57 protein-coding genes (1 of these 57 running past the window's edge) are annotated in these 54,335 nt (G+C 66.3%); 21 read left to right on the forward strand and 36 right to left on the reverse strand.

Features of this window, described 5'->3' with window-relative positions; genetic code table 11:
- From hchA to AC5P8Y_RS13250, 6 genes are all read left to right on the forward strand, one after another.
- On the forward strand, positions 1–310 hold the final stretch of the coding sequence (hchA, locus tag AC5P8Y_RS13225; RefSeq protein ID WP_033833105.1) for a glyoxalase III HchA. The gene continues 563 nt to the left of window position 1, outside the view; 310 of the gene's 873 nt are visible here — the last part of the coding sequence; its start codon lies off the left edge, out of view; its stop codon occupies positions 308–310.
- Between the two features lie 5 nt (positions 311–315).
- Complete coding sequence (locus AC5P8Y_RS13230; RefSeq protein WP_033833099.1) at positions 316–1,020, forward strand: PA1136 family autoinducer-binding transcriptional regulator; 705 nt, start codon at positions 316–318, stop codon at positions 1,018–1,020.
- A gap of 87 nt (positions 1,021–1,107) precedes the next feature.
- Positions 1,108–1,344: a hypothetical protein gene (locus AC5P8Y_RS13235; protein ID WP_033833098.1), complete on the forward strand. Its 237-nt coding sequence runs from the start codon at positions 1,108–1,110 to the stop codon at positions 1,342–1,344.
- 56 nt (positions 1,345–1,400) lie between these two features.
- On the forward strand, positions 1,401–1,628 hold the full coding sequence (locus AC5P8Y_RS13240) for a hypothetical protein (RefSeq protein ID WP_227200225.1): 228 nt from the start codon (positions 1,401–1,403) through the stop codon (positions 1,626–1,628).
- 138 nt (positions 1,629–1,766) lie between these two features.
- Positions 1,767–2,618, forward strand: a complete 852-nt coding sequence (locus AC5P8Y_RS13245) for an endonuclease/exonuclease/phosphatase family protein (RefSeq protein WP_033833096.1) — start codon at positions 1,767–1,769, stop codon at positions 2,616–2,618.
- Positions 2,619–2,653: 35 nt separating this feature from the next.
- Positions 2,654–3,610: a toll/interleukin-1 receptor domain-containing protein gene (locus tag AC5P8Y_RS13250; RefSeq protein WP_080240872.1), complete on the forward strand. Its 957-nt coding sequence runs from the start codon at positions 2,654–2,656 to the stop codon at positions 3,608–3,610.
- A 50-nt stretch (positions 3,611–3,660) separates the two neighbouring features.
- Here AC5P8Y_RS13250 and AC5P8Y_RS13255 read toward each other — a convergent pair whose 3' ends face one another.
- A complete protein-coding gene (locus AC5P8Y_RS13255) occupies positions 3,661–3,924 on the reverse strand; it encodes a hypothetical protein (RefSeq protein WP_049395953.1) in 264 nt (87 codons plus the stop codon).
- Positions 3,925–4,063: 139 nt separating this feature from the next.
- Between AC5P8Y_RS13255 and AC5P8Y_RS13260 the strand changes: the two genes are divergently transcribed.
- A complete protein-coding gene (locus tag AC5P8Y_RS13260) occupies positions 4,064–4,441 on the forward strand; it encodes a VOC family protein (protein ID WP_495202007.1) in 378 nt (125 codons plus the stop codon).
- A gap of 41 nt (positions 4,442–4,482) precedes the next feature.
- Here AC5P8Y_RS13260 and AC5P8Y_RS13265 read toward each other — a convergent pair whose 3' ends face one another.
- The 6 genes from AC5P8Y_RS13265 to AC5P8Y_RS13290 all read right to left on the reverse strand — a co-directional run bounded on the left by AC5P8Y_RS13265 (position 4,483) and on the right by AC5P8Y_RS13290 (position 12,292).
- Positions 4,483–5,904 (reverse strand): efflux transporter outer membrane subunit, encoded by a 1,422-nt coding sequence (locus AC5P8Y_RS13265; protein ID WP_043035475.1) that lies wholly within the window; start codon positions 5,902–5,904, stop codon positions 4,483–4,485.
- The gene (locus AC5P8Y_RS13270) at positions 5,898–6,635 is read right to left on the reverse strand and encodes an SDR family oxidoreductase (protein ID WP_005409112.1); all 738 of its coding nucleotides are present in this window, start codon (positions 6,633–6,635) and stop codon (positions 5,898–5,900) included. The genes AC5P8Y_RS13265 and AC5P8Y_RS13270 overlap by 7 nt, the downstream gene beginning before the upstream one ends.
- Before the next feature lie 64 nt (positions 6,636–6,699).
- Positions 6,700–9,870 carry an efflux RND transporter permease subunit gene (locus tag AC5P8Y_RS13275; RefSeq protein ID WP_005409111.1) on the reverse strand — a complete coding sequence of 1,057 codons (3,171 nt, stop codon included), beginning with the start codon at positions 9,868–9,870 and terminating at the stop codon, positions 6,700–6,702.
- 112 nt (positions 9,871–9,982) lie between these two features.
- The gene (locus tag AC5P8Y_RS13280) at positions 9,983–11,206 is read right to left on the reverse strand and encodes an efflux RND transporter periplasmic adaptor subunit (RefSeq protein ID WP_005409110.1); all 1,224 of its coding nucleotides are present in this window, start codon (positions 11,204–11,206) and stop codon (positions 9,983–9,985) included.
- Between the two features lie 91 nt (positions 11,207–11,297).
- On the reverse strand, positions 11,298–12,068 hold the full coding sequence (locus AC5P8Y_RS13285; protein ID WP_049404587.1) for an SDR family NAD(P)-dependent oxidoreductase: 771 nt from the start codon (positions 12,066–12,068) through the stop codon (positions 11,298–11,300).
- Positions 12,065–12,292, reverse strand: a complete 228-nt coding sequence (locus AC5P8Y_RS13290; protein ID WP_005409108.1) for a hypothetical protein — start codon at positions 12,290–12,292, stop codon at positions 12,065–12,067. The genes AC5P8Y_RS13285 and AC5P8Y_RS13290 overlap by 4 nt, the downstream gene beginning before the upstream one ends.
- A gap of 147 nt (positions 12,293–12,439) precedes the next feature.
- Here AC5P8Y_RS13290 and AC5P8Y_RS13295 point away from each other — a divergent pair, with 147 nt between their 5' ends.
- Positions 12,440–13,471 (forward strand): LysR family transcriptional regulator, encoded by a 1,032-nt coding sequence (locus AC5P8Y_RS13295; RefSeq protein ID WP_005409107.1) that lies wholly within the window; start codon positions 12,440–12,442, stop codon positions 13,469–13,471.
- A gap of 182 nt (positions 13,472–13,653) precedes the next feature.
- Here AC5P8Y_RS13295 and AC5P8Y_RS13300 read toward each other — a convergent pair whose 3' ends face one another.
- Both AC5P8Y_RS13300 and AC5P8Y_RS13305 read right to left on the reverse strand, forming a co-directional pair.
- Complete coding sequence (locus AC5P8Y_RS13300) at positions 13,654–14,349, reverse strand: YiaD family glycine zipper/OmpA-like lipoprotein (protein ID WP_005409106.1); 696 nt, start codon at positions 14,347–14,349, stop codon at positions 13,654–13,656.
- A 139-nt stretch (positions 14,350–14,488) separates the two neighbouring features.
- Positions 14,489–15,904 carry a cryptochrome/photolyase family protein gene (locus AC5P8Y_RS13305; RefSeq protein WP_049404591.1) on the reverse strand — a complete coding sequence of 472 codons (1,416 nt, stop codon included), beginning with the start codon at positions 15,902–15,904 and terminating at the stop codon, positions 14,489–14,491.
- A gap of 109 nt (positions 15,905–16,013) precedes the next feature.
- Here AC5P8Y_RS13305 and AC5P8Y_RS13310 point away from each other — a divergent pair, with 109 nt between their 5' ends.
- On the forward strand, positions 16,014–16,598 hold the full coding sequence (locus AC5P8Y_RS13310; RefSeq protein WP_049404593.1) for an SMI1/KNR4 family protein: 585 nt from the start codon (positions 16,014–16,016) through the stop codon (positions 16,596–16,598).
- A 19-nt stretch (positions 16,599–16,617) separates the two neighbouring features.
- Here the strand turns inward: AC5P8Y_RS13310 and AC5P8Y_RS13315 are convergent, their stop codons facing one another.
- From AC5P8Y_RS13315 to AC5P8Y_RS13330, 4 genes are read right to left on the reverse strand one after another with little or no spacing between them, the layout of a single operon-like run.
- Positions 16,618–17,232, reverse strand: a complete 615-nt coding sequence (locus AC5P8Y_RS13315; RefSeq protein ID WP_049404594.1) for an inorganic diphosphatase — start codon at positions 17,230–17,232, stop codon at positions 16,618–16,620.
- 13 nt (positions 17,233–17,245) lie between these two features.
- Complete coding sequence (locus AC5P8Y_RS13320) at positions 17,246–18,595, reverse strand: purple acid phosphatase family protein (protein WP_217482223.1); 1,350 nt, start codon at positions 18,593–18,595, stop codon at positions 17,246–17,248.
- Positions 18,596–18,609: 14 nt separating this feature from the next.
- Positions 18,610–19,695, reverse strand: coding sequence for a phytase (locus AC5P8Y_RS13325; RefSeq protein WP_088435621.1), 1,086 nt, complete (start codon positions 19,693–19,695; stop codon positions 18,610–18,612).
- A gap of 29 nt (positions 19,696–19,724) precedes the next feature.
- Positions 19,725–22,259: a TonB-dependent receptor gene (locus AC5P8Y_RS13330; RefSeq protein ID WP_395760187.1), complete on the reverse strand. Its 2,535-nt coding sequence runs from the start codon at positions 22,257–22,259 to the stop codon at positions 19,725–19,727.
- 216 nt (positions 22,260–22,475) lie between these two features.
- Between AC5P8Y_RS13330 and upp the strand changes: the two genes are divergently transcribed.
- Complete coding sequence (gene upp, locus AC5P8Y_RS13335) at positions 22,476–23,108, forward strand: uracil phosphoribosyltransferase (protein WP_005409099.1); 633 nt, start codon at positions 22,476–22,478, stop codon at positions 23,106–23,108.
- Positions 23,109–23,171: 63 nt separating this feature from the next.
- On the opposite strand, the gene AC5P8Y_RS13340 is transcribed toward upp, so the two are convergent.
- Both AC5P8Y_RS13340 and AC5P8Y_RS13345 read right to left on the reverse strand, forming a co-directional pair.
- Positions 23,172–23,651 (reverse strand): SRPBCC family protein, encoded by a 480-nt coding sequence (locus AC5P8Y_RS13340; protein WP_005409098.1) that lies wholly within the window; start codon positions 23,649–23,651, stop codon positions 23,172–23,174.
- Positions 23,632–24,057 (reverse strand): ArsR/SmtB family transcription factor, encoded by a 426-nt coding sequence (locus AC5P8Y_RS13345; protein WP_229295627.1) that lies wholly within the window; start codon positions 24,055–24,057, stop codon positions 23,632–23,634. Before AC5P8Y_RS13345 ends, AC5P8Y_RS13340 begins: the two co-directional genes overlap by 20 nt.
- 60 nt (positions 24,058–24,117) lie before the next feature.
- Here AC5P8Y_RS13345 and AC5P8Y_RS13350 point away from each other — a divergent pair, with 60 nt between their 5' ends.
- Positions 24,118–24,411 (forward strand): PsiF family protein, encoded by a 294-nt coding sequence (locus AC5P8Y_RS13350; protein ID WP_005412985.1) that lies wholly within the window; start codon positions 24,118–24,120, stop codon positions 24,409–24,411.
- A 269-nt stretch (positions 24,412–24,680) separates the two neighbouring features.
- On the opposite strand, the gene AC5P8Y_RS13355 is transcribed toward AC5P8Y_RS13350, so the two are convergent.
- The 6 genes from AC5P8Y_RS13355 to rsmD form a co-directional block, all read right to left on the reverse strand.
- Positions 24,681–25,568, reverse strand: coding sequence for an MBL fold metallo-hydrolase (locus tag AC5P8Y_RS13355; RefSeq protein WP_111188698.1), 888 nt, complete (start codon positions 25,566–25,568; stop codon positions 24,681–24,683).
- Positions 25,569–25,688: 120 nt separating this feature from the next.
- Positions 25,689–27,419: a gamma-glutamyltransferase gene (gene ggt / locus AC5P8Y_RS13360; RefSeq protein WP_049395944.1), complete on the reverse strand. Its 1,731-nt coding sequence runs from the start codon at positions 27,417–27,419 to the stop codon at positions 25,689–25,691.
- Positions 27,416–27,697 carry a YfhL family 4Fe-4S dicluster ferredoxin gene (locus tag AC5P8Y_RS13365; RefSeq protein ID WP_004153175.1) on the reverse strand — a complete coding sequence of 94 codons (282 nt, stop codon included), beginning with the start codon at positions 27,695–27,697 and terminating at the stop codon, positions 27,416–27,418. The genes ggt and AC5P8Y_RS13365 overlap by 4 nt, the downstream gene beginning before the upstream one ends.
- Positions 27,698–27,829: 132 nt before the next feature.
- Complete coding sequence (locus tag AC5P8Y_RS13370; protein ID WP_005409092.1) at positions 27,830–28,321, reverse strand: hypothetical protein; 492 nt, start codon at positions 28,319–28,321, stop codon at positions 27,830–27,832.
- A gap of 60 nt (positions 28,322–28,381) precedes the next feature.
- The gene (gene coaD / locus AC5P8Y_RS13375; RefSeq protein ID WP_005409091.1) at positions 28,382–28,891 is read right to left on the reverse strand and encodes a pantetheine-phosphate adenylyltransferase; all 510 of its coding nucleotides are present in this window, start codon (positions 28,889–28,891) and stop codon (positions 28,382–28,384) included.
- 26 nt (positions 28,892–28,917) lie between these two features.
- The gene (gene rsmD, locus AC5P8Y_RS13380; RefSeq protein ID WP_005409090.1) at positions 28,918–29,496 is read right to left on the reverse strand and encodes a 16S rRNA (guanine(966)-N(2))-methyltransferase RsmD; all 579 of its coding nucleotides are present in this window, start codon (positions 29,494–29,496) and stop codon (positions 28,918–28,920) included.
- 652 nt (positions 29,497–30,148) lie between these two features.
- On the opposite strand from rsmD, the gene htpG reads away from it, so the two are divergent.
- Positions 30,149–32,041, forward strand: a complete 1,893-nt coding sequence (gene htpG / locus AC5P8Y_RS13385; protein ID WP_164133509.1) for a molecular chaperone HtpG — start codon at positions 30,149–30,151, stop codon at positions 32,039–32,041.
- Between the two features lie 197 nt (positions 32,042–32,238).
- Here htpG and AC5P8Y_RS13390 read toward each other — a convergent pair whose 3' ends face one another.
- Positions 32,239–32,538 carry a hypothetical protein gene (locus tag AC5P8Y_RS13390; protein WP_012479775.1) on the reverse strand — a complete coding sequence of 100 codons (300 nt, stop codon included), beginning with the start codon at positions 32,536–32,538 and terminating at the stop codon, positions 32,239–32,241.
- Positions 32,539–32,667: 129 nt separating this feature from the next.
- Here AC5P8Y_RS13390 and ftsY point away from each other — a divergent pair, with 129 nt between their 5' ends.
- The 3 genes from ftsY to AC5P8Y_RS13405 all read left to right on the forward strand — a co-directional run bounded on the left by ftsY (position 32,668) and on the right by AC5P8Y_RS13405 (position 35,468).
- Positions 32,668–33,984 carry a signal recognition particle-docking protein FtsY gene (gene ftsY, locus AC5P8Y_RS13395; protein WP_049402618.1) on the forward strand — a complete coding sequence of 439 codons (1,317 nt, stop codon included), beginning with the start codon at positions 32,668–32,670 and terminating at the stop codon, positions 33,982–33,984.
- 84 nt (positions 33,985–34,068) lie between these two features.
- Positions 34,069–35,193 (forward strand): A/G-specific adenine glycosylase, encoded by a 1,125-nt coding sequence (mutY, locus tag AC5P8Y_RS13400; RefSeq protein ID WP_164133508.1) that lies wholly within the window; start codon positions 34,069–34,071, stop codon positions 35,191–35,193.
- Between the two features lie 5 nt (positions 35,194–35,198).
- Positions 35,199–35,468 carry an oxidative damage protection protein gene (locus tag AC5P8Y_RS13405; protein WP_005409085.1) on the forward strand — a complete coding sequence of 90 codons (270 nt, stop codon included), beginning with the start codon at positions 35,199–35,201 and terminating at the stop codon, positions 35,466–35,468.
- A gap of 74 nt (positions 35,469–35,542) precedes the next feature.
- On the opposite strand, the gene AC5P8Y_RS13410 is transcribed toward AC5P8Y_RS13405, so the two are convergent.
- The 10 genes from AC5P8Y_RS13410 to AC5P8Y_RS13455 form a co-directional block, all read right to left on the reverse strand.
- The gene (locus tag AC5P8Y_RS13410; RefSeq protein ID WP_111188462.1) at positions 35,543–35,992 is read right to left on the reverse strand and encodes a DUF6491 family protein; all 450 of its coding nucleotides are present in this window, start codon (positions 35,990–35,992) and stop codon (positions 35,543–35,545) included.
- Positions 35,993–36,213: 221 nt separating this feature from the next.
- Complete coding sequence (gene lolD, locus AC5P8Y_RS13415) at positions 36,214–36,927, reverse strand: lipoprotein-releasing ABC transporter ATP-binding protein LolD (RefSeq protein WP_005409083.1); 714 nt, start codon at positions 36,925–36,927, stop codon at positions 36,214–36,216.
- Positions 36,920–38,161, reverse strand: coding sequence for a lipoprotein-releasing ABC transporter permease subunit (locus tag AC5P8Y_RS13420; RefSeq protein WP_005409082.1), 1,242 nt, complete (start codon positions 38,159–38,161; stop codon positions 36,920–36,922). The genes lolD and AC5P8Y_RS13420 overlap by 8 nt, the downstream gene beginning before the upstream one ends.
- A gap of 23 nt (positions 38,162–38,184) precedes the next feature.
- The gene (locus AC5P8Y_RS13425) at positions 38,185–38,634 is read right to left on the reverse strand and encodes a hypothetical protein (RefSeq protein WP_033833073.1); all 450 of its coding nucleotides are present in this window, start codon (positions 38,632–38,634) and stop codon (positions 38,185–38,187) included.
- Complete coding sequence (locus tag AC5P8Y_RS13430; protein ID WP_005409080.1) at positions 38,585–38,833, reverse strand: FAD assembly factor SdhE; 249 nt, start codon at positions 38,831–38,833, stop codon at positions 38,585–38,587. Before AC5P8Y_RS13430 ends, AC5P8Y_RS13425 begins: the two co-directional genes overlap by 50 nt.
- A gap of 98 nt (positions 38,834–38,931) precedes the next feature.
- A complete protein-coding gene (locus AC5P8Y_RS13435; protein ID WP_005409079.1) occupies positions 38,932–39,717 on the reverse strand; it encodes a succinate dehydrogenase iron-sulfur subunit in 786 nt (261 codons plus the stop codon).
- Between the two features lie 66 nt (positions 39,718–39,783).
- Positions 39,784–41,574 (reverse strand): succinate dehydrogenase flavoprotein subunit, encoded by a 1,791-nt coding sequence (gene sdhA / locus AC5P8Y_RS13440; RefSeq protein ID WP_111188464.1) that lies wholly within the window; start codon positions 41,572–41,574, stop codon positions 39,784–39,786.
- Between the two features lie 31 nt (positions 41,575–41,605).
- Positions 41,606–41,992: a succinate dehydrogenase, hydrophobic membrane anchor protein gene (gene sdhD / locus AC5P8Y_RS13445; RefSeq protein ID WP_005409077.1), complete on the reverse strand. Its 387-nt coding sequence runs from the start codon at positions 41,990–41,992 to the stop codon at positions 41,606–41,608.
- Positions 41,989–42,381: a succinate dehydrogenase, cytochrome b556 subunit gene (gene sdhC, locus AC5P8Y_RS13450; RefSeq protein ID WP_005409076.1), complete on the reverse strand. Its 393-nt coding sequence runs from the start codon at positions 42,379–42,381 to the stop codon at positions 41,989–41,991. The genes sdhD and sdhC overlap by 4 nt, the downstream gene beginning before the upstream one ends.
- Before the next feature lie 56 nt (positions 42,382–42,437).
- Complete coding sequence (locus tag AC5P8Y_RS13455) at positions 42,438–42,608, reverse strand: DUF1674 domain-containing protein (protein WP_005409075.1); 171 nt, start codon at positions 42,606–42,608, stop codon at positions 42,438–42,440.
- A 39-nt stretch (positions 42,609–42,647) separates the two neighbouring features.
- Between AC5P8Y_RS13455 and ygfZ the strand changes: the two genes are divergently transcribed.
- A complete protein-coding gene (gene ygfZ / locus AC5P8Y_RS13460; RefSeq protein ID WP_164133507.1) occupies positions 42,648–43,523 on the forward strand; it encodes a CAF17-like 4Fe-4S cluster assembly/insertion protein YgfZ in 876 nt (291 codons plus the stop codon).
- Positions 43,524–43,658: 135 nt separating this feature from the next.
- Here ygfZ and AC5P8Y_RS13465 read toward each other — a convergent pair whose 3' ends face one another.
- Complete coding sequence (locus tag AC5P8Y_RS13465; RefSeq protein WP_005409073.1) at positions 43,659–44,741, reverse strand: ABC transporter ATP-binding protein; 1,083 nt, start codon at positions 44,739–44,741, stop codon at positions 43,659–43,661.
- Between the two features lie 352 nt (positions 44,742–45,093).
- On the opposite strand from AC5P8Y_RS13465, the gene zwf reads away from it, so the two are divergent.
- The 5 genes from zwf (at position 45,094) to eda (ending at position 51,094) form a co-directional block, all read left to right on the forward strand.
- Positions 45,094–46,530 (forward strand): glucose-6-phosphate dehydrogenase, encoded by a 1,437-nt coding sequence (zwf, locus tag AC5P8Y_RS13470; protein ID WP_005409072.1) that lies wholly within the window; start codon positions 45,094–45,096, stop codon positions 46,528–46,530.
- Positions 46,527–47,534: a glucokinase gene (gene glk / locus AC5P8Y_RS13475; RefSeq protein ID WP_005412971.1), complete on the forward strand. Its 1,008-nt coding sequence runs from the start codon at positions 46,527–46,529 to the stop codon at positions 47,532–47,534. Before zwf ends, glk begins: the two co-directional genes overlap by 4 nt.
- The gene (gene pgl, locus AC5P8Y_RS13480) at positions 47,531–48,253 is read left to right on the forward strand and encodes a 6-phosphogluconolactonase (protein WP_005412970.1); all 723 of its coding nucleotides are present in this window, start codon (positions 47,531–47,533) and stop codon (positions 48,251–48,253) included. The genes glk and pgl overlap by 4 nt, the downstream gene beginning before the upstream one ends.
- A gap of 58 nt (positions 48,254–48,311) precedes the next feature.
- Positions 48,312–50,228 (forward strand): phosphogluconate dehydratase, encoded by a 1,917-nt coding sequence (gene edd / locus AC5P8Y_RS13485; RefSeq protein WP_049402622.1) that lies wholly within the window; start codon positions 48,312–48,314, stop codon positions 50,226–50,228.
- Between the two features lie 206 nt (positions 50,229–50,434).
- Positions 50,435–51,094, forward strand: a complete 660-nt coding sequence (gene eda, locus AC5P8Y_RS13490; protein WP_005409068.1) for a bifunctional 4-hydroxy-2-oxoglutarate aldolase/2-dehydro-3-deoxy-phosphogluconate aldolase — start codon at positions 50,435–50,437, stop codon at positions 51,092–51,094.
- A gap of 331 nt (positions 51,095–51,425) precedes the next feature.
- Here the strand turns inward: eda and AC5P8Y_RS13495 are convergent, their stop codons facing one another.
- From AC5P8Y_RS13495 to ispG, 3 genes are all read right to left on the reverse strand, one after another.
- Positions 51,426–52,073, reverse strand: a complete 648-nt coding sequence (locus AC5P8Y_RS13495; RefSeq protein WP_495202008.1) for a response regulator — start codon at positions 52,071–52,073, stop codon at positions 51,426–51,428.
- A 200-nt stretch (positions 52,074–52,273) separates the two neighbouring features.
- Positions 52,274–53,023: a phosphatase PAP2 family protein gene (locus AC5P8Y_RS13500; RefSeq protein WP_005409066.1), complete on the reverse strand. Its 750-nt coding sequence runs from the start codon at positions 53,021–53,023 to the stop codon at positions 52,274–52,276.
- A complete protein-coding gene (gene ispG / locus AC5P8Y_RS13505; RefSeq protein WP_005409065.1) occupies positions 53,004–54,269 on the reverse strand; it encodes a flavodoxin-dependent (E)-4-hydroxy-3-methylbut-2-enyl-diphosphate synthase in 1,266 nt (421 codons plus the stop codon). The genes AC5P8Y_RS13500 and ispG overlap by 20 nt, the downstream gene beginning before the upstream one ends.
- Positions 54,270–54,335 lie beyond the last annotated feature (66 nt).

Genomic DNA, 54,335 nt, shown 5'->3' on the forward strand with positions numbered 1-54,335 from the left:
CGGTCCGGCCGCACTGCTCGCTGCAGGCGTGGACGAGGCCGATGGTGGTTCGCTGTTCCGCGGCTACCGCATCTGCGCCTTCCCCGATGCGATGGACCGGCAGACGCCAGAGATCGGCTACATGCCCGGGCAGCTGCCGTGGTTCTTCGGTGAGCGCCTGGCGCAGCAGGGCGTGCAGATCGTCAACGATGGCATCGACGGCAGCGTGCTGCAGGATCGCCTGCTGCTGACCGGCGACAGCCCGCTGGCCGGTAATGCGCTGGGCAAGCTGGCCGCGCGCACGCTGCTCGACGCCCTGGCCGGGCGCTGACCCGGATGAGCGAACTGGTGCAGGCGTTGCTGGAACTGGAACGCGCCCGCTCACTGAGTGCGGTGGGCGCCGTACTACGCAGCATTTCTGCACCACTCGGCTACGACCGCGTGCTGGTGTTCGCCACCGGCACGGGGTTGGAGCGCGGTACACAGCGTGTGTACTGGATCGAGGGCGACTGGTTCGGCGATGGCAGCGATACCGACCTTGCGCGCTACCTCCACACCTGCCCCGTCAATCGCCACGTGCTGGACAGCGATGCGCCGTTCTTCTGGAGCAAGCGCCAGGGTGTTCGCGGCGAACGCTATCAGGTGGTGAAGCAGCCACGTGGTGAAGGCCTGCACGGTCTGCAGGTGCCGGTGTTCGGCACCACCGGTCTGGAAGGCGCGATCAGTTTTGCCGGGACAGCGATCGATGCATCGGCCAGCGCGCGCCTGCAGCTGGAAGCTGCTGCAGCTGCAGCATTCCGGGCCGCGCGCCATCTGGCCGAATCGCCTGCCGAGCTTTCAGGAAGCGCACTGAGCAACCGCGAGCGCGAAGTGCTGCGCTGGGTCGCCGCTGGCCGTCGCCAAGCTGAGATCGCGGCCACGCTTGGGCTTTCCACGCGCACCGTGGAGAACCACCTGCGCCACGCGCGGCAACGGCTGGGTGTGGCGACCACCGCGCAGGCAGTGCGTGCTGCCAGCCGTCGCGGCGAGATCGAAGACTGATCACGGCGAGACACTTCCGGCGGCCTGGTTTGCGTGTTACACACGCCATGCGCATGTGCGCGATTGCAGAAAGCAAGGATGATGCTTATGAAACTGCAACTGGCCGCGATGGCCGCATTGATGTTGGCATTGGGTAGTGTGGTACCGGCAACCGGCCACGCGGCCGGGTCCCCCGGATCGACGACCGATTGCGTGCCCGTAAGACTGGGGCCCAACCTCGTGCATCAGCGCTGCACCGTCACCCGCACTCTGGCAGACGGCACCGTTTTCACGTCGGTGTACTGGATAGACGAGAACGGTCAGTGGTACCTCCCGGCAGACTGATCTGCATCGGACACCAACTACGACAAGGAGTGTGATCAATGACGCTGCACAATCGAATGACCGCTTTTTCTTTCGCTGCAGTAGTCGCACTTGCTGCCCTGGTGCCCTCGCCGCCAGCGAATGCAGCCGAAGAGGTCGGCCTGCAGGAGGAGTGCGTGCCCTTCCGCATCAGCGGCAACGTGTTCCACCAGCGTTGCACGCTGTACGTGGTCCATGACGACGGCACCCGCGTGGCCAGCGACCACTACAACCGCGACGAGAACGGGATGATCTACGACCCCTGATCGGGCAAGGGGCATCTGCCGGGCGGAGCGTCCAGCGCCCGTCCGGCATCTCCCAGTCGCCCATCCCGGCATACCGCTGCCCTCGCCTTCCATGGCATGCTTCATGAAACCGTTTTCATGGAATGGAGGGATTCCACGATGTTGTCGCGTTTCCGTCGCCCCGCGCTGTGTGCGCTGTTGGCGCTTGCGCTGCCTGCCGTCGCCTGGGCTGCTGCACCGGCGCCACTCAAAGTGATGTCGTTCAATGTCCGCACCCCGGCCGATACCGAACCGGGCAAGCGCTGGCCCGACCGCCGCGATGCCATGGTCAAGGTCATCCTCGATGCGCGCCCGGCTGTGATCGGCACCCAGGAACTGGTGAAGGAGCAGGCCGACTACCTGTCCGAACACCTGCCCGGCTACCACTGGTTCGGCGAAGGCCGCCGCGGTGGCAGCGGTGACGAACACATGGGCGTGTTCTACGACAGCAAGGTGCTGGCCATCGAGGAGTCCGGCAACTTCTGGTTGTCCGATACGCCCGACGTACCCGGCAGCATCACCTGGGGCAACCTGTACCCGCGCATGGTCACCTGGGCCCTGTTCCGCCGCCTGGACGATGGCCGTCGTTTCTATTTCATGAATACCCACCTGCCCTACCGCGACGAGGATGAACCGCGCCGGGTGAAGGGTGCCGAGCTGATCGGCAAGCGCGTGGAAGCCCTGCCGGCCGATCTGCCGGTGGTCCTGACGGGTGACTTCAACAGCGAGCCCGGTGGTGACACCTACAAGGCATTCACCCGCCTGCTGCAGGACACCCGTAACCAGGTGAAGGTTCCGCAGGGGCCACGCCTGACCTTCCACGATTTCACCGGCAAGGCCACCGTGCAGCTGGACTGGGTGCTGGTGCGTGGCTTCCATGCACGCAGCTTCCTGACCGATGACCGTCGCATCGACGGCGTGCTGCCGTCGGATCATTTCCCGCTGGTGGTCGAGCTGGACTGGCCTGAGTAGAATCCGGTCGAATCCAAAACAATCATACTGACTGAATGGACACACCTTGGCGCGAAGATGCATCTGTCTTCATTTCTTACGCTTGGGGCGGGCAATTTCATGCAAAGGAATGGATCCGTAGCGACATTGTCCGCAACTTGGATTGGAAGTATCGAGTCTTTTGGGACAGGGACAGCGTCGGTTTTGGTCAAAACATCGACAAGCTGATTGAACGCGCGTTTGCGGAACGCCCACTGATCGTTTTCTGCCTTTGTGACAGCGACTTTCTCTCGGCCATGTCGAGACCCGGCTCAGGATTGAATCGCGAACTGGCTATGCTGGAGAAGCACGTGGATCAGTCCGACGTGCGAATCGTCCCAGTCATCCTCGATGCTGAAGCCCGCACAGCACTCCCTCCTGTTCTTCAAGGACGAGCATACCTGGATCTCACCGAACTGCATTCGGAAAGCATTCCATTGGGTGAATTTCTGCTCGCGGCAACCGATGGATCCACGCAAGCCCAGATTACACAGGGGGTACAGCAGCGTCTCGAGTATCACGCACTGAGCAAACGTGCACTTTGCTGGCTTCAGCACCACGGAGTGAGATTTACCGGCTCAGCGAGAACCCATGAAGTTCTCTACAACGGCAGGCTCCTTACGCCACCAGACTGGATGTACGAGAGCCCCGACTGGAACTACATGATTCACGATGACAACGAGGACTTCTGTCCGGCAAAGGGTCGCTGGCTCTGGGACCATAGCGGTCCTTCTCTCGCGATGCGGGCCCTGGGAACTGCTGTTGCTTCGGTGCTGTTCCTTGACCGTTCAAGGCCGGAGCTGCATGGAGCATTCAATTCAGCCGGCTCCGTTCTTGCTGAAAAATTTTTCTGCTACATCAAGTCCCATGAATCATTTCATGTTGATGGAGAAGAGATCATTAGAACGTTACTGAATAGTTCCGATGGCTACCGCGTGATGTCGCGTCTATTCCCACCTGCAGGCCAAGTGTAATTCTGGAAGTGTGGCCATTGCTTCGTTCAGGATCTCAATGCGGTGCAATCTCAATGCCGCGGCTGTCGCGACATCAGCCGGTACAGCGCCTGATGCTGGTTGCGTGCCTGGCAGATGCGGGCACCGACCGCCAGAAACACGGAGATGCCGATCAGGCCCAGCCCCAGCATCTGGTCCGGCAGGCGCATGAAGCCGATCGCAGCCGCCATGGTAGCCAACACCATCAGCACTACGACCGCTACCGACAGCCCTGCGCCAGGCGGTCCCGGATCACCAAACAGCATGCGCTGGGTATCACGTTTGTCGTCGCTCATCGCCTTCCCTCCTGGAATCTGCCCCACTAGTTACACCGCAGGCCCCGGTTCTGGCAGAGTCAGAAACGTCATGACTGTGACAACGTCCACAGCAAGCGACGCGCTACCCTCCCTCCATTCCCGATCTGCGGAGGACGTCATGGCGCACCAGAGCAGTCTGGCCGGATTCATCATCGACTGCGAAGACACGCCCGCTGACGAAGGCGCACGCTTCTGGGCGACCGCCCTCGGCCTGCAGGCGCAGCCATCGTATGGCGAAGATGGCGCCGAGTACGCCGACCTGCAGGGCGCACCCGCGGGTCTGAACGTGGAAGTGCAACGTGTCGCTCACCCCTCACGGGTGCACCTGGACATCGAGAGCGACGACATCGATGCCGAGGCAGATCGACTGGAAAAACTCGGCGCGCGCCGGATCGGCTTCGTCAAACGCTGGTGGATGATGGAAGCACCCACCGGCCATCGCTTCTGCATCGTGCCCATGCGCGAGCGCGACACACCGGCCAATCATTGGCCCTGACAGAAGAAAGGGACGGAAGCCACTGCTTCCGTCCCTTGCGGTTACTGCACTTGCGCCACGCTGGGTTGCTGCGGCGATTGCCCCCAGCCACCCAGCGCCTTGTACACGCCCACCACGCTGACATTGACCTCGGACTCAGCCGCCGCCAACGCATCGTCGGCCGCCAGCTGCGTGCGCTGCGCATCCAGCAGGGTCAGGAAGTCTTCCGAGCCCTCGCGGTAGCGGATCTGCGCCAGCGACTCAGCCCGGCGTGCCGCCTGCGCCTGCTCGACCACGATCGCCAGCCGCGCCTGCTGCTTGGAATAGCGGGTCAGCGCGTTCTCGGTGTCTTCCAGCGCCAGCAGCACGGCCTGCTCATACTGCGCAGCCACACCCTCGGCTTCAGCCTTGCTGGCACGCAGGCGTGCACGCACGGTGCCGAAGTCGAACGCGGCCCAGCTCAGCGACGGCGTCAGCGACCAGGCCTTGTTGTTGCCATTGACCAGGCCACTGGCGTCGCCGCCAAGGAAGCCGACGAAACCGGACAGTGACAGCCGCGGGAACAGGTCCGCAGTGGCCACGCCCACCCGCGCGGTGGCAGCGGCCAGGCGACGCTCGGCCACGCGTACGTCGGCGCGTTGGCGCAGCAGCTCGCGGGTATCGCCCAGCGGCAGCGCCTTGGCAAATGCCGGCACGTCGTGCGGCGCAAGCATGGCAGTCAGCGTTTCCGGACGCTGGCCCAGCAGAACCGCCAGGCGATTGCGCGACTGCGTTTCGGCCACTTCCAGCAGCGGGATATCGGCCTCGATCGCCTTCAGCCGGGCGCGACTGCTCTGCACGTCCAGCTCGCTGCCGGCGCCCAGCTCCCAGCGCGCCTCGGTCAGCTTCTGCGTATCGCGCAGGTTGACCAGGGTGTGCTGGGCCACCGCGATGCGCTTCTGCGTACCGCGCAGCTCGAAGTAGTTGCGTGCCACTTCGGCGGCGACCAGTACCTGCGCATCGGCCAGGTTGGCCTGCTCGGCGTCCAGGTCGGCGCGCGCGGCTTCTGCTGCACGGCGCTTGCGGCCGAACAGATCCAGCTCCCAGCCGGCATCGAAGCCGAGCTGGTAGCTTTCACTGAACACCCGCTGCCCACCCAGCTGCGGATCGGGTTGCTTGCGGCGGTCGTAGCTGCCGCCCGCGGTGATGTGCGGGGCCTGGTCGAAGCGGCTTTCGACGAACACCGCACGGGCCTGGCTGACGCGGGCCACGGCCACGCGCAGGTCCAGGTTATCCGACAGTGCACCGTGCACCAGTTCTTCCAGCACCGGATCATCGAACTGCGCCCACCAGCTGGCCACCGGCGAGGTAGTGCTGAACACAGGCTGCTGCGCCCCCTGCAGCACCACCGGTTCCTGCACCGGCGCCTTGTAGTTCGGGCCGACGCTGACACAGCCCGCCAGCACCAGGCTGGAGACGGCCATCGCCAACGTGCGGATCACCATGGCAGCACCTCGCCCAGGTAGGTGAAGCTGCCGCTGGCACCGGATTCACCGATGAGTGCCATTTCCACGCTGGAGCGTGCACCTTCGCTGATTTCGATCTCGCCGTTGCCGCCGTTCATGTCGGTCTTCACGTAACCCGGATGCACGGTATTGACCTTGATCGGCGTGTTGCGCAGTTCGTAGGCCAGGCTCAGGGTCCAGCTGTTCACCGCGGCCTTGGAGGCGTTGTACGCCGGAATCTTGAAGTCATAGATGCCCGAGGAGGGATCCGCGTGCAGGGTCTGCGAGCCGAGCATGCTGGACACATTGACGATGCGGCCGGACTTGGCCTGCTTGACCAGCGGCAGGAATGCCTGGGTCACCGCCACCAGCGCATACACGTTGGTGTCGAAGGTGCGCTTCCAGGTCTCGAGCGATTGCTCCGACGGCGCCTGCGCAGGATTCTCGATCATGATGCCGGCATTGTTGACCAGGATGTCGAGGCGGCCATGGCGCTGGCGTACCTGCTCGACCGCTTCGGCGATGCTGGCCGCGTCGGTCACGTCCAGTTGCAGGGCTTCGACCGGCAGGCCTTCAGCCTGCAGCTTCAGCGCCAGCTCAACGGCGGTCTCACGCTTGCGACCGGCCAGCAGCGTGTGCACGCCCGCCTGGGCCAGCTGGCGCACGGTTTCCAGGCCGATGCCACGGGTGGCGCCGGTGACCAGCGCGATCTTGTTCTGATGGGTATTCATGGATGCATGCCTTGTGAGGGGGAAGCCGCCGCCGGCCATTGACCGGCGGCGACGGGGTTCCATGTCAGTGGTGGATGGTCGGCTCGCCGTGCTGCACCAGCTGGCCACCACCGTTGCGGGTGACGAACTTGCGCAGGGCCACGTAGAACACCGGGGTGAGGAACAGGCCGAACAGGGTCACGCCCAGCATGCCGGCGAACACGGTGATACCGGTCACCGAGCGCACCTCGGCACCTGCACCGTGCGACAGCACCAGCGGCACGGTGCCGGCGATGAACGCGATGGAGGTCATCACGATCGGGCGCAGGCGCAGGCGGCAGGCTTCCAGCGCAGCTTCAACGATTCCCTTGCCGCCCATCTCCAGTTCTCTGGCGAACTCGACGATCAGGATCGCGTTCTTGCACGCCAGGCCCATCAGCACCACCAGGCCGACCTGCACGAACACGTTGTTGTCACCGCCGGTCAGCCAGACGCCGAACAGCGCGGACAGTAGGGTCATCGGCACGATCAGGATCACCGCCAGCGGCAGCGACCAGCTCTCGTACAGCGCGGCCAGCACCAGGAAGGCCAGCATGATCGCCACCGGGAACACGATGAAGGCGGCTTTGCCCTGGGTCGCCTGCTGGTAGCTCAGGTCGGTCCATTCGGTGGTCATGCCCACCGGCAGCACCTTGCCGGCGATCTCGGTCAGCTTGGTCATCGCCTCGGCCGAGGACAGCAGGCGCGGGTCGGCTTCACCGGCCAGGTCCGCTGCCGGGTAGCCATTGAAGCGCAGCACCGGGTCCGGGCCGAAGGTCTGCTTGATGGTGACCATCGAACCGATCGGCACCATCTCGCCGCGGTCGTTGCGGGTACGCAGCTTGCCGATGTCCTCGACCGTCTCGCGGAACGGACCGTCTGCCTGGGCGATCACCTGCCAGGTACGACCGAACTGGTTGAAGTCGTTGACGTAGGCCGAACCCAGGTAGGTCTGCAGGGTGTCGAACAGTTCGGTGAGCTGCACGCCCTGTGCCTTGGCCTTGACGCGGTCGACCTCGGCATCCAGCTGCGGCACGTTGGCCTGGTAGCTGGAAATCGGGAAGGCCATGCCCGGCGTCTGCGCCACGGTGCCCTGCATCGCCTGCACCGCATTCTGCAGCGCGCCGTAGCCCAGGTTGCCGCGGTCCTCGATGAACATCTGGTAGCCGTTGCCGTTGCCCAGGCCGAGGATCGGCGGCGGCATCATCGCGAAGGCGAAGCCTTCCTGCAGGCCGGCGATCTTCTGGTTGATCTCGGCATTGATCTGCGCAGCGGTACGGCCATGACGCTCGGCGAAGGGCTTGAGCGGAATGAACGCCACACCGGTATTGGGCGTATTGGTGAACTGCAGCGCGTTCAGGCCCGGGAACGAGATGGTGTGGGCCACGCCATCGGTTTCCTGGGCGATCTTGGCCACCTTGCGCAGCATTTCATCGGTACGCGCGATCGACGAACCTTCCGGCAGCTTCACGCCGGCGATCAGGTACAGCTTGTCCTGGGTCGGGATGAAGCCCGGCGGCACCAGCTTGAAGATCACGCCGGTACCGACCAGCAGGATCGCGTAGACCACGAACACCGCGCCACGTCGGCCGAGGATGCGGGCCACGCCACGCTCGTACTTCTCCGAGCTGGACTTGAAGAAGCGGTTGAACGGGCGGAATACCCACCCGAACAGGCGGTCGATCAGGCGGCTCGGGCCATCCTTCGGTGCGCCGTGGGCCTTCAGCAGGCGCGCGGCCAGGGCCGGCGACAGGGTCAGTGAGTTGATCGCCGAGATCACCGTGGAGATGGCGATGGTGACCGCGAACTGCTTGTAGAACTGGCCGGTGACACCGGACAGGAACGCCATCGGCACGAACACGGCACACAGCACCAACGCGATCGCCACGATCGGGCCGGACACTTCGCGCATGGCCTGGTGGGCCGCGGCGGTGGGCGACAGGCCTTCCTCGATGTTGCGCTCGACGTTCTCCACCACCACGATCGCGTCGTCGACCACGATGCCGATCGCCAGCACCAGGCCGAACAGGCTCAGCGTATTGATCGAGAAGCCCAGCAGGTACAGCGCGGCGAAGGTACCCACCACCGACACCGGCACCGCGATCAACGGGATGATCGAGGCACGCCAGGTCTGCAGGAACAGGATCACCACCAGCACCACCAGCGCGATCGCTTCCAGCAGCGTGGAGACCACGGCCTTGATCGAGTCACGCACGAAGATGGTGGTGTCATACACGGCTTCGTACTTCACGTCGGCCGGCATGGTCTTCTGCATCTCGTCCATCGTCGAGATGACCTGGTCACGGATTTCCAGCGCGTTCGCACCTGGCGACTGGAAGATGCCGATACCGACCGCGTTCTTGCCGTCCAGCTGCGAGCGCAGGGTGTAGTCGCCCGCACCCAGCTCCAGGCGGGCCACGTCGGACAGGCGCACGATCTCGCCATCGGTGCCGCTCTTGAGCACGATGTCGCCAAATTCCTTTTCGGTCTTCAGTCGGCCCTGGGCATTGATCAGGGTCAGGAACTTGCTGTCCGGCAGCGGTTCGGCGCCGAGCTGGCCGGCTGACACCTGCACGTTCTGCTCGCGCATGGCGCGCACCACGTCGCTGGCGGTCAGGCCGCGCGAAGCCACCTTGTCCGGATCCAGCCAGGCGCGCATGGCGTAGTCGCCACCACCGAAGATCTGCGCATCACCGACGCCCGGAATGCGCGCCAGTGCATCCTTGACGTGCAGGCGGGCGTAGTTGCGCAGGTACAGGGTGTCGTACTTGCCTTGCGGGGAGGTCAGGTGCACCACCATCAGGAAGGTCGGCGACTGCTTCTGGGTGGTCACGCCCTGCCGGCGCACGTCCTCGGGCAGGCGCGCCTGCGCCTGCGCCACGCGGTTCTGCACCTTCACCGCCGCTGCGTCCGGGTCGGTGCCCGGGCGGAAGGTGACAGTCATCTGCAGCACGCCGTCGGAACCGGCGACCGACTTCAGGTACATCATGCCTTCGACGCCGTTGATGGCTTCTTCAAGCGGCGTGGCGACGGTCTCGGCGATGACCTTGGGGTTGGCGCCCGGATAGACCGTGCGCACGACCACCGACGGCGGCACCACTTCCGGGTACTCGCTGATCGGCAGGATTGGAATCGTGATCAGGCCTGCGGCGAAGATCACGATCGACAGCACCGCCGCGAAGATCGGCCTGTCGATGAAGAAACGGGAAAAGTCCATGGAGGAATTCCTGGGAAAGGCATTCGGCGGGCAACAGCCGCCCTGCCCCTCGCCGAAATGACGAAGGCAGGGAAGGCTGCCGCTGGCGCCGGCAGCTAAGCGGGGACGCGGATCAGTGCTTCAGGGCGGCGGTGGCATCGCGGCCCGGTGCCGGCGCCGGCTGTGGCTGCATCGCCACCGCCTTGGCCTGCACCGGCATGCCCGGCATGAAGACCTTCTGCACGCCGTCGATGATCACCTTGTCGCCCGCGGCCAGGCCGTGTTCGACAATGCGCAGGCCATCAGCGGTGCGACCGAGCTGGATGTCGCGGCGCTGGGCCTTGCCATCCTTGTCGACCACGTAGACATACTTGCGGTCCTGGTCGGTCAGCACGGCCTTGTCATCGATCAGCAGCGCCTGGAACTGGCCGCTGCCGAGCAGCTGCACGCGGGCGAACAGGCCCGGCGTGAACTGGCGGTCGGCGTTGTCCAGCAGTGCGCGGACGCGGATGGTGCCGGTGCTGCGGGCGACCTGGTTGTCGAGGAAGTCGACCTTGCCCGAGTGCGGGTAGCCCTCTTCGCCGGACAGGCCAACCTTCACCGGCAGTTCGCTGTCACGCTCGCTCGGGCGCTCGCCCTTGCGTGCCATCTGGGCGTAGCGCAGGAAGGTGCTTTCGTCGGCATCGAAGTAGACAAAGACGGTATCCAGCGAGACCAGCGTGGTCAGCACGCTGGCACTGTCGCCGGCGGTGACCAGGTTGCCGGCGGTGACCATCGCGCGGCCGGCACGGCCGTCGATCGGTGCACGCACCTTGGTGAACTCCAGGTTGAGCCGGGCCGCGTCCAGCGCAGCCTGCGCGGCCTGCACGGCGGCACCGGACTGGTCGGCGGCCGCGCGACGCTGTTCGGCGGTCTCGGTGGAGATCGCCTGCTGCTCGGACAGTCGCTTGGCGCGCTCGGACTCGCTGCGGGCCAGCGTGGCCTGGGTGCGGGCGCGGGCCAGCTCGGCAGCCGCTCGATCGTACTCGGCCTGGTAGCTGCGCGCGTCGATGGTGAAGAGCACTTCGCCCTTCTTCACTTCCTGGCCTTCGACGTAGTTGACCTTGTCGATGTAGCCGGACACGCGCGGGCGCAGTTCAACGCTCTGCACCGCTTCGACGCGGCCGCTGAACTCGTCCCACTGGCTGACCTGCTTGACCAGTACCGGCGCGGCGCTGACCTGCGGCGGCGGCGGTGCACCGGCTTCTTCGGCGTGGCCGCCGCTGCAGGCCGCAAGCACGGCTGCGGCGAGGATCGACACGCCGACCATCGCAATGCGATGGCCGAAACGATGTGGGGTGGTATTGGGGGAAGTCATGGCATGCATCCGTACGGAGGGGTGGTACAGCTATATGAGAACGTGTTGCAAAAATCGGCGGCGTATCCTGCGACCTAAACCATGGTCGAGGTCAAGCGACGCCTGCGGTATCGCGCCACAAAGGGGGAACTTCCAGGTGCAGCAGGCCGCGCGGCAGTTCGGCATCGCTGCTGTCACAGCGGACGATGGCACGGTTGTCGCGGCAACCATCCAGCAGCGACACAACGCGGCGACCCACCAGCAGCGAGCTGGGCCACTCGATGCAGGCATTGGCCGCATTGGCCGGGGTGCACACCGGGCTGCAGACTTCCAGCATCTGCGCGCGCACGCCCAGCGCCTGCGCTTCCTGGTGCACGACCTGCGCGTACATGCGCAGCGCGGCGGTGGTGATCGAGGTCTCGCCGTAGCCCGCCCATGGCTTGGCGTTGGCCGGGCTGCCGATCATCACGTAGCGGCGCGCATGCACGTTGTCCTGCAGCAGCGGCAGCAGGTGACGCACCGCGTGCACGTGCGGCATCAGATCGGCCTGCATCGCGCCCATCAGTTCGTCACCGTTGCGGTCGACCACGCGACCGCGGCGGTACGGTCCACCCATTGCGGCGATCACCGCCGCCAACGGGCGCGGGCGCTGCGCGATGCGTTCGGCCAGCGCGCGCGCCGATCCGTCGTCGCTGAGCGACCCCAGCAGCGTCTCCAGGCCCGGCTCGTCAGCGAACTGCTCGTGCAGCGCCACCAGCCGGCCCGGATCGCGGCCGACAACCAGTACCGGGCTGCCGGCCTCCAGCAGCGCGCCAACCACACCCTGGCCGACGGCACCGGTGCCGCCCAGGACCAGGACTTCAGGCGTCAGCATCCCATTCACGGGACATTTCCTCCCAAATCCGGGATAGTCCCGATTCGGCGCAGGCGGTCACCCTTGTGAGGGGCCAGGCGGATGGCACCGCCGCGCTGCTGACGCATGGGCGCGGTAAACTCACGAAAGTCCTTGTGTACCAAGGAACTCGGACGGGCTTCGACGGTCATCGCCAGGTCCAGGGTGTTCTGGCCGGCGTTCCGGAGTCGGGCAAGAATGTTGCGCAGGCTCATGGCGGACGGGCTCCAATTAACGAATGGCGCCACGATAGACCTCAAACCTTTACTTGATTAGTCCTGATTAAGGGGAATAATCATCCCGCTCCCGGTCCAATCGTTCTGTCACGATTGTCCCATCCCCGACGTCCAGGATCCCCGACCATGTCCCACGATCTCAACGAGACGCTGATCTTCGTCAAAGTGGTCGAGCAAGGCAGCTTCATTGCCGCTGCCAAATCGCTCGGCCTGCCCAAGACCACGGTCAGCCGCAAAGTGCAGGAGCTGGAAACGCGCCTGGGCGCGCGCCTGCTGCACCGGACCACGCGCCGCCTCGGCCTGACCGAAGCCGGTTCGATCTACCACGAACATTGCCAGCGCATCGCGCGCGAACTGGAAGAGGCCGAGAGCGCGGTGAGCCAGCTGCAGTCCGGCCCGCGCGGCTGGCTGCGCTTCACCGTGCCCTATTCGATCGGCATCACCTGGATCGCCCCGCTGCTGGGCCAGTTCCATGCGCAGTACCCGGAAATCCGCCTGGACATGCACATGGGCAACGAGAAGCTGGACCTGATTGCAGGTGAAGCGGACCTTGCGCTGCGCGTGGGGGCCCTGCCCGATTCCAATCTGGTCGCACGCAAGCTCGGCAGCCTGCGCACGCAGGTGTTCGCCAGCCCGGCCTACATCGAGCGCTATGGCGAGCCGCTGCATCCGGAGGAGCTGCAGTTCCATCGCATCCTGGCGATGCGCAAGCCGTATCACACCGGCAATTCACCGCGCTTCACCTGGCAGCTGGGCGAGAACGGCGGCGAACTGCGTGACTTCCCGGTCACCCCGCTGATGACCGCCAACGACATGTCTGCGTTGAATGGTGCATTGGTCTGTGGCGAAGGCCTGCTGCTGACCGGTGACGTGATGGCCAAGCCGTTCGTTGAATCGGGCATGGTGCGCCGCGTGCTGGCCGGCTGGACCGGCCCGGAAGTGGACTTCAACGCCGTGTTCGCCGGCGGCCGCCTGGTCTCGCCAAAGGTGCGTGCGTTCGTCGACTTCCTGGTCGAAAAGCTCAACTTCGACGCCAATTACATGCTGGCGCAGTGCCCGGGTGCGAAGCTGGCGCAGCAGCAGAAGGAAAAGGAAGACGCCGCTCTGGAAAGCAGCGGCAAGCGGATCCTGGAGAAGGTGGCCGCTTCTGCGGCGTAGCCTGCAACAAGAGCGCCTACCCATCTCCTGGTAGTTGCCGACCTTGGTCGGCATGGCTTACAGAGGGATGCGCTATCGGCGTGCCGAGCAACGCTCGGCACCCACAAAAATGCCGCCTGCAAGGGCGGCATTTTCGTTCCGGCCGATGGCCGGACCGCCGGCTCAAGCAGTAACGCTACGCGTTATTGCTTGAGCGGAATCACCCGAATCTCGACGCGGCGGTTCTTGGCGCGGCCGGCGTCGGTGCTGTTGTCGGCAATCGGGTACGACTTGCCGGCGCCCAGCGTTTCGATGCGCACGCTCTGCACGCCCTGGCCGATCAGGTACTGCGCGACCGAGTCGGCACGTTCCTTCGACAGGCGGTTGTTGACCGCATCGCTGCCGATGCTGTCGGTGTGGCCGACCACTTCGATCATGGTCTGGTTGTAGTCACGCAGGGTGCCTGCCACGCCATTGAGCGCGCCGTAGAACTGCGGCTTCAGGGTCGACTTGCCGAAGTCGAAAGTGATGCCGTCCGGCAGGTTCAGCATGATGTTGTCGCCCTGGCGCTGCACATCGATGCCGGTGTTGGCAGTGCGCTCGCGCAGTGCGCGTTCCTGGCGATCCTGGTACTGGCCGACGGCGGCGCCGCTGAGCGCACCGATACCGGCGCCGATCAGGGCATGCTGGCGGCGCTCGGTGGCGCTGTCGCCGGTCAGCAGGCCGGCTGCCACGCCGATGGCGGTACCGATCAGGGCGTTACGGCCAGTACGGTTCTGCTGCTCGGTGGGGTTGCCGTACTGGTCACTCTGTACGTACGAGCCGCCGGTGGCGCAGGCCGACAGGACGGCCGCGCTCATCAGGGCCAGTGCGACGTTGCGGGTGGTGTTGCGGATCATGAGGTTCTCCTTGGTTTCCGGTCGGCCAGCGGCCTGCGGGCGCAAAGAGAATAAACAGCCCGATGCGATGCCGGAATGATGATCGGGCACATCGACAGGGCCGCGTTCAGCTAACTGACCAGATCGCTCAGGTCGCCCTTTACCCCGCCCCCGACTGGCGGTAAGCCGCCAATGCGGCGTCGCGGCCCGCGGCCAGGTCCACCAGCGGCGTACGCGGATAGCCCGGGGCATGTGCCGCCAGCAGCAGCGGATGCTGCCAGGGCGCAAACCGGGCCTTCACCGGCAGCGCGGCCAGTTCGGGCACCCAGCGGCTGATGTACCGTGCCTGCGGATCGAACTTCTCGGCCTGGGTCACGGGGTTGAACACACGGAAGTACGGTGCCGCGTCGGCACCGGTCCCGGCCACCCACTGCCAGCCCATGGTGTTGTTGGCCAGGTCGGCATCGACCAGAGTGTCCCAGAACCAGCGTGCGCCATGCAGCCAGTGCGCGCGCAGGTGCTTGCACAGGTAACTGGCCACGATCATCCGCACCCGGTTGTGCATGTAGCCGGTGTGCCACAGCTCGCGAAGGCCGGCATCGACGATCGGCACGCCGGTGTTGCCGCGCTGCCAGTCGTACAGCTGCGCCTCACTGGGCGTTGCCCATGGGAAGCGATCGAAACGCGGGTTGAGGTTGTCGGTGGGCGTCTTCGGGAAGTGATGCAGCAGGTGGTAGGCGAAGTCACGCCAGCCCAGCTGGCGCAGGTAGCCGTCGATGTCGGCGTCGGTGCCGGCGCTACGCAGCCCTTCCAGCGCATGGGCAATCCGCCAGGGTGCGATTTCGCCGAAATGCAGGTGCGGCGACAGCCGCGAGGTCCCGACACGGTCCGGCAGGTCACGCTGCTCGCGATACCCGCGCAGGGCACCGTCTTCAAAGACGGACAGTGCTTCCAGCGCACCGGCTTCACCCGGCTGCCAGTGCTCCCAGAAGCCGGTATCCCAGTCCAGCGTCGGCGCCAGCTGGAGATCATCCAATGCCAGGCTGTCGACCGCGTGCGGCGCCAGTGCTTCCGGTGCGGCCTGCAGTGCCGGCAGGCGCCAATGACTGAGTACATTGCGCCAGTACGGCGTAAATACCTTGTACGGCTGGCCCTGCTGGGTGGCGATGTCCCAAGGTTCGAACAACAGGCTGCCATTGCAGCTCTGCGCGTCGATGCCCTGCTCGCGCAGCATGCGCTTGATGGTGGCGTCGCGTGGCTGGGTGGCCGGTTCGTACTTGCGGTTCCAGTACACCGCCTCGGCGCCGGTCTGCGCGATCAGCAACTGCAGGGCCGGCAGGCTGTCACCACTGCGCAGCACCAGCGAGGAACCGCGCGTGCGCAGGTCCGCATCCAGCGCGGCCAGTGAACGGTGGCGCCACGCATCGGAGGCGGCACCCGGCGCCCACTCACCTTCTTCGTGCGGCGCATGGATGTAGACCGGCACCACGTCGTGACCGGCATCCAGCGCGGCCTGCAGGCCCGGATTGTCCTGCAGCCGCAGATCACGGCGGAACCATACCAACGCTACCGACACAGGTACTGCCTTCGTTGTGGAAGGCGCACATGATAGCCAGCGGTGGTGAAGGGGATGCGCGCAGACGCCATCTGCTAGGCTGCACGGCCGCTACCCGTTGGACTCTGACATGGATGATCTGCACGCCTCATTCGCCCGCTTCGGGCTGCTGCATGCGCAGCACGAGCGTGACTGGCAGGGCCCGTTCCCGCTGCCCACGGCACTGGCGTCGTTCTACGCGCAGGTCGGGCCGCTGGGCGAAGAGATCAATGCCAGGGTTGGCCGCGCCGGCATCACCGTTCCCGGCCTTGATGTCTGGATACCGCCACTGCAGCGCCTGTGGAGCCAGCAGGCCGGCTATCGATGGCATGGCGTCAGCGGCGAACGGATCAACGACTGGCCATCGAACTGGCTGGTGATTGCCGATCGCGGCGCTGATCCGTTCATCCTCGACCTGGACGACGGCCGTGTGCTGTTCAGCCACCACGGCGCCGGCCTGCTGGATGCCGGCGAGATCACTGCCGATGTGCCGACCTTGATGGCGGCTCTGGCTGCTGCAGGCACGGTGTACCTCGATGCCGGCGATGACCTCTACAACGACGATGACGATGGCGGCATCCGTCCTGAACACCAGGAGGCAGCCGTACAGGCGGTGGCCCGGGTACTGGGCGACCGCCTGCAGGCCGAGTCGTTCATCGGGACGTTGCTGGACTGAATCCAGCCATGGCGTGGATCTATTTTTCGAAGCGCTTTATCGCTTCGCTGATCAGCGTCCGCGCCTCGGCAGCGTTGCCCCAACCGTTGAGCTGCACCGGGTTGCGCCCGGCCGGCAGGTCCTTGTAGACCCGGAAGAACGCTTCGATGCGCTGTCGTTCGATCTCCGGCAGATCGGCCAGGTCGCGGATGTTGGCGTAGGTCGGGTCAACCTTGTCGGTCGGCACGCCGATGATCTTCTCGTCGTGCTCGCCGCCGTCGACCATCTTCAGGTAGCCGATCGGCCGGAAGCGCACGATCACGCCCGGATGCAGGGGTTCACGGGTCAGCACCAGCGCGTCCAGCGGATCGTTGTCGCCAGCCAACGTGCGCGGCATCGAACCGTAGTTGGCCGGATAGGCGACCGGCATCGACTGGAAGCGATCCACGTGCACCAGGCCGTCCTCCTTGATCTCGTACTTGGTGAAGCTGCCGGCCGGAATCTCCACCGCCAGGTTCACTTCCTGCGGCGCCTGCTTCGGCTGCGCCACCAGGAACGGGTGCAGCACGCCATCGGCGGCGGCCACCGCGGTCGCGAGCAGGAGCAGGGCCCCGCCGATGGCAGCCATGGGGACAAGACGGTGTACGGTTTTCATCTGGATCTCCTCCTCATTCCCAGCAGCGATCGGCGCGGCCCTTGGCAGTCTGCGCGCGCGGGCAGTCACGCGGCGTGATGCGGCCTTCGGTCAGCTCCGTGCGCTGCTTGCCGCCCTTGGCGTCGCGACGCAGCTCGAAGGCATCGTAGAGTCGCCCGGTCACCGTGCGGGCTTCATAGCGCAGGTGCTGCGGATCGATGTGCAACACCTGGAACAGCTGGGTGTCCTCGGCCACCGGATCCATCGTCCTACGTGCCTCGTCGGAGAGACGGTACTGCTTCGGCCCCGCCACGGTCACCACATACTGCGGCGTCGCGGCCTGTCCTTCACCACGGCGGCCATAGGTGTGATCGTGGCCCTGCAGCACCAGATCGACGTTGTGGCGACGAACCACCGGCAGCAGCACGTCACGCAATGCGGCGTTCTCGCGCCCTTCGCGCGGCGAATAGAACGGCTGGTGCAGCAGCACGAGCGTCCACGGCTGCGGATTGCCGGTCAGTACCTTGTCCAGCCACTGCGCCTGCGCCTTGGCCGTGCCAAGGTCGAGTGCCGACGTGCCATCGACCACGGCGACGCGCACGCCCTGCGCATCGAACCAGTAGCTGGTCTGCTGTGCGGCGGATGCCCCATTGCCCGGCAGCGCGAACGTCACCGGCCAGTGCCTGCCCAGCACGCGGCGTTCCTGCGGAGTGTCCTCGAACTCCTCGACATACTCGTGGTTGCCGATCGCCGGCGCGACCAGGGTTTCCTGCGCCAGCCAACCGGTGGCGGCAAACCATTCGCCCCACTCGCTGTCATCGGCACCATCGCCCCCACTGACCAGATCGCCAGCGAACAGGCTCAGGCGCGCCTCGGGTGCGGCCTTCTGCGCGGCGCGCACCACGCGGCTGACATGGCTCACGTTCTTGTTCTGGGTATCTCCAAAGTACAGCAGGGTCAGCGGCTGGTCGGGCGCAGCCAGCGTGCGCAGCTGGTTCCAGGCGCTCCAGCTGCCGTTGCCCTGCACGCGGTAGACGTACAGGGTATCGGGCCGCAGGCCGCTGACATCAGCGCGGTGGTGGTGCGACAGCCCGTTCTCGGTCTGCAGCGCGCGGGTCGTGGCGCGCACCTGGCGGATGCCCTCGATGGCCGGTGAATCACCGGCAAGGGCAATCTCCAGCAGCGGCGCCTGCACGCTGCCGTCGGTGCGCCAGGCCACGGCGAACCCATGGCCGGGATCGACTGCCGGCGAAGCGACAATGCGGTCCGGCACCGTCGTCGCTGCGTAGTGGCGGCTGCCCGCCGGCACCTGGGTGTTCGCTTCAGCCGCCGCGAAGCACAACGACGGCACCGCCAGCAGCAGGCCCAGCGCCAACGTACGCATCAGGCAACGACCGCTCACGAACCACACTCCAGCGGCAATGCCAACTGCTTGGCAATGCTCTCCCAGTCGAACGCCACCACGCCCTGGTCGTCATGCACCGCATACAACGCGCCGTGCGGGAAGCGCGCGCTGGGCTGCGGCATCATCCAGATGCCATCGGTGTTGGCCACGGTATTGCCCTGGAACGCGCCGACCGGCTTCAGGGTGTGGCGGTCGAACAGGTGGAACACGCTGCGCTGCTTGCCCTGTTCGGTGGTGATCCACCAACCATCCTTGCCGCAGGTGCGCAGGGTTACGCCTTCGGCCTGCGCCTTGAACACGTCGCGGCCGAAGGTGGTGCCGGTGAAACGCCCGGCCAGCGTGTAGACCTTGAACTCGCTGGCGTAGCCCTCGTCCTCTTCGGCGATCAGCAGGCGATCGTTCTCGGGGTCGCCCCAGATCGACTCGACCACGCGCAGGGCACCCGCCTCAGTGGTATCACCGATGCTGGCCACAAGCTTCGCTTCAACCTTCGCGCCATCGCGGGTCACCTGGTACTGGCGCACGCGCTTGTCCAGCTCGGTCAGCGGCGGCAGGATGTCACGGCCCTGTGCATCCTCGCCGTTGTCCCAGGAGTCGGTCACGTAGACGCTGTAGCCATCGGCACGGCGGTCGACCCACAGTCCGTACGGCTTGCGCAGGTCGTCCGCAGCGAAGGTCGCCAGTGGAGTGAAGTCCGGCAGGCTCAGTACCTGCACGCGGTGATTGTCGCGCTCCACGATCCACAGCAGATCGTCGGTCACCGCGATGCCGTTTGGGCGATCGAACTGCCCTGGCGCGGTGCCGCTGCTTCCTACGTCGCGCAGGTGCTGGCCGCTGCTGCCGTCGTAGACCACCAGCTTGTCGGTGGCCTTGGCAGTGGCGATCAGCCACAGCTTTCCGTCAGGTGCACGCCAGGCGGCAGGCGAATCGATGTTGTCAGCCGGCGTCATCGGTGAAAGGAATGCCTCGGCGATGGTGGTCACCGCACGCTCGTTCGTGGTCTTCGCTCCGGGCTTGGCCACGGCTGGATCATTGCCGTTGGCCGGCGTACAGCCGGCCACCAACGTCACGGCCAGCATGGTGGCCAGCAGGGTGATGCGAGGCCCGCTCACAGTGCCACCTTCAGGCCCAGTGCGTAGGTGCGGCCATATTCTTCCATCTGCAGGGTGCGCGAGCGCGTGCCCTGGTACAGCTCCAGCGGCTTGTCCAGCAGGTTCTGTGCCTCGAAATACATGCTCACGCGCGGAGTGAACCTGTAGTCAAGCGAGAAGTCGAGCTGGGTGTTCGGCGCTACGTAGATGTCGAAGGCACGGCCGGCACCAAGGGTATCCAGGTACTCGCTGCGGTGCACGGCTGCCACGCGGGTGCTCAGGCCGTACTTCTCGTAACCGATGTGCGCGCTGTACACGTTCTTCGAGGCGCGCGGCAGGGTGAAGTCCTCACCGGCGCGCTTGGCCAGGCCCGGGTCGAAATCAGTGTCCAGCCAGGTGCCGCTGGCACCCACCAGCAGGCCATCCCAGCCAGCCGGGAGGAACGACAGCTGCTGCTGCCAGTTGAACTCGGCGCCACGCACCTTGGCCTTGTCGCCATTGACCGAGGTCACCACCGGCAGGCCGTCGTAGATGCCGTCGGCGCCGGCCTGGCGGACCTGCACGATGTAGCCGTCGATCGACTTGTGGAACACGCCCAGCGAGAGGATGCCGCTGTCGCCGATGTACTTCTCCACCGACAGGTCGATGTTGGTCGACTCGTACGGATCCAGCTCCGGGTTGCCCAGGCGCACTTCATTGTCGTTGCGAGCCAGGCCGATGCGCGGCGAGGCATCGCCGAAGCCCGGGCGCGCCACCGTCTTGTTGGCAGCGAAGCGGAACACCCAGTCGTCGCTGGCGTCGTAACGCAGGTGCAGGCCCGGCAGTACGTTGTTGTAGCTCTTGCTGGCGGTGACCCGGGTCGCGGTGTAGGAGCGCCCGTCCTTGGCCACGTCCACGCGATTGCCGGTGGCGCTGAAGCGGGTGTTCTCCACACGCACGCCGCCGATCACGCGCAGCGCACCGATGTCCCAGGTGCCCATCGCATAGCTGGCGAACACGTCTTCGCGCGCGGTGTAGTCGCCTTCCAGAGACGTCGCGGCGTTGCCACCGACGTCCTGCGGACGCGCGCTGTATTCGCCACCGTGCTGCGACCAGTAGCTGCGCATCGCCGACGAGTCCATGCCCTGCCCCATCGGGCCGTGGCGATGTTCCGGCGAGCCGGTGGTCCAGTCACTGAGCTTGATCGCCGGACCCACGCGCAGCGACGCCTCATCGACATTCACGTCACGGTCGCGCCAACGCCCGAGCAGGCCGAACTTGTAGCTGCTGTTGTCGCCGTCGAAGCGGATGTTGACCTGCGCGCTGCGCTCCTCGTCGTCCACCTTCTTCGGCTTGGCCACCACACGGTCGAACTTGTAGTTGGCGTTGTCCAGCCACTGATCGTTGTCGAAGGTGTAGGTGGGCAGGCGGCTGCGCTGGTCCAACGTGCCATTGAAGGCCTTGCCGTTGAGCTTGAAGCGCGACTCGATCTCGTCGTCGACGCGTTCTTCGGTGCGGGTATAGCCGATCTTGTAGTCCAGTACCGCGTCGGTCAGCTTGTTCTCGCCACCCAGGCTGGCGGCGAAGGTGTTCTCTTCCTTGGTCCGGTAGCGCATGCGCTTGTCGATCGAATCCTTCGGCATGCCGGCAAGTCGATACTGGTCGGTGCCGGTGGCGATCATGTCGGCGCTGTTGAAGTTGAAGATCACGCGCTGGCGGGTTTCGGCATCGTCGAACTGGCTGTACAGCGTGCGCAGGTAGTAACGGCTGTCCTCGTTCTGGCGCCAGTCGAAATTGAGGTTGGCGCCGATGCGCTTGCGCTCGATCTCGTACTTGCGGTTCTGCAGGTTCAGCGCGGTGATTTCGCCCGGGCGGGTGGTGGTCGGATCCTTGTTCCCGCTGACATCACCGTACTCCACTTCGCTGTTGTCCGATTCGAACGTCCGCTTCTGGTAGTTCACGCCGGCGGCGATGCCGAAGGTGTCGTTGAACACTTCACTGTAGTTGAAGGCGGCCTTCGGGCTGGTCTCGCCCGAAAGCTGCTGGTGGCTGCCTTCGATCTTGCCACGCAGGCTGCGGCCCTCGCGGTCGAACGCCGAGGCGGTCTCGACCAGGATCGCGCCGCCAATGGCGTCGCCCGGCATGTCCGGGGTCGGCGATTTGACCACGCGTAGGCGCTCGGTCGAATCGGACGGGATCACGTCCATCGGTGCGGCGCGGCTGGAGTTGTCCGGTGTGCCGATGGCGATGCCGTCGACGCTGACGCTGTTGAGGTTGGCATCCAGTCCGCGCACGACCACGTAGCGGCCCTCGCCCTGGTCGCGCGTCACGCTGATGCCCGGCAGGCGTTGCAGCGACTCGGCCACGTTCTTGTCCGGGTACTGGCCCAGCGCGTCGGACGACACCGCATCCTCGATGGCGTTGCTGCTGCGCTTGAGGTCCACCGCGCGGATCTGCGATTCAAGCTGGGCGCGCACTTCAATGCGGTCCAGGTCGACCGCATCGGCGGCCACTGCACCGGTGGCGGCGACCGCCTGCTGCCCGGCGGCCTGCAGTGGTGCAGCAGCCCCCATCGCCAGGGTCAGGGTGATGGCAACGGCCAACGGAGTCTTGATATGCACTGGGAATCCCCATTCCTGTTAAGAATGGGTCTGCACGGTATGTCCGCAAGGTTGCATGGCAATGACATGCATCTGCACATTTCATGCAGGCCGTCTCCGGCCCCGGTTTGGGGTTGGGCGCCCAATCCGGCAAAATGGCGTCCTCTCTCCTTATCCCCCTTCCCGACCATGAAGATCGTCGAAGTGCGCCACCCGCTGGTGCAGCACAAGATCGGCCTGATGCGCAACGCTGCGCTCAGCACCAAGGATTTCCGCGAACTGGCCAACGAGCTCGGCACGCTGCTGGCCTACGAGGCCACCGCCGACCTGGACACCGAGCCGCACACCCTGCCCGGCTGGGCCGGCCCGGTCACCGTGCAGCGCATCGCCGGTGCCAAGATCACCGTGGTGCCGATCCTGCGCGCCGGCCTGGGCATGCTCAGCGGCGTGCTGTCGCTGATCCCGGCGGCACGCGTCAGCGTGGTCGGCCTGCAGCGCGATGAGGAAACCCTGCAGCCGGTGCCCTACTTCGAGCGCCTGACCGGCCGCCTGGAAGAGCGCGACGCGCTGATCCTGGACCCGATGCTGGCCACCGGCGGCACCCTGATCGCCACCATCGACATGCTCAAGCGTGCCGGCGCCCGCCGCATCAAGGGCATCTTCCTGGTGGCCGCGCCGGAAGGCATCGAAGCAGTCAAGGCCGTGCATCCGGACGTGGAAATCTACACCGCGGCCATCGATGCCCAGCTCAACGACAAGGGCTACATCCTGCCCGGCCTGGGCGATGCCGGTGACCGCATCTTCGGTACCCGCGTCGGTTGATCCGGTGAACCGGGGTCAGATCCCTTTCGCAGAAAGGGCTCTGACCCCACCCCGGATGCCGGCCTACAGGCCGGCCGCGAACGCTTCCAGCTGGCCGATGACGGTGTTCCAGCCGTCGAAGAAGCCCATCTGCTCATGCTGGTCGCGCAGGGCCTTGTCCGGGTGCATCACCTGCGCGGTGTAACGACAGCCCTGGCCCTCATCCTCCATCGAGATGATGGCGGTGAAGCCCAGCCACGGTGACTGCGGCCGCCAGCCCGGGCCCAGCATCGAGGTGAACACCAGACGCTGCTGCGGCACGATCTCCAGAAAGCTGCCCGGGTTGTCACTGCTGCCGCCGTCGGGGCCCTGCATGAAGGTGTGGAAGGCGCCGCCCGGGCGCAGGTCGAAGGCACGCACTTCGGTGGACCACGGCTTCGGGCACCACCACTGGCGCAGCAGCTCCGGGTCGGTCCACGCCCGCCACAGGGCGGCGCGCGGTGCGTTCAGTACGCGACTGATGACCAGATCGGTCTCGGGGTTGCTACCTGCGTCTACGGCCATGGGCCTGCTCCTGTCGGTGAAGGGTTTCGACAAACTCGACCATGCGGTCGGCGCGCGCTGCCCACACGACGCGCTGCGCGGCCAGCCATTGCTCGGCCTGGCCCAACCGTTCCGGCACCAGTTCGCAGGTGCGTACACGCCCCTGCTTGCGGCTGCGCACCACGCCACTGCGCTCCAGCACGGCCAGATGCTTCATCAGCGAGGGCAAGGCCATCTCAAAAGGCTCGGCCAAGGTCGACACCGTGCGCGGCCCCTGCCCCAGCGCCGCCACGATCGCGCATCGGGTGGGGTCGGCCAGTGCCTGGAACACGTCTTGAATGGCGGGATCATACTTACCCATATGGCTAAGTAATACGCCGATCTGAATGCCCCTGCAAGCGGTCGCTGCCGAGGCACGATTCTTCACGTGGCCTTGCTGCCTGCAGGCCAATGCTCCGCGCACCCGCCACCGCTTGGAGTGCTCTCGATGAAAGCTTCTTTCCTGCTGGCCGCTGTCCTGCTGGTCGGCCTGCCCCTGGCTGCCAATGCCACCACGCCGCAGCAGCAGCGCATGGCCGACTGCTCGGCCAAGAACAAGGGCTTGAAGGGTGACGCCTACAAGACCGCGCAGAGTTCCTGCCTCAGTGGCCACGCTGCCGAAGCCAAGCCGGCCAACGCGCAACAGGAACGCATGCGCAAGTGCAATGCTGACGCGGGTGCCAAGAAGCTGGCCGGTGACGCGCGCAAGACCTTCATGAGCAGCTGCCTGAAGGCGTCGTAGCATCGCTCGTCCAGTTCAATCGAATGGGGGCAGAGCCCGTTGCGCAGCAACGGGATCCGACCCCGACAAATCGCAGCCATCTGTCAGAGGCGGGGCGGTGTCGGATTGCGGGGTGTCCGCCGCATGGATGCGGCGGCCAAGCCTACAGGGACGTACTTGCGGCGTCCCCGCAATCCGACACCGCCCCGCCACCCCACGGATAGCCCGCTTTTGACGTTGACGTTGCCGTCGTGCAGGTGCAGGGCTGCAAGCCCTGCCGACAACACCCCTCACCCCAGCGCGCGCGCCTTCAGTTCACCCTGCTCGTGCAGGGTCACGAAACGCCCCTTGTCATCGAGACCCAGCTGCGCCAGCGCCACCTGCGGGTCGTGGGTGAAAAACAGATGCACGTTGCGCGCCAGCTTGTCCTCAAGGAACTGCCGCTTCTCGTCGATCAGGAGCTCGGCATTGCGGTCGTAGCCCATGGTGATCGGCACGTGTACCCATGAGCGCCCCGGGATCAGGTCGGCACAGAACACCACCCCGCCGTGCGCATCTTCGCCGGCGTGCGCGTGGCCGACGATCTCGGCCAGCATCAACCCCGGCGTGTGGCCATCGCTGTAGCTGAAGCGAACGCTGCGACCCAGAACCTTCGAATACTCGCCGTCCACCACTTCCAGGCGACCGCTGGCCTGCAGCAGGCCAGGCAGCTCCGGAATGAAGCTGGCACGGTCGCGCGGATGCGGCTGCATGGCGCGCTGCCAATGCTGCGCACCGACCACATAGGTCGCATTGGGGAACAGCAGTTCCGGCTCACGCCCTTCGCTCCATGCCGCCAGCAGGCCACCGGCATGATCGAAATGCAGGTGGCTGAGCACGACGACATCAATGTCCTCGTGCTCGAAACCTGCTTCGCGCAACGAATCGATCAGTACGTGCTGGCTTTCCTGCACGCCATAGCGCTCACGCATGCGCGGATCGAAGAACGCCCCGATACCGGTTTCAAACAGCACGGTCTTGCCTTCCAGCGGGCTGGCAAGCAGCGCACGGCAGGCCAGCTCGATGCGATTGAGCTCGTCCGGTGCCGCCCATTTTTCCCACAACGCGCGCGGCGCGTTGCCGAACATCGCGCCGCCGTCGAGGCGCTGCGAGTTTCCACGAATAGACCAGAGTTTCATGTGTCGATTATCGGCGCCGGCTCGTTAAATAATCGCTAGAAAGGAAACAGAAAACCCCGCCGTCAAGGGCGGGGTTTCGGTAAACAGCCAGATTGGCGGCCAGCGGCCGGCACGACCGGATCAGCGTGCCGGCACGACCAGGGCGCTGCCCACCGGGTTGCGCGGGTCGCTGCCGCCAAACAGCTTGTTGGCCTTCCGGTCCCATTCCACGGTCTGCAGGTTGCCCCACACGTGGCTGGACCCGCGGCCCCCGGCGGCCACATTGCCCGGCAGGTCGATCTTGTGACCCATCGCCTGCAGCTGCTTCACCGTGGCCGCGTCGAATGCATCGTCCTCGGCTTCGATCAGGTCCGGCAACCACTGGTGGTGGTAGCGCGGCAGCGCGGCAACCTGCTGCGCGTCCAGGCCGGCGTCGTAGCCGAGGATGCCCAGCAGCACCATGGTGATGATGCGGCTGCCACCCGGGGTGCCCAGCACCACCACCTTGTCGGCGTTCTCCATGAAGGTCGGGGTCATCGAGCTGAGCATGCGCTTGCCCGCCTTCGGCGCATTGGCCTCGTAGCCCATCACGCCGAACGCGTTGGGCGTGCCCGGCTTCAGCGCGAAGTCGTCCATCTCGTTGTTCAGCAGCACGCCGGTGCCCTTCGGAATCAGCCCCGAGCCGTACAGCAGGTTGACGGTCTGGGTCGCGCCGACCCGGTTGCCGTCACGGTCGATGATCGAGAAGTGCGTGGTCTCGTCATCTTCCAGCGGCGTCGGGTTGCCCGACAGCAGGTCGCTGGGCGTGGCCTTCTCCGGATGGATGGTCGCCCGCAGGCCCTGTGCGTAGTCCTTGCTGGTCAGCACTTTCTGCGGGATCTGCACGAAGTCCGGATCGCCGAGGAAGAAGGTGCGGTCGCGGTAGGCACGGCGCATCGACTCCACCACCAGGTGGGTGCGGTGCGCCGGGTCCATCTTGTTGATGTCCCAGCCTTCCAGGATCTGCAGCATGCTGGCCAGCGCGATGCCACCGGACGACGGCGGCGGAGCGGTGGTGATCTTCCAGCCGTTGTAGTTGAACACGATCGGTTCGCGCTGCTTCACGCGATAGCCGGCCAGCTCTTCAGCGGTCCACTGGCCGCCGGCCTGCTTCACGCCGGCCAGCAACAGCTTTCCGGTCTGGCCCTTGTAGAAGCCATCGAAGCCACCTGCGGCCAAGCGCTCCAGCGTCTGTGCCAGCTCCGGCTGCTTGAACAGGTCACCGCTGGTGATCGGCTTGCCGTTGCGCAGGTAGACCTCACGGGTGCCGGGATAGCGCTCCATCACCTCACGGCGAGAGGCATAGCCCTTGGCCATGCGGTCGTAGACCGGGAAGCCTTCGCGCGCGATGCGGATCGCCGGCTGCAGCGATGCAGACAGCGGCAGCTTGCCGTGCCTGGCCGACAGCTCGACCAGCGCCGCAGGTAGGCCCGGAATACCGGCCGACCACGCACCGTTGACCGAGCGGTCACGGTCGAGGTTGCCCTGCTTGTCGAGGAAGGCCTGCGGCGTTGCCGCGGCCGGCGCGGTCTCGCGCGCGTCCAGCATCACGTCCTTGCCGGTGGCCGCGTCGTGCAGCAGGAAGAAGCCACCGCCACCCAGCCCGGAACTGATCGGCTCGACCACCGCCAGCGTGGACGATACCGCCACCGCGGCGTCGAAGGCGTTGCCGCCCTGCGCCAGGATGTCGATGCCGGCCTGGGTGGCCAGCGCGTGGCCGCTGGCAATGGCCGCGCCGTCGGGGCGCTCGGCACGGGCCGGGCTGTCGGCCCAGGCGATCGGGCTCAGCAGCAGGCCGAGCAGCAACAGGGGGCGGACGATCAGCGTCTTCATTCGGATGGGGGCTCCGCGTAGAGTTCGGGGTGATCGTGCTGCAGCTGGCGCAGCTTGGCCAGCAGCTGGTCTTCCGTTTCCACGATCTCCGGGTCCGGATCGATGCACTCGACCGGGCAGACGACCACGCACTGTGGCTCATCGAAATGACCCACGCATTCGGTGCAGCGCGCAGGGTCGATCACGTAGATGGTTTCACCCATCGCAATGGCCTGGTTCGGGCAGGCCGGCTCGCAGACGTCGCAGTTGACGCAGAGCTCGTTGATTTTCAGCGACACGGCGATACTCCTCGCCCGCGCCTTGGGACAAAGGACCGGCCAGCGCGGGCGCGCGGGCCGGTCAGGTCATCAGCGGCGCCCTTGCAGGACGCCGCCCGGGCCATGCCGGAGCATGGCCGCCATGGCTCGGTCTTACTTGGCTTCGACGAAAATGTACTCGGCACCGGTCGGCTGGATCGCAGCCTGAACGCGGGCGTTGTCGGCCGACTGGCCGATGAAGACGACGCGCACGCCCTTCATCGAATCCGGCGACACGTCCTTGAACACGGCCTGGATCATGTCAGCCATTTTGCCCGAGGCCGACGAACCGAAGGCCAGCATGTTGCCCGGCTGCACGCCACGGGCCACGGCCTGGGTCGCGCTCTCGGTCTGGCGCTCGTACTTGGCCTGGAAGTCCGGGTCCGATTCCGGGGAGAGGTAGTACAGGAACGGGCTGTTGGTGATGTTGCCCATGTTCTGGATGGCCACTTCCTGCAGGTACTTCTTCCAGCCCGCATCGTCGTCCTTGGCCGGGGCGACCAGGGCCTGCTTGGCCTCGTCGACCGGAGCGGCCTCTTCCTTCTTGCAGGCGGTGAAGGCCAGGGCCAACGAAGCGATCAGCATCGCGCGCATGGTGGTGTTCATGGGTTTCCTCCCGGAATGGTGCGTGGTGTTGTGCGTAATGGGGTGCGGGTACAGCAGGACTTACGACTGTGCCGCCTTCGCTTCGCGGACCTTGCGCAGGGCTTCGAGCACCGCGGCCGGCACGAAACCGGACACGTCGCCGCCCAGGCGCGCGATCTCGCGGACCAGCGAGGACGAAATGAAGCTGTGCTGCTCGGCCGGGGTCAGGAACAGGGTCTCGACCTCGGGGATCAGGTGGCGGTTCATGCTGGCCATCTGGAACTCGTACTCGAAGTCGGACACCGCGCGCAGGCCGCGCAGCAGCACCCCGCCCTGGACCGAACGGACGAAATGGGCCAGCAGGGTGTCGAAGCCGATGACCTCGACGTTGCCATGGTGGCCCAGTGCGCCACGTGCCAGCTGCACGCGCTGCTCCAGCGGTAGCGCCGGGCCCTTGGACGGGCTCTGCGCCACGCCCACCACGACCTTTTCAAACAGCGGCGCGGCCCGGCTGACCAGGTCGATATGACCGTTGGTGATCGGGTCGAACGTGCCGGGATAGACGGCAATGCGGCGGTTGGCCACGGTCATGGGCGGATGCAGATGTTCAGATGAGGTCAAAGTGTAGCAGTGGCGCGGCGGTAGAGGGCAAAGCGCACCTCGCGGGTGCCGCCCTCGCGGTGCAGCAGCCACTCCGGCGGCAGCACCGGCACGTGGCCGGCCGGCGATTCCAGGTACAGCCAGGCATCGGCGGCCAGGTGCCGCGGCAGCTGCGCCAGCACGTCCTGCCACAGGCCATCGGCGAACGGCGGGTCGATGAAGACCAGATCGGCCTGCTGCGCGGGCGCGCCCTGCAGCCAGCGCAGGGCATCGGCCTGCACCACGGTGATCTGATCGGCGGCCTGGAGCTTGGCAACGGCCGCGGTCAGGTTGCGTCCCAGCTGCGCGTCGCGCTCGACCAGGGTGGCGTGGGCAGCACCGCGCGAGACCGCCTCCAGGCCCAGCGCGCCACTGCCGGCGAACAGGTCCAGCACCCGCGCGCCGCCCAGTCTGGGCATCAACCAGTTGAAAAGGGTCTCGCGCACGCGGTCACTGCTGGGCCGCAGCCCCGGCAGGGTCGGCACCGGCAGGCGGGTATTGCGCCAGCGACCGCCGATGATGCGGACCTGGCCGTCATTGCCCCCACGGCCGCTCACAGGCGCCCCCGGCGGGGTTCATTCGAGAATTTCAGCATGAGCGGGATTGTAGTCGTCCGGGCGGCGCCCGGAACCCGCAGAGGCCGAAGCAACAGCCAGAGCAACGGCAAAAGCTGGTTTCCTGTGGGTAGGCGGGGTGGGCCAAGTTGTGGGGGACGCCGTAAACCCGTCCATGGGGGCTTGGCCGCGGCATCCATGCCGCGGACACCCCCACAACCTGCCCCACCCCGCCTTCGACAGTTTCCTGCGATCTGCCGGAAGGTCTCTTGGGATCAGATCCGTTTTCCTGCGGAAAACGGATCTGATCCCATTTGATGTATCGATATCTGACAGATGTGTCGACCAAGGTCGACACCTGCCAACAGCCGCGTGAACCTGTCAGAGGCGGGGCGGTGTGGGTTGGCAGGACCGTTGGCGCCATGGATGGCGCCATCGAGCCCCCATGGATGGGTTCACGGCGTGTCCTGCCAACCCACACCGCCCCGCCATCCCACGGATAGCCCGCTGCTGCTGTTGATGTTGCTGTTGCTTCGGCCTCTGCAGGTGCAGGGCTGCAAGCCCTGCCGACCAACCCCTTGATTTCGGGACAATCAGCCATACCCCTTGGCGAGGCCGCACGCGCTGGCGCGGCATTGCACATGGAGCCCTATCGATGACCGAGACCACCCAGACCGAAACCCTTGGCTTCCAGACCGAAGTCAAGCAGCTGCTGCAGCTGATGATCCACTCGCTGTACTCCAACAAGGAGATCTTCCTGCGCGAGCTGGTCTCCAACGCCGCTGACGCTGCCGACAAGCTGCGCTTCGAGGCCCTGACCCAGCCGGCCCTGCTTGAAGGTGACAGCGAGCTGCGCGTGCGCGTCAGCTTCGACCCCGCCGCCCACACCATCACCATCGAAGACAACGGCATCGGCATGAGCCGCGCCGAAGCCATTGCCCATCTCGGCACGATCGCCAAGTCCGGCACCGGCGATTTCCTCCGCCAGCTGTCCGGCGACCAGAAAAAGGATTCGCAGCTGATCGGCCAGTTCGGCGTCGGCTTCTACAGTGCCTTCATCGTTGCAGACCAAGTGGAAGTGACCTCGCGCCGCGCCGGCCTGGCTGCAGGCGAAGGCGTGCGCTGGACCTCGCGCGGCGAAGGCGATTTCGAAGTGGCCACCATCGACAAGGCCGAGCGCGGCACCCGCATCGTGCTGCACCTGAAGGACGGCGAGCACGATTTCGCCGATGGCTGGCGCCTGCGCGGCATCCTCAAGAAGTATTCGGACCATATCGGCCTGCCGATCCAGATGCCGAAGGAAGGTGGCGAAGAAGGCGCCGCGGTCGAATGGGAAACCGTCAATCGCGCCAGCGCGCTGTGGACCCGCCCGCGCACCGAGATCAGCGACGCCGAGTACACCGAGTTCTACAAGCACGTGGCACACGACCACAGCGATCCGCTGGCATGGAGCCACAACAAGGTCGAAGGCAAGCTGGAATACACCTCGCTGCTGTACGTGCCCGGCCGCGCGCCGTTCGACCTGTATCACCGCGATGCCCCCAAGGGCCTGAAGCTGTACGTGCAGCGCGTGTTCGTGATGGACCAGGCCGAGCAGTTCCTGCCGCTGTACCTGCGCTTCATCAAGGGCGTGGTCGATTCCAACGACCTGTCGCTGAACGTCTCGCGCGAGATCCTGCAGTCCGGCCCGGTCATCGATTCGATGAAGGCCGCGCTGACCAAGCGCTCGCTGGACATGCTGGAAAAGCTGGCCACAGACAAGCCGGAGCAGTACGCCACGTTCTGGAAGGAATTCGGCCAGGTGCTGAAGGAAGGCCCGGCCGAGGACTACAACAACCGCGAGAAGGTGGCCGGCCTGCTGCGCTTCGCCTCTACCCGTGGCGACGGCGATGCGCAGAGCGTGTCGCTGGCTGACTACCTCGGCCGCATGGCCGAAGGCCAGGACAAGATCTACTACCTGACCGGCGAGAGCTACAGCCAGGTGCGCAACAGCCCGCACCTGGAAGTGTTCCGCAAGAAGGGCGTGGAAGTGCTGCTGCTGACCGACCGCATCGACGAGTGGCTGATGGGCTACCTGACCGATTTCGACGGCAAGGGTTTCGTCGACATCGCCCGCGGCGACCTCGACCTGGGCGCGCTGGAAACCGAAGCGGACAAGCAGGAACAGGAAGCAGCGGCCAAGGACAAGCGGGGCCTGGTCGAGCGACTGAAGACGGTGCTGGGCGATGACGTGGCCGACGTGCGCGTCTCGCACCGCCTGACCGATTCACCGGCGGTGCTGGCCATCGGCGAACAGGACCTGGGCCTGCAGATGCGCCAGATCCTGGAAGCCAGCGGGCAGAAGGTGCCCGACAGCAAGCCGGTGCTGGAGATCAACCCGGGCCATCCGCTGATCGCCAAGCTGGATGCTGAAGCCGATGGCGCGCGTTTCGACGATCTGGGCCGGGTGCTGTTCGACCAGGCTGCATTGGCCGCCGGCGACAGCCTGAAGGATCCGGGCGCCTATGTGGCGCGCCTGAACAAGCTGCTGCTGGAGCTGTCGGCCTGATCGACAAGGTGGCCGCCGGGCATGGCCCGGCTTACCGGGCGATGCTCTGGTAGAAGCCAACCTTGGTTGGCGCCCAAAAAGCGTGCCAACCAAGGTTGGCACCTACCGGGGCGGGTGGTGAGTGCCAATCAGGATTGGCACCTACCAGGCGGGTCGAGCGTGTCAATCAAGGTTGACACCCACCAAGGCCGGGCGGCTCAGGCCTCGCGATCCAGCAGCGAGCCCAGCATCTGGTCCTGGCGTCGGATCACCGCGGCGTTGGAAGCGAAAGCCACCACCTCGGCTTTCGCTGCCAGCAGATCACCCAGTGGTGCACTGACATCGGCGCCGGTAGGGGTCACCGCAGCCTGCACCCCACCCTGCTCCACCGTACTACGCTGCAGCTGCAGGCGCTGGGCATCGGGAGTCGCCAGGTTGGCCACGTTGTGCGCAGCCACCTGCACGCCCTGCTGGGCCGCACGCATCCCGCCGAGGGCGATTCCCATCACGTTGTTCATGGCGGTCTCCGGACCGCCCTGCGCAGCCCTCCGGACCGGTTAACGGCCGGCCGGCCGCGACCTTGAGTCCACATCGGCCTGACAGGCCCGAGTGGTAGCATATCCCTCTGATTTCAGCGCCTTTTGCCAATGCTCAGTTTTTTCCGCCGCAAGAAGCCCCAGGATGCCCCCGCAACGGAGGCACCCAAGACCCAGCACTACTCGGCTGAAGAGCTGGCGGCGGCGTTTCCGTCGGCCGCGCCGGTCGAGGACAAGGAGCCGGCACCGGTAGCCGTACCGGCCGAGCCTGCACCGGTCGAGCCGCCCCCGGCAACCGCCGTTCCGGTCGCTGTCGAGCCCACCCCGGTGATTCCGGCCCCAGCCGCACCAGTTCCGGCAGCTCCTGCGCCCACGGCGCAGATTGACGTCGCCCCCATCGCGACCCCGGCCATCGAACCGGCACCCGCACCGCTGCCCGAGCCCACCCCGGCACCGGTCACCGACGACCTGCCTGCTGCCGCCTCGGTCGACGCTGCTCCGGCACCTGCCGGCAAGCCCGGCTGGCGCGAACGCCTGCGCAACAGCGTCATCGCGCGCAGCTTCGGTGGCCTGTTCTCGCGCAACCCAAAACTCGACGACGACCTGCTGGACGAGCTGGAAACCGCCCTGATCACCGCCGACGTCGGCGTGGGTGCCACCACCGACCTGGTCGAGGGCCTGCGCAAGCGCATGAAGTCGCGCGAGTTCGCAGATGCAAATGCGCTGCTGGCCGCGCTGCGTGCCGAGCTGATCGCGATCCTGCAGCCGGTGGCCAAGCCGCTGGTGATCGACCGCAACGCCAAGCCCTTCGTGGTGCTGACCGTCGGCGTCAACGGCGTTGGCAAGACCACCACCATCGGCAAGCTGGCCAAGCGTTTCAAGGATGAAGGCCACAGCCTGATGCTGGCCGCCGGCGACACCTTCCGCGCCGCCGCCGTCGCACAGCTGCAGGCCTGGGGCGAACGCAACGGCGTGGCCGTAGTCGCCCAAGGGCAGAACGCCGATGCCGCTTCGGTGGCATTCGATGCGCTGCAGGCCGGCAAGGCCCGCGGCACCTCGGTGCTGATCGCCGATACCGCCGGCCGCCTGCACACCCAGTCCGGCCTGATGAACGAGCTGGGCAAGATCCGCCGCGTGCTCGGCAAGATCGACGCCACTGCACCGCACGAAGTACTGATGGTGATCGACGGCACCACCGGCCAGAATGCGCTGTCGCAGCTGCGCCAGTTCAACGCTGCGGTGAACGTGACCGGCCTGGTGGTGACCAAGCTGGACGGCACTGCCAAGGGCGGCGTGGTGTTCGCGCTGGCCCGCGAGTTCGGCATTCCGATCCGTTTCGCCGGCATCGGCGAGCGCCCGGAAGACCTGCGCGTATTCGATCCGGAAGCCTTCGTTGACGCCCTGCTGCCCGAAGCGCTGGGTGCCTGATAGACCGTGCAGCCACGCTTGGCGTGGCTCTACTGCAGCCCGGTAGAGCCACCCCATCGGTGGCTGCCCACCTCCGGAATACCGATGCCCCGCCAGCCGCACGCCAGCGCCGGAACCACGCAGACCGACGACTTCGTCGCCCACCTGCTGCATTGGTTCGACGACCACGGCCGCCACGACCTGCCCTGGCAGCATCCGCGCAGCCCCTATCGGGTCTGGTTGTCGGAAATCATGCTGCAGCAGACCCAGGTGAGTACGGTCATCCCGTACTTCCAGCGGTTCCTGCAGCACTTCCCGACCCTGCCCGACCTCGCCGCCGCCAGCAATGACGCGGTGATGGCGCAGTGGGCCGGGCTCGGCTACTACGCCCGCGCACGCAACCTGCACGCGGCAGCCAAGCGCTGCGTGGAACTGCACGACGGCGACCTGCCACGTGACTTCGACGCACTGCATGCCCTGCCCGGCATCGGCCGCAGCACCGCCGGTGCGATCCTCAGCCAGGCCTGGAACGACCCGTTCGCGATCCTCGATGGCAACGTCAAGCGGGTGCTCAGCCGCTACCACGGCATCGACGGCTTCCCGGGCCTTCCGGCCATCGAGAAGCAGTTGTGGGCGATCGCCGAGGCGCACGTGGCGCAGGTGCCGGCCGGACGCATGGCCGATTACACCCAGGCGCAGATGGACCTGGGCGCGACCGTGTGCAGCCGCGCCAGACCCGCCTGCGTGATCTGCCCGCTGCAGGACGCGTGCGTGGCGCGCCGCGAAGGCCGCACCGCTGAACTACCCACGCCCAAGCCCAGCAAGACCCTGCCCGAGCGCGAAGCAGTGGCCCTGATGCTGCGCGACCCCCAGCAGCGCGTGCTGCTGCAGAAGCGGCCGGACACCGGCATCTGGGCGCAGCTGTGGACGCTGCCGCAGGCCGAGGCTGGCAGCGACCTGCAGGACTGGTTCGATGCGCATGTTGAAGGTTCGCTGGAAGACGCCGAGGAGCTGCCAGTGCTGCAGCACACCTTCAGTCACTACAGGCTGCACCTGCAGGTACTGTCGCGCCAGGTGAACGGCCTGCGCGTGGAAGAACCCACGTTGCGCTGGGTCGCCTACGATGAACTGCGCGCGCTGGGCCTGCCCGCGCCGATCCGCAAACTGCTCGACGGCGCGACGATCAAGACGCCAAAACGAACTTCCAAGAAACCCCGCAACCACGAGTGAGTGCCATGCCCCGAACCGTCTTCTGCCAGTACGAACAACGCGATGCCGAGGGCCTGGACTTCGTGCCCTACCCCGGCGAGCTGGGCCAGCGCATCTTCAACAACATCGGCAAGCAGGCCTGGGCTGCGTGGCTGGCGCACCAGACCATGCTGATCAACGAGAACCGCCTGTCGCCGCGTACGCCGGAACATCGCGCGTTCCTTGAAGGCGAACTGGTCAAGTTCCTGTTCGAGAAGGACGCGCAAAAGCCGGCCGGCTTCACTCCGGAAGCCTGACGCACAGGTAGTGCCGGGCGCTGGCCGGCAACCTGGCATCTGCGCGATGCCGGCCAGCGGCCGGCACGACCGCGCTATTTCGTGTTTTCCACGCGCTCCTGCACCTGCGCCTGGCGCAGCTCCTGCTCGGATGCGCGTAGTGCCTTCACATCGAGCTTGCGGATGCTGTCGATGAAGCACGGCAGGCGCGGGCCGCCGGTAGGGTCGCGCACCAGCACCTTGTCGAAACGCGCCGAAACACGATTCATCTGGCTGGTCAGGCCGATGGCGGTGGCATATGGCAGGTCCTGGCAGGGCCCCCTCAGCTCCAGCAGGTAGGCCTCGCTGGGACGCGTCCATACCGCAAGCGCGCTGTCACCCAGCTCGGTCCAGCCATTGAGGGTGCCGAAGAACTGCATGTCGTTCTGCGGCGCACCGGCATGGGCACGGTACAGGCCAAGCTTATCGGCGCTGCTGAGCCGGCCAGTGGTCGCACACGCGGCCAGCGCCAAGCAGAGTCCGGCCACCAGGAACGGGGTCTTCATGGCGATCTCCTCGGGGAACTGTCGCCATCATGCGCCCGGGCCGGCAACGGCGGCGCGACGACCGACAGCCCCATTCAGGCGCTGGTCGGCGGTCGACCAAGGCCGACCTCTACCAAAGCAGACCCAAGGCCCCGGATTCCGGAAGTCACCAACCTTGGTTGGCGCCTGCCCCGCAGGAGCAGCCGACCAGGGTCGGCTTCCACCAAAGCGGCCCCGGCGCCTCAGACGTCCGCGTGGGCCAGTGCGTGCAAGCGCCCTTCGCGCAGCTCCAGCACCCGGTCGAGGCGGCGCGCCAGGCTGCGGTCGTGGGTGACCAGCACCAGGCTGGTGTGGCGCGCACGATTCAGTTCCAGCATCAGCTCGAACACCGTGGCGGCCGTGCGGTCATCCAGGTTGCCGGTCGGCTCGTCACCCAGCACGCAGGCTGGGTGATTGACCAGTGCCCGCGCCACCGCAGCACGCTGCCGCTCACCACCAGACAGCTCGCCCGGCTTGTGATCCAGGCGGTGGCCGAGGCCGACCGCTTCCAGCAGCGTGGTGGCCCGGCTGCTCGCTTCTGCTACCGCAGTGCCAGCCAGCAGTACCGGCATCATCACGTTTTCCAGCGCGGTGAACTCCGGCAGCAGGTGATGGAACTGGTAGACGAAGCCCAGCGCCTGGTTGCGCAGCAGACCGCGCGCGGTATCCGACAGCGCCGACATGCGCTGCCCGGTCACGTAGACCTCGCCGGCGGTTGGAATGTCCAGGCCGCCCAGCAGGTGCAGCAGCGTGCTCTTGCCGGCGCCGGAGGCACCGATGATCGCCACCGTCTCGCCGGCGGTCACGGTCAGGTCCAGGCCATCGAACACCGGGGTCTGCATGCGCCCTTCGGCGTAGGTCTTGCCCAGTGCTTCGGCGCGGATCACTTCGTCGCCGCGGTTGAAGACCTTATTCATAACGCAGGGCCTCCGCCGGCTGGGTGCGCGCTGCCCGCCAGGCGGGATACAGGGTGGCCAGGAAGCTCATCAGCAGCGCGACCACGGTGATCGCCACCACGTCGCCGGTCTGCATGTCGGTCGGCAGGCCGGTGATGTAGTACACATCCTCCGGCAGCAGCTTGACGTTGAACACGCTCTCGATGGCACCGAGGATGCGTTCCAGGTTGAGGGTCAGGGTGATGCCGCCGATCAGGCCGGCCAGCGTGCCGAAGATGCCGATCAGCGAACCCTGCACCATGAACACCTGCATCACCCCGCCCGGAGTCAGGCCAAGGGTGCGCAGGATGGCGATGTCGGCCTGCTTGTCGGTGACCAGCATCACCTGCGACGACACCAGGTTGAAAGCGCCCATGGCGATGATCAGCGACAGCAGGATGCCCATCACTACCTTCTCCATGCGCAGCGAGTGGTAGAGGTTGGCGTTCTGCTGGGTCCAGTCACTTACCCGGTACGCGCCGCCGAGGCTCTGCGCCAGGTCCACGCCCACTTCCAGCGAGCGGTCCATGTCGTGCAGTTTCAGCCGCACGCCGGTAGCGCCATCGGAACGCAGCACGCGCTCCAGGTCCTGCATGTTGGCGAAGCCGACGCCGCGGTCGACCTCGTTGTAGCCGGCCTCGAAGATGCCGCTGACGGTGAAGCGTTTCATCCGCGGCACTGCGCCAGCAGGCGTGCCCTGCACTTCTGCAAAGGTCACCAGCACCTGGTCGCCAACGTCCACGCCCAGCCAGACCGCCAGCTCTTTGCCCAGCAGCACGTTGAAGCTGCCCGGCTTGAGGCTGTCATAGCTGCCCTTGGTGACCTTCTTGTCGATCACCGACACCTTCGGCTCCAGCGCCGGATCGATGCCCTGGATGATTGCGCCCTGCACGCGCGGGCCGCTGATCATCGACTGGATCTCGATGTACGGCGCGGCACCGGCCACGCGCGGGTCCTTGCGGGCAACGTCCACCACGCGCATCCAGTCCGGCATCGGCTCGCCGTCGCGGCTGATGGTGGTGTGCGCGGTCATCTGCAGCAGGCGGCTGCGGATTTCCTTCTGGAAACCGCTCATCACCGCCAGGGTGGTGATCAGCACCGTAACGCCGAGCGCGATGCCCAGGATCGATGCCATCGAGATGAAGGAGATGAAGCCGTTGCGGCGCTTGGCGCGCAGGTAGCGCAGGCCAATGGCCACGGGAATGGGTTTGAACATGCAGGCACGCCGGTCAATTCAGCTTATGGTGCCATCGACCGGGGCCTACGGGAAACGCCGCGTGCGGCCACGGCCAGTCGCAGTTCACGTCGCTGCCTGGAATCGAGCACATCGGGCCAGAACAGCAGGCGCCGGCGGCGCCGATCCTCACGCCAGAGCAACAACAGCCATGGCCCACGCACGACCAGTTGTGGTGCATCGACGTCCTGCCCGGCCACCTGCAGCAGCTCGGGCGGTACCGGCAGAAGCACCTGCACGCATGGCCTGCGCTGGCGCCAGGCCAGTTCGGCCAACCCGATGCCCCAGGCCAGCAACACCGCCGGCGTCAGCAGCCGGGGCGGCAGATCCGATGCGCGCAGCAGCCAGGGTGCGGCCAGCAGCACCGCCAGCTGGGCGGCGGCCTGCAGCCGCGAGGGGCGCCACTCAAGGCTTGAGGGCGAGGATCTTCTGCATGAGGGGGATCGCGTGCGCATGCGGGCAGGCCTCATAGCCCATGAACCAGCGCCACAACTTATCGTCCTCGCAGTCGAGCAGGAACAGGAAAACCTCGCGCTCCTCGGTCGGCGCAGTGCTCCATTCGTGGTCGAGATAACGGCCGAACAGCTGGTCCAGCTCACGCATGCCGCGGCGGCAGCGCCAGCGCAGCTTCTTCAGCAGAACGTCTTCTTCCATCGTGTTTCTCCAGATACAGCAAAGCCACGCATGGCGTGGCTCTACTGGGGTGGCACAGCCACGCATGGCGTGGCTCTACCGGGTACGGCCAGAGCCGATCAGGCGCGGCGTTCCATCATCAGTTTCTTGATCTCGGCGATCGCCAGCGCCGGGTTCAGGCCCTTCGGGCAGGTCCGGGCGCAGTTCATGATGGTGTGGCAGCGGTACAGCTTGAACGGATCTTCCAGATCGTCCAGGCGCGCACCGGTGTCCTCATCGCGCGAGTCGATGATCCAGCGGTAGGCCTGCAGCAGGATCGCCGGGCCCAGGTAACGCTCGCCGTTCCACCAGTAGCTCGGGCAGCTGGTCGAGCAGCAGGCGCACAGGATGCACTCGTACAGGCCGTCCAGCTTCTTGCGGTCTTCCGGCGACTGCAGGCGCTCACGGTCCGGCGGTGCCGGGGTCTGGGTGCGGATCCACGGCTTGATCGAGGCGTACTGCGCGTAGAAGTGGGTCAGGTCCGGAACCAGATCCTTCACCACGTTCATGTGCGGCAGCGGGTAGATCGGCACTTCCTTCTTGCCGCAGTCCGAGATGGCTCGGGTACAGGCCAGGGTGTTGGTGCCGTCGATGTTCATCGCGCACGAACCACAGATGCCTTCGCGGCACGAGCGGCGGAAGGTCAGGGTCGGGTCGATCTCGTTCTTGATCTTGATCAGGGCGTCCAGGACCATCGGGCCACAGGCGTCCAGATCGACTTCATAGGTATCGGTGCGCGGGTTGCTGTCGTCGTCCGGACTCCAGCGGTAGATCTTGAAGGTGCGCACGTTCTTGCCGCCGTTCTTGACGGGGAAGTGCTTGCCCTTCGTGATCTTGGAATTCTTGGGGAGTGAAAACTCGGCCATGGCTGCTCTCGTTGGCTCAGGCGGCCCGCGCCCTTGGGCGCGGATTGCATGGTAGGCGGGGTCGGATCAGTACACGCGCGGCTTCGGCGGCACCACGGACACGTCGTCGGTCAACGTGTACATGTGCACCGGACGGTAGTCGAAGCTGCACTTGCCCTTCTCGTCGACGCTGACCAGGGTGTGCTTCTGCCAGTTGACGTCGTCGCGGTCCGGATAGTCCTCGTGCGCATGCGCACCACGGCTTTCCTTGCGCTGTTCGGCCGAGTTGATCGTCGCCACCGCGTTGAGCAGCAGGTTGTTCAGCTCGTAGGTCTCGATCAGGTCCGAGTTCCAGACCAGCGAACGGTCGGAGACCTTCACGTCCTGGAACGAGTCGAAGATCTTGTCCATCTTCTCGCAGCCTTCCTTCAGCGTCTGGCTGGTGCGGAAGACGGCGGCGTCGGCCTGCATGGTGCGCTGCATGCGATCACGGATGACCGAGGTCGGGGTATCGCCGTTGGCGTGGCGCAGCTTGTCCAGCAGGCCCAGCGCCTTGTCGCAGGCATCGGCCGGCAGCGGCTTGTGCGCCGCGCCCGGCTTGATGGTCTCGGCGCAGCGGTTGGCCACCGCACGACCGAACACCACCAGGTCCAGCAGCGAGTTCGAGCCCAGTCGGTTGGCGCCGTGCACGGACACGCAGGCCGCTTCACCGATGGCGTACAGGCCCGGCACCACGGCATTGTCGTCGTCGCCGACCTTCTGCACCACTTCGCCGTGGTAGTTGGTCGGGATGCCGCCCATGTTGTAGTGCACGGTCGGGATGACCGGGATCGGCTGCTTGTGCACGTCGACGCCGGCAAAGATGCGGGCGCTTTCGGCGATGCCCGGCAGCTTGTCGTCGATCACGCCCGGGCCGAGGTGGGTCAGGTCGAGCAGGATGTGGTCCTTGTGCTCGCCGACGCCGCGGCCTTCGCGGATCTCGATGGTCATCGAACGGCTGACCACGTCGCGCGAGGCCAGGTCCTTGTAGTGCGGCGCGTAGCGCTCCATGAAGCGCTCGCCGCTGCTGTTGCGCAGGATGCCACCTTCACCGCGGACACCCTCGGTGATCAGGCAGCCGGCGCCGTAGATGCCGGTCGGGTGGAACTGCACGAACTCCATGTCCTGCATGGCGATGCCGGCACGCATGGCCAGGCCGCCACCGTCGCCGGTGCAGGTGTGCGCCGAGGTGGCGCTGAAGTAGGCACGGCCGTAGCCGCCGGTGGCCAGTACCACGCCCTGGGCGCGGAACAGGTGCAGGGTGCCGTCGGACATGTCCAGGGCCAGCACGCCGCGGCAGGCGCCTTCGTCGTCGAAGATCAGGTCGAGCGCGAAGTACTCGATCATGAAGCGCGCATCGTGCTTCAGCGACTGCTGGTACAGGGTGTGCAGCATCGCGTGGCCGGTACGGTCGGCCGCCGCGCAGGTACGCTGCGCCGCCGGGCCTTCGCCGTACTTGGTGGTCATGCCACCGAACGGACGCTGGTAGATCTTGCCTTCGGCGGTGCGCGAGAACGGCACGCCGTAGTGTTCGAGCTCGATGATGGCCGGGATGGCCTCACGGCACATGTATTCGATGGCGTCCTGGTCGCCCAGCCAGTCCGACCCCTTGATGGTGTCGAAGAAGTGGTAGCGCCAATCGTCTTCGCCCATGTTGGCGAGTGCGGCCGAGATACCGCCCTGGGCGGCAACGGTGTGCGAACGGGTCGGGAAGACCTTGGTCAGGCACACGGTCTGCAGGCCCTTGGCGGCCAGGCCGAACGTGGCGCGCAGGCCGGCGCCGCCGGCGCCGACCACGACCATGTCGTACTTGTGTTCGGTGATCTTGTAAGCGGACATCTAATCTGGATTCCTGTGTTGGTGCCTGGGCTCAGGCAACGCCGAGGGCGATGCGGCCCACCGCAAACACACTGACGATCATGCCGAGCACGGCGACGAACTTCACCGCGGTCTGCAGCACCAGGGCCAGCAGCGATTCGTGGATGTAGTCTTCCAGCACGACCTGCATGCCGAGCTGCGCGTGCCAGAACATGGCGATCAGCAGGCCGATCAGCGGCACTGCGTTCCACGGCTTGGCCACGGCGGCGGCGGCGGTCGCGTAGTCCGAGCCCAGCAGGCCCAGCACGAAGACCAGGAACCAGATACCCAGCACCACCAGCGCGGCGGCAGTCAGGCGCTGATGCACGAAGTGCTCGGTGCCGGTCTTGGCCGAGCCAAGGCCACGCACGTTCTTCAACGGGGTACGGAACTTGCTCACGCGGCACCTCCGAACATCACATAGGCCCACACCAGCAGGGTGATCACCAGGCTGCCGGTGACCGACAGCCAGCTGCTGCGGATGAAGGCGGGGATGCTGAAGCCGATGGCGAAGTCCTGCACCACATGGCGGATGCCATTGCACAGGTGATAGGCGAACGACCATGTCCACGCGAACAGGAACACGCGGCCATACCAGGCCCCGGCATGGCCGGTGAAGCAGTTCCAGGACTCGGGCCCCATCATCAGGGCCAGCAGGCCGGCAGCGATGATGAGGGCACCAACAGACAGAAAGACGCCAGTGGCTCGATGCAGGATCGAGGTGGCCATCTGAATCTGCCAGCGATACACCTGAAGGTGCGGGGAAAGTGGGCGTTGTCTGGTCGCCATTCGCTGGGCTCGTTGTCTCGGCTGGGCGGCACGCGGCCGCGTTGGCTCAATGCTGATCAGAAATCGATGCAGCGTCCGTTTTTCTCCCAATCGCCATACCGCACCGGATCAAGTCCGCCGCGGCCGCCGAATTCTTCTGCTTTTTCCTGCTCCACGGGCACGGGTGCCGCGGGGACCAGCGGGGCTTCAGATTCGTCGTCGGGAGTGGGGGTTGTTTGGCCTATCATGTTCGGTCTCGCAACGCACAAATTTTAGACCTCGTTCACGTGCCTGACAACCTGCCCCCTGCTTTCGTCGGATATCCGCGCCTGCCCGGCCACCAGCTGCTGAGCCTGCAGGGCCCGGATGCGGCTGTCTTTGCCCACGCCCAGTTCAGCAGCGATGTCACCGCCCTGCCCCTGCTGCACTGGCAGTGGAGTGCCTGGTTGAGCGCCAAGGGCCGCACCCTGGCGGTGTTCCAGCTGCTGCGGTTGGCCGACGACCACCTGATGCTGGTGCTGGCGGATGGCGATGCCGATGCGATTGCGTCGCAACTGCAGCGCTTCGTGTTCCGCCGCAAGGTGAAGGTGCTGGTACGCGACGATCTGGCGGCGGCCGGGGCGTTCACTGCGCCCGAGGCCGCCAGCGGCGCTGCGATTGCGCAGGCCGCAGGTGATGGCTGGGAACTGGACCTGGGCAGCGATGCCCTGCCGCGCACCCTGCGCACTGGCGCCGCCGATGCCTTTGCGGCCGGCAGCGAAACCGATGAGGCCGCTTTCGCCCTGGCCTGGCGCCAGGCCGACCTGCGCTACGGGCTGCCGCGGCTGGAAGAAGGCCAGCGCGAGGTGTGGACCCCGCAGCAGCTGGGCCTGGACCGTCTGAACGGCTACAGCGTGAAGAAGGGCTGCTATCCCGGCCAGGAAATCGTCGCCCGCACCCACTTCCTCGGCAAGGCCAAGCGCGCGGTGCAGCTGCTGCATACCGCGGCACCGGCGCAGGCCGGCGATGGCGTGCAGCAGGACGGCGCGGCGCTGGGCACGATCGCCTGCGTGGCCGGCGACCTGGCACTGGCGGTGCTGCCACTGGAGGCCGGTGATGCTGACCTGCAGGTGGGTGATGCCATCGCGCAGCGCGTGCCGTTGCTGGATGGGTTGGCGCGCTGAAGCAGGTTGGTGGGGATCTGCACTGGTGGGTGCGGACCGTCGGTCCGCACGCCTTCGGCGGAGGAATGGCAGTGCCGGCCGCTGGCCGGCAACCACGCATGATTGAGATAGCCGACCAGCGGCCGGCCCTACCCCTTACAGGCGCTCGCCGGTTTCCGCGCTGAAGAAATGCAGGCCCTGCGGGTGGATCGCCACGCGGATCTGCTCGCCCACCGCCGGCAGCGCCTGCGGCGCCACGCGCATGGTCAGCGCGTGCTGGCCACTGCTCAGGTTCACGAAGATCTCGTTGCCGACCGGCTCGATGCCTTCGATGCGCGCGGTGAACGCATGCGCATCATCGGCGCTGGCCGGCTGCAGGTGCTCCGGACGCACGCCCACCGCAATCGGCTTCTGCAGCCACGCCGGATCGATCGTGGCCTGGCCCAGCGGTGCACGCCAGTCGCCGTCGACCACGGTCACGCCGCCGGCATCGCCCTGCAGCGTGCCGCGCAGAACGTTCATCGCCGGGCTGCCGAGGAAGCCGGCCACGAACAGATTGGCCGGACGGTCGTACAGCGCCATCGGCGTATCGATCTGCTGGATGATGCCGTCCTTCAGCACCACGATGCGCTGGCCCAGGGTCATCGCCTCGACCTGATCGTGCGTCACATAGATCATGGTCGTGCCCAGCTTGCGGTGCAGCTGCGCGATTTCGGTACGCACGCTGTGGCGCAGCTTGGCATCCAGATTGGACAGCGGCTCGTCAAGCAGGAACACCGCCGGCTCGCGCACCAGCGCCCGGCCCAGCGCAACACGCTGGCGCTGGCCGCCGGACATCGCCTTGGGCAGCTTGTCCATCATCTCGGTCAGGCCCAGCGTCTGCGCCGCCTCGGCGATGCGCTTGTCGATGGTGGCCTTGTCATGGCCGCGCAGCTTCAGGCCGAAGGCCAGGTTCTCGGCCACGGTCATGTGCGGGTACAGCGCGTAGCTCTGGAACACCATCGCGATGTCGCGATCCTTCGGCGCCACATCGTTGACCACGCGATCACCGATGGTCAGCGTGCCGCCGCTGATCTCTTCCAGGCCAGCCACCATCCGCAGCAGGGTCGACTTGCCACAGCCGGAGGGACCGACCAGCACCATCAGCTCGCCATCGGCGACCTCGAAGGTGGCGTCCTTCACCGCGACCTGGCCGTTGTCATAGACCTTGCGCACACCCTGCAACTGCACTTTTGCCATATCACCTATCCGGTCCGCCCGAAGCCGGGCTGTCTTTTGGGACTGCCTCGGCCCTCCCGATGGCAGTGATGATTGCGCGCTTGCCGCATGACGGCGAGCACTGCAATCGAATACAGTTGCCCATTCTGCCATGTAAACGTTTTCACGTGGCACTATCCGATGATCGGTGCGCACCGATCTGCGTCGGCGGTTGAACGAAGGTTCCGCCGGGGTAGTGGTTTCGAATGGAACGGTCTTCCGGTGCCCCGGAGAACGCCCCCAACGAACCTCGGACAGGCAGTTGCGCGGATGTCCCCCGAACCCAGCCATGAAGCGATTGACAACGATGTCACCCGGATCTGAAACTCGAGCGATGCACGACACCCTCTTCCTGTTCGGTGCCACAGGTGATCTGGCCCAGCGCTACCTGTTCCCTTCGCTGCTTCGCCTGCTTGGCGACGGCCTGCTGCCGGAGGACTTCCGCATCCGCGCACTGGCGTTGTCCGGGCATGACACCGAAGCCTTCCATGACATCCTGCGCCCGCGCCTGCAGCAGGCCATGCCGATGGCCTCGCAGGACGACATCAACGGCCTGCTGCGCCGCATCGACTACCGTTCGGTCGACCTGCGCGACGTCGACTCGGTCGCCGCCGCCGTCTCCGATCTGGTGCATCGCAAGTGCGTCAGCTACCTGGCCATTCCGCCGGGCCTGTACATCTCCACCTGCGAAGGCCTGGCCAAGGGTGGCGCCCTCGCCGCGCCGGCACGCCTGATGCTGGAGAAGCCGATCGGCAGCGACAGCGAGAGCGCCGAGGAAATCATCAGCACCATCGGCCAGTGGATCGACGAGGACCGCGTGTTCCGCCTCGACCACTACCTCGGCAAGGCCGCGGTGCAGAACCTGATCGCGCTGCGCTTCGGTAACACGCTGCTGGAAGCGGTATGGAACCGCAACTACATCGAATCAGTGCACATCCTGGTGGCCGAGAGCGAGGGCGTGGATGGCCGCGACGCCTACTACGCCCGCTCCGGCGCGCTGCGCGACATGGTGCAGAGCCACATCCTGCAGCTGCTGTGCATGGTGGCGATGGAGCCGCCGGCCTCGCTGGAAGCCGATCGCATCCGCGACGAGAAGGTCAAGGTGCTGCGCGCGCTGCGTCCGCTCGATGCCAGGCACGCCGCGCGTGACAGCATCCGCGGCCGCTACACCGCCGGCACCATCAACGGCCAGCCGGCGCAGGCCTACCAGCCGCCGGAAGGCAGCGACGTGGAAACCTTCGCCGGCGTCACCGCGCACATCGACAACTGGCGCTGGAGCGGCGTGCCGTTCCACTTGGTCACCGGCAAGCGCCTGCCCGAGCGCACCACCCGCGTGGTGGTCACGCTGAAGCCGGTCACCCACTGGCTGTTCGAGCGCCCGCAGCGCGCCCAGGCCGCACCGAACCGCCTGGTGTTCCAGCTGCAGCCGCAGGAGAACATCGAACTGGGCCTGATGAGCAGCCTGGCCGGCCCGGAATGGGGTGCGCTGGAACTGCATCCGCTGGAACTGGAACTGTCGGTGCCGACCGGCCTGCATCGCCGCATCGCGTACGAACGCCTGTTCCTGGATGCGTTCAACGGCAACCACACCTTGTTCGTGCGTGACGACGAAGTGCGCGCCGCCTGGGCGTGGATCGACAGCGTGGCCGACGCCTGGAAGGAGGCCAAGCTGCCGCTGGAACCCTATCCCGCCGGCCAATGGGGCCCGAGCAACGCAACGGAGTTCCTGCCGCAGGGCGTGGACGCACCGGACAGCGAGGCGTCGGCATGAGTGCCAACTCGCAGCCGGTGCTGGTCGCCGACATCGGTGGCACCAACGCCCGCTTCGCCCTGGCCGACACCTCGCTGGACGCGCCATTGCTGAAGGAGAGCATCCGCGAGTACGCAGTGGCGGAGTTCCCGTCGCTTGGCGATGCCGCCCGCCATCACCTTGAGCAGATCGGCGCTGCCGCCAGCCGCGGCGTGTTCGCGGTGGCCGGTCGCGTAGACGGTGACGAGGCACGCATCACCAATCATCCGTGGGTGATCTCGCGCAGCCGCACCGCGGCGATGCTCGGTTTCGACGAGCTGCACCTGATCAACGACTTCGCCGCACAGGCAATGGCGATCTCGCTACTGCAGCCCGAGGACGTGGTCCAGGTCGGTGGCGCCGCCTGGGTCCCGGGCAAGCCGGGCCAGCCACGCAACTATGCGGTGATCGGGCCCGGTACCGGGCTCGGCGTAGGTGGCCTGATCCTGCGCCACGGCCGCTGCTACCCGCTGGAAACCGAAGGCGGCCATGTCAGCTTCCCGCCGGGAACGCCGGAGGAGATCCGCATCCTGGAGATCCTGTCCGAGCAGTTCGGCCGCGTCTCCAATGAGCGCCTGATCTGCGGCCCCGGCCTGGTCAACATCCATCGCGCGGTGTGCGAGATGGCCGGTATCGACCCGGGCCAACTGCAGCCGGTGGACGTGACCGCCCGCGCCCTGCATGGCGATCCGCAGGCAATGCGCACCGTCGATGTGTTCTGCGCCGTGTTCGGCGCCATTGCCGGCGACCTGGTACTGACCCAAGGCGCCTGGGACGGCGTGTTCCTCACCGGTGGACTGACCCCGAAGATGCTCGATTCGCTGCAGCACTCCGGGTTCCGCCAGCGCTTCGAACACAAGGGGCGGTTCTCTTCGATCATGGCGCGGGTGCCGTCGCTGGCCGTGATGCATCCCCATGCCGGACTGCTGGGCGCCGCCGCCTATGCCGCCGATGCCGAACGTGACGCACCTGGAGTTGCCGCATGAGCCCCACCTTCCACGACGACCGCGTCGAGTTCATCCACCATGGCGATGCCGACGGCTGGATCGAAGCGGTAGCCGCCGAGATGGCGCAGACCCTCAACCACGACATCAATGAAGTGGGCCGCGCCCGCATCCTGTTGTCCGGCGGCACCACGCCAGCACCGGTCTACCAGGCGCTGGCCGAACTGGACGTGCACTGGGACCGGGTTGAAGTGAGCCTGGCCGACGAGCGCTGGCTGTCGCCGCAGGATCGCGACAGCAACGCATGGCTGGTGCGCGAGCACCTGCTCAAGCGCGCCGAGGGTGCGCATTTCGATCCGCTGGTGCGCATTGGCAAACCCCTGCCCGAATGCGTGTACACCGCCAACCTGCAGGCCCAGCACAGCCAGCCGCCGAGCCTGGTGGCACTGGGCATGGGCAACGACGGCCACACCGCCTCGCTGTTCCCCGGCTCGAAGGACCTGGCCCGCGCACTGGAAAGCACCCTGCCCTACGCCGCGCTGGATGCCACCGGCTGCCCGGGCGCGAACCAGTGGCCGCTGCGCATCACGCTGACCCCGCATGGGCTGCGCCAGTGCCGCCAGCGCCTGCTGCTGCTGCGCGGCAAGCAGAAGCTGCAGGTGCTGCGCCAGGCGTTGGACAGCAACGACGCCCAGCAGTACCCGATCCTCAACGCGATCAACCTGGAAGGCGCGCGGCTGCGCGTCCACTGGGCTGATTGATGTCGGCGGCGGCGCCCTGCCGCCGCTTGCCTCTCGCCACCTTGAACGCCGGTAGCCAATGAGCCTCCATCCGCAACTGCAAGCCATCACTGAGCGTGTCATCCGCCGCAGCGCCGCCTCGCGTGCCGCCTACCTGGCCGCGATCGACGCCTCCCTGCGCGAAGGCCCGTTCCGCAGCCGCCTGAGCTGCGGCAACCTCGCCCACGGATTCGCCGCCTGTGGCGGCACCGACAAGAGCCGCCTGCGCGGCGGCGTGACGCCGAACCTGGGCATCATCACCGCCTACAACGACATGCTCTCGGCGCACCAGCCGTTCGAGACCTATCCCGAGCAGATCCGCGAGATCGCCCGCGAGCTCGGTGCTACGGCACAGGTAGCCGGCGGCGTGCCGGCGATGTGCGACGGCGTCACCCAGGGCCGTGGTGGCATGGAACTGTCGCTGTTCTCGCGCGATGTCATTGCCCAGGCCACGGCGATCGGCCTCAGCCATGACATGTTCGATACCACCGTCTACCTCGGCGTGTGCGACAAGATCGTGCCCGGCCTGCTGATCGGTGCGCTGGCCTTCGGCCACCTGCCGGCGGTGTTCGTGCCGGCCGGCCCGATGACCCCGGGCATCCCCAACAAGCAGAAGGCGGAAGTGCGCGAGCGCTATGCCGCCGGCGAAGCCACCCGCGAAGAGCTGCTGGAAGCCGAGTCCGCCTCGTACCACGGCGCCGGCACCTGCACCTTCTACGGCACCGCCAATTCCAACCAGGTGCTGCTGGAAGCGATGGGCGTGCAGTTGCCGGGCGCGTCGTTCGTCAATCCGGGCACGCCGCTGCGCGACGCGCTGACCCGCGAGGCGACCGAGCGTGCACTGGACATCACCGCACTGGGCGACGACTTCCGTCCGCTGGGCCGGATCATCGACGAGCGCGCGATCATCAACGCGGTCATCGCGCTGATGGCCACCGGCGGTTCGACCAACCACACCATCCACTGGATCGCAGTGGCGCGTGCCGCCGGTATCGTGCTGACCTGGGACGATTTCGACGAACTGTCGCAGCTGATTCCGCTGCTGGCCCGCGTCTATCCGAACGGCGAGGCCGACGTGAACCGCTTCGCGGCCGCTGGCGGCCCGGCGTTCGTGTTCGGCGAGCTGATCAAGGCGGGCCTGATGCATGGCGATCTGGTCAGCGTGGCGCGCGGCGGCATGGCCGACTACGCACGCGAACCGCAGCTGCGCGATGGCCAGCTGGTCTATCTGCCGGGCCTGGAACGCAGCGCCGATGACGAGGTGGTGCGTGGCGTCGACAATCCGTTCGAGCACCAGGGCGGCCTGCGCCTGCTGCGCGGCAACCTCGGCAAGTCGCTGATCAAGCTGTCGGCGGTGAAGCCGCAGTACCGTACGATCGAAGCGCCGGCCGTGGTGGTCGATGCACCGCAGGTGCTGAACAAGCTGCACGCCGGTGGCCTGCTGCCGCAGGACTTCGTGGCGGTGGTGCGTTACCAGGGCCCGCGTGCCAACGGCATGCCCGAACTGCATTCGCTGGCGCCGCTGCTGGGCCTGCTGCAGAACCAGGGCCGGCGCGTGGCGCTGGTCACCGACGGTCGCCTGTCCGGCGCCTCGGGCAAGATTCCGGCGGCGATCCACGTGACGCCGGAAGCGGCACGCGGCGGTCCGCTGGCCAAGGTCCGCGAGGGCGACATGATCCGCCTGGATGGCGAGGCTGGCACGCTGGAAGTGCTGGTGGACGCGGCCGAATGGGCGGCACGTCCGCTGGCGCCGAACACAGCACCGGCTGCGCATGACCTGGGCCGCAACCTGTTCGCGATCAACCGTCGCGTGGTGGGTCCGGCTGATCAGGGCGCGATTTCGATTTCGTGTGGGCCGGCGGCGGCTGATGGTGGGCCGTGGGAGTACGACGCGGAATATGAGCTGGGGCACGATGCCGCGGCGGCGGCGGCGCCGCATGAGGCAAAAGACGCCTGAAGCGAAAAGCCGCGGCAGGCTTCCCGGCCTGGGCAGTAGAGCGCCCTGGCCGGGACATGCCATAAACCCATCCATGGGGGCTCGGTCGCGGCATCCATGCCGCTCACGGTCCCGGCCAGGGCGCTCTACTGCCCTTGGACAATTCCCGGCGCGTCATTTGCGCTGCGGCCACTGAATCAAGAAGAGCAAAAGGCAAGGGCAAAAGCATGGGTATCGAACAACATCAGGTGAAGGCGGCGGAGCTGTTGCGTGCGGCGGGCATCCTGCCGGTGGTGACGATTCATACGCTGGACCAGGCGCGGGCGGTCAGTGCGGCGCTGCTGGAAGGTGGCTTGCCGGCGATCGAGCTGACGCTGCGTACGCCAGTGGCGATGGAAGCATTGGCGATGCTCAAGCGCGAGCTGCCGGACGTGGTGGTGGGTGCCGGTACGGTACTGACCGTGGAGCAGATGCAGCAGTCGATCGATGCGGGTGCGGACTTCCTGGTGACCCCGGGTACGCCGCCGGCACTGGCTGATGCACTGGCCGCCGCACCGCTGCCGGTGGTGCCGGGTGCGGCCACCCCGACCGAGCTGCTGTCGCTCTACGCCCGCGGCTTCCGCGTGTGCAAGCTGTTCCCGGCCACGGCTGTGGGTGGCCTGGCAATGATCAAGGGACTGGCCGGCCCGGTGGCGGACCTGAAGCTGTGCCCGACCGGCGGCATCACCGAGAACACCGCCGCCGAATACCTCGAGCAGAAGAACGTGGTCTGCATCGGTGGTTCGTGGATGGTGCCGGGCAACTGGATCGCCAACGGCGAATGGGACAAGGTGCGCGCCAGCGCCGCAGACGCCGCCAAGATCATTCAGCGCGTACGCGGCCACTGAGCCCGACAAAGGTGCAGAGCCGAGCCCACGCTCGGCTCCGGCATCATCAGGGGTCAGAGCCCTTTCCCACCGGGAAAGGGATCCGGACCCGGGCGACGAGTGCGCAAAGCACGCGACCCGCTCCTGCTCTTCCTTCTTCAATTCCGCGGTGGACGCGCACGGAACCTGTCCGTGGCCCTGCGGAGGGATTGCGCAGGGGTGTAAGCGCCATGGATGGCGCGCCCGAGCCTCCAGGGATGGATTCACGGCGTCCCCTGCGCAATCCCTCCGCAGGGCCAACCCCACGAATCCTGCCGCACACTGCGAGGGGCTCAGCCGTTGGCCGAACCCCTTACAGCGGCCGTGCCGGATCCACCAGCCCGTACTGGCTGGCCATCCGCGCCAGCGCGATGTTGTCGTGGATCCCCATCTTCTCGAACAACCGCGCCTTGTGCGTGTTCACCGTCTTCGCACTCAGGCTCAGGCGCCGCGCGATGTCTTCCTGGCGCAGGCCCTGGGTCAGCAACAGCGCCACCTCAAGCTCGCGCGGCGACAGGTTGTCGAACGGCGAACCATTGCCTTCCACTGTCGACAGCGCCAGATTCTGCGCGATGCAGGTGCCCAGGTAGCGACGACCGGCCGCCACATCACGCACCGCACGCAGCAGTTCCTGCGCATCGCAGCCCTTGCCGATGTAACCGGCCGCACCGGCTTCGAGCAGGCGCTTGGGCAGCGGGCCGTCTTCCAGTACCGACACGATCACCACGCGGGTATTGCGGTGGCTGCGGACGATGCGCTCGGTCACTTCCATGCCGCTCACGCCCGGCAGGTGCAGGTCGCACAGCACCACATCCGGCAGCAGAAGGCGGACTTCACGCAGCGCGTCTTCGCCGGTCTCGGCTTCGCCCACCACCTCGATGTCGGTTTCCCCCGACAGAATCATCTTCATACCGGTGCGGACCAGCGCGTGGTCATCCACCAGGTAGACTCGAATCGTCATTCATGTACCTCTTCGAATGCGGCCATTGCAGGTCAAGCTAGGCAGGGTGCCGATACCCTGCAAGCGCGTCCGGAATGCGGCATCGGCGATCTGCCTTGCGCATCACAGTACCGCGCGTTGTGCTTGCCCCCTGTCTTGCAGAACCTGCTGCAACGAAACAACTGATCTATCACGTAGACGTCCCTCAAGGGCCATCCACGTCAAACCCCCTGTGTTGGTGCTTCGCTGGCCTTCGCTGGCGGCGGGCCGTGACGTCGCCAAGGGTGCCGGCGACTGAACATGACCAGATAGCACCCTACCACCCAAACCAGCGCGGCACACCATCCGGCCAGGATGTCGGAGGGGTAATGCACCCCCAGATAGACCCGCGACACGCTTACCAGCAGGCTGAACGCGGGTGCCAGCATCAGTACCGGCCAGCGCCAACGGGTGTTCCAGGCGAGCAGTACCAAGGTCACGGCAAGGGTCATCGAACCCATCGCATGCCCGCTGGGGAAGCTGAACGTCGATTCCGGCGCGATCGATTCCCACAGGCTGGGGCGCTGCCGCTGGAAGAACTGCTTGCTGCCCATGTTCAGCAGCGCCGACCCTACGAAGCTGACCGCGACGAAGGTCGCCTCGCGCCAGCGCCGGTAGCCCAGCAGCACGCCGATGATCAGCACGTCGGCCGGGATCAGGAACCACTCGTAGCCCAGTTTCGAGATGAGCACGAAGAAGCGGTCCAGCCACGGCGAATGCAGGCCATGCATCTGCCACAGCAGGGGCGCGTCGAAATGGAACGATTCAAACTCGTGCACTTCATCCGCCAGGGCAACAAAGCCTGCCAACGGCAGCAGCACGCCACCGAACAACAGGACCAGGCGCCAGGCGTTGCGCGCCATCCAGTGGCGGAAGCCGGAGGCGGACTCCGGTGCGGCGAGGATCGCAGGCTTATCCGGCGCTTCGGACATACGTGTGTTCGACGTAATCGTCGATCAGGGCGACGAACTCCTGGGCGATGTTGTCGCCACGCAGGGTCACCTTCTTCTCACCATCGACGAACACCGGCGCCGCAGGCGTCTCACCCGTGCCCGGCAGCGAGATGCCGATGTTGGCGTGACGCGATTCGCCCGGCCCGTTGACGATGCAGCCCATCACCGCCAGGGTCATGTTCTCCGCCCCCGGGTGGTGGATCTTCCACAGCGGCATCTTCTCGCGCACGTGGTTCTGCACCACCTTGGCCAGCTCCTGGAAGAACTCGGAGGTGGTACGGCCGCAGCCCGGACAGGCCGTGACCAGTGGCGTGAAGGCACGCTGGCCGGTGGTCTGCAGCAGTTCCTGGGCGACGATCACTTCCTGCGTGCGCGACTGGCCAGGCTCCGGGGTCAGCGAGATCCGGATGGTGTCACCGATGCCTTCCTGCAGCAGCACGCCCAGCGCCGCGGACGATGCCACGATGCCCTTGCTGCCGATACCGGCCTCGGTCAGGCCCAGGTGCAGGGCGAAGTCGGAGCGCTGCGCCAGGTCGCGGTACACCGCGATCAGCTCCTGCACGCCACTGACCTTGGCCGACAGCACGATGCGATCGCGCGGCAGGCCCAGCTCCACCGCCTGCTCGGCCGAATCCAGCGCCGAGCGGATCAGCGCCTCGCGCAGCACGCGGCCGGCGTCCCAGGGCTGTTCGCGCAGGTTGTTCTCGTCCATCAGCTTCGCCGCCAGGGCCTGGTCCAGCGAGCCCCAGTTGGCGCCGATGCGCACCGGCTTGTTGTAACGGATGGCGAATTCGATCAGCTGGGCGAACTGCAGATCCTTCTTCTTGCCGAAGCCGACGTTGCCCGGGTTGATGCGGTACTTGGCCAGTGCTTCGGCACATGCCGGTTCGGCGGTCAGCAGCTGGTGGCCGTTGTAGTGGAAATCGCCGATCAGCGGCACGTCGATGCCCATCATCGCCAGCTTGTCGACAATGCGCGGGATCGCCGCAGCGGCTTCCACGGTATTGACGGTCAGCCGCACCATCTCCGAACCGGCACGCCACAACTCGGCCACCTGCTTCACGCTGGAGGCGACGTCGGAGGTGTCGGTGTTGGTCATCGACTGCACCACCACCGGCTTGCCTCCGCCCACGGTGACCCCGCCGATCTGGACGGCATGGGTCTGGCGGCGCGGCCAGGCAGTGGCATCGGAGGGCGGAGTCGGGCGGGTGACGGCGTCGTGCATGGGCGCATTCTACCGCCCGGCCCTGCATTCGGGGTGACTCGCATTCAGCCGGCGGCACGGCTGCGG

The organism is Stenotrophomonas sp. YJH_SMC_12-1 (assembly GCF_059370935.1).

What these genes read in the sequence shown, in the direction of transcription:
- AC5P8Y_RS13465 (WP_005409073.1), bottom strand. Translation starts at nt 44,741, where the DNA reads ATGGCAAAAGTGCAGTTGCAGGGTGTGCGCAAGGTCTATGACAACGGC.
- AC5P8Y_RS13455 (WP_005409075.1), bottom strand. Translation starts at nt 42,608, where the DNA reads ATGATAGGCCAAACAACCCCCACTCCCGACGACGAATCTGAAGCCCCG.
- AC5P8Y_RS13410 (WP_111188462.1), bottom strand. Translation starts at nt 35,992, where the DNA reads ATGAAGACCCCGTTCCTGGTGGCCGGACTCTGCTTGGCGCTGGCCGCG.
- edd (WP_049402622.1), top strand. Translation starts at nt 48,312, where the DNA reads ATGAGCCTCCATCCGCAACTGCAAGCCATCACTGAGCGTGTCATCCGC.
- AC5P8Y_RS13235 (WP_033833098.1), top strand. Translation starts at nt 1,108, where the DNA reads ATGAAACTGCAACTGGCCGCGATGGCCGCATTGATGTTGGCATTGGGT.
- pgl (WP_005412970.1), top strand. Translation starts at nt 47,531, where the DNA reads ATGAGCCCCACCTTCCACGACGACCGCGTCGAGTTCATCCACCATGGC.
- AC5P8Y_RS13265 (WP_043035475.1), bottom strand. Translation starts at nt 5,904, where the DNA reads ATGGTGATCCGCACGTTGGCGATGGCCGTCTCCAGCCTGGTGCTGGCG.
- AC5P8Y_RS13320 (WP_217482223.1), bottom strand. Translation starts at nt 18,595, where the DNA reads ATGCGTACGTTGGCGCTGGGCCTGCTGCTGGCGGTGCCGTCGTTGTGC.
- coaD (WP_005409091.1), bottom strand. Translation starts at nt 28,891, where the DNA reads ATGACCGTGGCCAACCGCCGCATTGCCGTCTATCCCGGCACGTTCGAC.
- AC5P8Y_RS13350 (WP_005412985.1), top strand. Translation starts at nt 24,118, where the DNA reads ATGAAAGCTTCTTTCCTGCTGGCCGCTGTCCTGCTGGTCGGCCTGCCC.
- AC5P8Y_RS13245 (WP_033833096.1), top strand. Translation starts at nt 1,767, where the DNA reads ATGTTGTCGCGTTTCCGTCGCCCCGCGCTGTGTGCGCTGTTGGCGCTT.
- AC5P8Y_RS13500 (WP_005409066.1), bottom strand. Translation starts at nt 53,023, where the DNA reads ATGTCCGAAGCGCCGGATAAGCCTGCGATCCTCGCCGCACCGGAGTCC.
- eda (WP_005409068.1), top strand. Translation starts at nt 50,435, where the DNA reads ATGGGTATCGAACAACATCAGGTGAAGGCGGCGGAGCTGTTGCGTGCG.
- AC5P8Y_RS13300 (WP_005409106.1), bottom strand. Translation starts at nt 14,349, where the DNA reads ATGATCCGCAACACCACCCGCAACGTCGCACTGGCCCTGATGAGCGCG.
- AC5P8Y_RS13435 (WP_005409079.1), bottom strand. Translation starts at nt 39,717, where the DNA reads ATGGCCGAGTTTTCACTCCCCAAGAATTCCAAGATCACGAAGGGCAAG.
- AC5P8Y_RS13390 (WP_012479775.1), bottom strand. Translation starts at nt 32,538, where the DNA reads ATGAACAACGTGATGGGAATCGCCCTCGGCGGGATGCGTGCGGCCCAG.
- sdhC (WP_005409076.1), bottom strand. Translation starts at nt 42,381, where the DNA reads ATGGCGACCAGACAACGCCCACTTTCCCCGCACCTTCAGGTGTATCGC.
- AC5P8Y_RS13295 (WP_005409107.1), top strand. Translation starts at nt 12,440, where the DNA reads ATGTCCCACGATCTCAACGAGACGCTGATCTTCGTCAAAGTGGTCGAG.
- AC5P8Y_RS13280 (WP_005409110.1), bottom strand. Translation starts at nt 11,206, where the DNA reads ATGACTTCCCCCAATACCACCCCACATCGTTTCGGCCATCGCATTGCG.
- AC5P8Y_RS13230 (WP_033833099.1), top strand. Translation starts at nt 316, where the DNA reads ATGAGCGAACTGGTGCAGGCGTTGCTGGAACTGGAACGCGCCCGCTCA.
- AC5P8Y_RS13355 (WP_111188698.1), bottom strand. Translation starts at nt 25,568, where the DNA reads ATGAAACTCTGGTCTATTCGTGGAAACTCGCAGCGCCTCGACGGCGGC.
- AC5P8Y_RS13250 (WP_080240872.1), top strand. Translation starts at nt 2,654, where the DNA reads ATGGACACACCTTGGCGCGAAGATGCATCTGTCTTCATTTCTTACGCT.
- sdhA (WP_111188464.1), bottom strand. Translation starts at nt 41,574, where the DNA reads ATGTCCGCTTACAAGATCACCGAACACAAGTACGACATGGTCGTGGTC.
- AC5P8Y_RS13260 (WP_495202007.1), top strand. Translation starts at nt 4,064, where the DNA reads ATGGCGCACCAGAGCAGTCTGGCCGGATTCATCATCGACTGCGAAGAC.
- upp (WP_005409099.1), top strand. Translation starts at nt 22,476, where the DNA reads ATGAAGATCGTCGAAGTGCGCCACCCGCTGGTGCAGCACAAGATCGGC.
- AC5P8Y_RS13255 (WP_049395953.1), bottom strand. Translation starts at nt 3,924, where the DNA reads ATGAGCGACGACAAACGTGATACCCAGCGCATGCTGTTTGGTGATCCG.
- AC5P8Y_RS13315 (WP_049404594.1), bottom strand. Translation starts at nt 17,232, where the DNA reads ATGAAAACCGTACACCGTCTTGTCCCCATGGCTGCCATCGGCGGGGCC.
- AC5P8Y_RS13430 (WP_005409080.1), bottom strand. Translation starts at nt 38,833, where the DNA reads ATGGAAGAAGACGTTCTGCTGAAGAAGCTGCGCTGGCGCTGCCGCCGC.
- AC5P8Y_RS13425 (WP_033833073.1), bottom strand. Translation starts at nt 38,634, where the DNA reads ATGCGCACGCGATCCCCCTCATGCAGAAGATCCTCGCCCTCAAGCCTT.
- AC5P8Y_RS13310 (WP_049404593.1), top strand. Translation starts at nt 16,014, where the DNA reads ATGGATGATCTGCACGCCTCATTCGCCCGCTTCGGGCTGCTGCATGCG.
- AC5P8Y_RS13275 (WP_005409111.1), bottom strand. Translation starts at nt 9,870, where the DNA reads ATGGACTTTTCCCGTTTCTTCATCGACAGGCCGATCTTCGCGGCGGTG.
- AC5P8Y_RS13495 (WP_495202008.1), bottom strand. Translation starts at nt 52,073, where the DNA reads ATGACGATTCGAGTCTACCTGGTGGATGACCACGCGCTGGTCCGCACC.
- ggt (WP_049395944.1), bottom strand. Translation starts at nt 27,419, where the DNA reads ATGAAGACGCTGATCGTCCGCCCCCTGTTGCTGCTCGGCCTGCTGCTG.
- AC5P8Y_RS13290 (WP_005409108.1), bottom strand. Translation starts at nt 12,292, where the DNA reads ATGAGCCTGCGCAACATTCTTGCCCGACTCCGGAACGCCGGCCAGAAC.
- htpG (WP_164133509.1), top strand. Translation starts at nt 30,149, where the DNA reads ATGACCGAGACCACCCAGACCGAAACCCTTGGCTTCCAGACCGAAGTC.
- AC5P8Y_RS13340 (WP_005409098.1), bottom strand. Translation starts at nt 23,651, where the DNA reads ATGGCCGTAGACGCAGGTAGCAACCCCGAGACCGATCTGGTCATCAGT.
- ispG (WP_005409065.1), bottom strand. Translation starts at nt 54,269, where the DNA reads ATGCACGACGCCGTCACCCGCCCGACTCCGCCCTCCGATGCCACTGCC.
- AC5P8Y_RS13270 (WP_005409112.1), bottom strand. Translation starts at nt 6,635, where the DNA reads ATGAATACCCATCAGAACAAGATCGCGCTGGTCACCGGCGCCACCCGT.
- AC5P8Y_RS13330 (WP_395760187.1), bottom strand. Translation starts at nt 22,259, where the DNA reads ATGGGGGCTGCTGCACCACTGCAGGCCGCCGGGCAGCAGGCGGTCGCC.
- lolD (WP_005409083.1), bottom strand. Translation starts at nt 36,927, where the DNA reads ATGAATAAGGTCTTCAACCGCGGCGACGAAGTGATCCGCGCCGAAGCA.
- zwf (WP_005409072.1), top strand. Translation starts at nt 45,094, where the DNA reads ATGCACGACACCCTCTTCCTGTTCGGTGCCACAGGTGATCTGGCCCAG.
- AC5P8Y_RS13240 (WP_227200225.1), top strand. Translation starts at nt 1,401, where the DNA reads ATGACCGCTTTTTCTTTCGCTGCAGTAGTCGCACTTGCTGCCCTGGTG.
- mutY (WP_164133508.1), top strand. Translation starts at nt 34,069, where the DNA reads ATGCCCCGCCAGCCGCACGCCAGCGCCGGAACCACGCAGACCGACGAC.
- AC5P8Y_RS13370 (WP_005409092.1), bottom strand. Translation starts at nt 28,321, where the DNA reads ATGAACACCACCATGCGCGCGATGCTGATCGCTTCGTTGGCCCTGGCC.
- ftsY (WP_049402618.1), top strand. Translation starts at nt 32,668, where the DNA reads ATGCTCAGTTTTTTCCGCCGCAAGAAGCCCCAGGATGCCCCCGCAACG.
- AC5P8Y_RS13405 (WP_005409085.1), top strand. Translation starts at nt 35,199, where the DNA reads ATGCCCCGAACCGTCTTCTGCCAGTACGAACAACGCGATGCCGAGGGC.
- AC5P8Y_RS13325 (WP_088435621.1), bottom strand. Translation starts at nt 19,695, where the DNA reads ATGCTGGCCGTGACGTTGGTGGCCGGCTGTACGCCGGCCAACGGCAAT.
- AC5P8Y_RS13420 (WP_005409082.1), bottom strand. Translation starts at nt 38,161, where the DNA reads ATGTTCAAACCCATTCCCGTGGCCATTGGCCTGCGCTACCTGCGCGCC.
- glk (WP_005412971.1), top strand. Translation starts at nt 46,527, where the DNA reads ATGAGTGCCAACTCGCAGCCGGTGCTGGTCGCCGACATCGGTGGCACC.